50 protein-coding genes and 1 pseudogene (2 of these 51 only partly in view) are annotated in these 56,343 nt (G+C 70.7%); 24 read left to right on the top strand and 27 right to left on the bottom strand.

The genetic code is table 11. The annotated features are described in order from the left end of the window. The 6 genes from Tfont_RS03940 to Tfont_RS03915 all read left to right on the top strand — a co-directional run. Positions 1 to 365, top strand: partial view of a Crp/Fnr family transcriptional regulator gene (locus Tfont_RS03940; protein ID WP_143968461.1) — the 3' portion only. It extends 319 nt beyond the left edge of the window; only the last 365 of its 684 coding nucleotides appear in the window; its start codon lies off the left edge, out of view; its stop codon occupies positions 363 to 365. A gap of 46 nt (positions 366 to 411) precedes the next feature. Further along, positions 412 to 1,977 carry a protein adenylyltransferase SelO gene (locus tag Tfont_RS03935; RefSeq protein WP_143968460.1) on the top strand — a complete coding sequence of 522 codons (1,566 nt, stop codon included), beginning with the start codon at positions 412 to 414 and terminating at the stop codon, positions 1,975 to 1,977. Positions 1,978 to 1,986: 9 nt separating this feature from the next. Further along, positions 1,987 to 2,406: a peptide-methionine (R)-S-oxide reductase MsrB gene (msrB, locus tag Tfont_RS03930; RefSeq protein WP_143968459.1), complete on the top strand. Its 420-nt coding sequence runs from the start codon at positions 1,987 to 1,989 to the stop codon at positions 2,404 to 2,406. A gap of 40 nt (positions 2,407 to 2,446) precedes the next feature. Continuing rightward, on the top strand, positions 2,447 to 2,980 hold the full coding sequence (locus Tfont_RS03925) for a septation protein A (RefSeq protein ID WP_068606417.1): 534 nt from the start codon (positions 2,447 to 2,449) through the stop codon (positions 2,978 to 2,980). Then, positions 2,977 to 3,258: a BolA family protein gene (locus Tfont_RS03920; RefSeq protein ID WP_068606420.1), complete on the top strand. Its 282-nt coding sequence runs from the start codon at positions 2,977 to 2,979 to the stop codon at positions 3,256 to 3,258. The genes Tfont_RS03925 and Tfont_RS03920 overlap by 4 nt, the downstream gene beginning before the upstream one ends. 61 nt (positions 3,259 to 3,319) lie before the next feature. Next, the gene (locus Tfont_RS03915; RefSeq protein ID WP_143968458.1) at positions 3,320 to 4,102 is read left to right on the top strand and encodes a peptidylprolyl isomerase; all 783 of its coding nucleotides are present in this window, start codon (positions 3,320 to 3,322) and stop codon (positions 4,100 to 4,102) included. Positions 4,103 to 4,127: 25 nt separating this feature from the next. On the opposite strand, the gene Tfont_RS03910 is transcribed toward Tfont_RS03915, so the two are convergent. After that, entirely contained in the window at positions 4,128 to 5,123 is a 996-nt protein-coding gene (locus Tfont_RS03910; protein WP_185974467.1) for a lysylphosphatidylglycerol synthase transmembrane domain-containing protein, read from the bottom strand. A gap of 5 nt (positions 5,124 to 5,128) precedes the next feature. Then, positions 5,129 to 6,151 (bottom strand): glycosyltransferase family 2 protein, encoded by a 1,023-nt coding sequence (locus tag Tfont_RS03905; RefSeq protein ID WP_143968456.1) that lies wholly within the window; start codon positions 6,149 to 6,151, stop codon positions 5,129 to 5,131. Positions 6,152 to 6,368: 217 nt separating this feature from the next. Here Tfont_RS03905 and Tfont_RS03900 point away from each other — a divergent pair, with 217 nt between their 5' ends. Continuing rightward, positions 6,369 to 7,571: a nucleotide sugar dehydrogenase gene (locus tag Tfont_RS03900; protein ID WP_143968475.1), complete on the top strand. Its 1,203-nt coding sequence runs from the start codon at positions 6,369 to 6,371 to the stop codon at positions 7,569 to 7,571. After that, a complete protein-coding gene (locus Tfont_RS03895; RefSeq protein ID WP_143968455.1) occupies positions 7,568 to 8,593 on the top strand; it encodes an NAD-dependent epimerase/dehydratase family protein in 1,026 nt (341 codons plus the stop codon). The genes Tfont_RS03900 and Tfont_RS03895 overlap by 4 nt, the downstream gene beginning before the upstream one ends. A gap of 88 nt (positions 8,594 to 8,681) precedes the next feature. On the opposite strand, the gene clpB is transcribed toward Tfont_RS03895, so the two are convergent. The 7 genes from clpB to Tfont_RS03860 form a co-directional block, all read right to left on the bottom strand. Further along, positions 8,682 to 11,285 (bottom strand): ATP-dependent chaperone ClpB, encoded by a 2,604-nt coding sequence (gene clpB / locus Tfont_RS03890; protein WP_143968454.1) that lies wholly within the window; start codon positions 11,283 to 11,285, stop codon positions 8,682 to 8,684. A 114-nt stretch (positions 11,286 to 11,399) separates the two neighbouring features. After that, complete coding sequence (gene moaE, locus Tfont_RS03885) at positions 11,400 to 11,882, bottom strand: molybdopterin synthase catalytic subunit MoaE (protein WP_143968453.1); 483 nt, start codon at positions 11,880 to 11,882, stop codon at positions 11,400 to 11,402. Between the two features lie 4 nt (positions 11,883 to 11,886). Continuing rightward, positions 11,887 to 12,138 carry a MoaD/ThiS family protein gene (locus Tfont_RS03880; protein WP_143968474.1) on the bottom strand — a complete coding sequence of 84 codons (252 nt, stop codon included), beginning with the start codon at positions 12,136 to 12,138 and terminating at the stop codon, positions 11,887 to 11,889. Between the two features lie 73 nt (positions 12,139 to 12,211). Then, complete coding sequence (locus Tfont_RS03875; RefSeq protein ID WP_143968452.1) at positions 12,212 to 13,546, bottom strand: molybdopterin molybdotransferase MoeA; 1,335 nt, start codon at positions 13,544 to 13,546, stop codon at positions 12,212 to 12,214. Positions 13,547 to 13,557: 11 nt separating this feature from the next. Then, positions 13,558 to 14,988: a threonine synthase gene (thrC, locus tag Tfont_RS03870; protein WP_143968451.1), complete on the bottom strand. Its 1,431-nt coding sequence runs from the start codon at positions 14,986 to 14,988 to the stop codon at positions 13,558 to 13,560. Continuing rightward, positions 14,988 to 16,319, bottom strand: coding sequence for a homoserine dehydrogenase (locus Tfont_RS03865; protein WP_143968450.1), 1,332 nt, complete (start codon positions 16,317 to 16,319; stop codon positions 14,988 to 14,990). The genes thrC and Tfont_RS03865 overlap by 1 nt, the downstream gene beginning before the upstream one ends. 44 nt (positions 16,320 to 16,363) lie before the next feature. Beyond that, entirely contained in the window at positions 16,364 to 17,599 is a 1,236-nt protein-coding gene (locus tag Tfont_RS03860; RefSeq protein WP_143968449.1) for a pyridoxal phosphate-dependent aminotransferase, read from the bottom strand. Positions 17,600 to 17,703: 104 nt separating this feature from the next. On the opposite strand from Tfont_RS03860, the gene Tfont_RS03855 reads away from it, so the two are divergent. From Tfont_RS03855 to Tfont_RS03835, 5 genes and pseudogenes are all read left to right on the top strand, one after another. Next, positions 17,704 to 18,087, top strand: coding sequence for an Mth938-like domain-containing protein (locus Tfont_RS03855; RefSeq protein ID WP_068606441.1), 384 nt, complete (start codon positions 17,704 to 17,706; stop codon positions 18,085 to 18,087). Between the two features lie 89 nt (positions 18,088 to 18,176). Continuing rightward, entirely contained in the window at positions 18,177 to 18,653 is a 477-nt protein-coding gene (locus Tfont_RS03850) for a peroxiredoxin (protein WP_068606443.1), read from the top strand. Between the two features lie 81 nt (positions 18,654 to 18,734). Further along, positions 18,735 to 20,432 carry a PhoH family protein gene (locus tag Tfont_RS03845; RefSeq protein ID WP_143968448.1) on the top strand — a complete coding sequence of 566 codons (1,698 nt, stop codon included), beginning with the start codon at positions 18,735 to 18,737 and terminating at the stop codon, positions 20,430 to 20,432. Between the two features lie 98 nt (positions 20,433 to 20,530). Beyond that, entirely contained in the window at positions 20,531 to 20,782 is a 252-nt protein-coding gene (locus Tfont_RS03840; RefSeq protein ID WP_143968447.1) for a type II toxin-antitoxin system Phd/YefM family antitoxin, read from the top strand. Next, positions 20,779 to 21,149: pseudogene (locus tag Tfont_RS03835) on the top strand (PIN domain-containing protein); the annotation flags it as partial. The gene Tfont_RS03840 and the pseudogene Tfont_RS03835, both read left to right, overlap by 4 nt. Here Tfont_RS03835 and Tfont_RS03830 read toward each other — a convergent pair. The 9 genes from Tfont_RS03830 to queG all read right to left on the bottom strand — a co-directional run bounded on the left by Tfont_RS03830 (position 21,149) and on the right by queG (position 31,796). Then, complete coding sequence (locus Tfont_RS03830) at positions 21,149 to 24,214, bottom strand: efflux RND transporter permease subunit (protein ID WP_143968446.1); 3,066 nt, start codon at positions 24,212 to 24,214, stop codon at positions 21,149 to 21,151. The pseudogene Tfont_RS03835 and the gene Tfont_RS03830 overlap by 1 nt on opposite strands. 21 nt (positions 24,215 to 24,235) lie before the next feature. Further along, positions 24,236 to 25,282 carry an efflux RND transporter periplasmic adaptor subunit gene (locus tag Tfont_RS03825; RefSeq protein ID WP_068610726.1) on the bottom strand — a complete coding sequence of 349 codons (1,047 nt, stop codon included), beginning with the start codon at positions 25,280 to 25,282 and terminating at the stop codon, positions 24,236 to 24,238. Between the two features lie 336 nt (positions 25,283 to 25,618). After that, a complete protein-coding gene (rnhA, locus tag Tfont_RS03820) occupies positions 25,619 to 26,056 on the bottom strand; it encodes a ribonuclease HI (RefSeq protein ID WP_068610729.1) in 438 nt (145 codons plus the stop codon). Continuing rightward, positions 26,053 to 26,874, bottom strand: a complete 822-nt coding sequence (locus tag Tfont_RS03815) for a class I SAM-dependent methyltransferase (protein WP_143968473.1) — start codon at positions 26,872 to 26,874, stop codon at positions 26,053 to 26,055. Before Tfont_RS03815 ends, rnhA begins: the two co-directional genes overlap by 4 nt. An 84-nt stretch (positions 26,875 to 26,958) precedes the next feature. Further along, positions 26,959 to 27,906: a hypothetical protein gene (locus Tfont_RS03810; protein WP_143968445.1), complete on the bottom strand. Its 948-nt coding sequence runs from the start codon at positions 27,904 to 27,906 to the stop codon at positions 26,959 to 26,961. Positions 27,907 to 28,011: 105 nt separating this feature from the next. After that, the gene (locus Tfont_RS03805; RefSeq protein WP_082955571.1) at positions 28,012 to 28,710 is read right to left on the bottom strand and encodes a hypothetical protein; all 699 of its coding nucleotides are present in this window, start codon (positions 28,708 to 28,710) and stop codon (positions 28,012 to 28,014) included. 92 nt (positions 28,711 to 28,802) lie between these two features. Continuing rightward, on the bottom strand, positions 28,803 to 29,795 hold the full coding sequence (locus Tfont_RS03800) for an MlaD family protein (RefSeq protein ID WP_068610733.1): 993 nt from the start codon (positions 29,793 to 29,795) through the stop codon (positions 28,803 to 28,805). A 3-nt stretch (positions 29,796 to 29,798) separates the two neighbouring features. After that, entirely contained in the window at positions 29,799 to 30,620 is an 822-nt protein-coding gene (locus Tfont_RS03795) for an MlaE family ABC transporter permease (RefSeq protein ID WP_260682247.1), read from the bottom strand. Between the two features lie 9 nt (positions 30,621 to 30,629). Then, positions 30,630 to 31,796: a tRNA epoxyqueuosine(34) reductase QueG gene (queG, locus tag Tfont_RS03790; RefSeq protein WP_260682246.1), complete on the bottom strand. Its 1,167-nt coding sequence runs from the start codon at positions 31,794 to 31,796 to the stop codon at positions 30,630 to 30,632. Positions 31,797 to 31,854: 58 nt separating this feature from the next. Here queG and tsaE point away from each other — a divergent pair, with 58 nt between their 5' ends. From tsaE to miaA, 5 genes are read left to right on the top strand one after another with little or no spacing between them, the layout of a single operon-like run. Further along, the gene (gene tsaE / locus Tfont_RS03785) at positions 31,855 to 32,346 is read left to right on the top strand and encodes a tRNA (adenosine(37)-N6)-threonylcarbamoyltransferase complex ATPase subunit type 1 TsaE (protein WP_260682245.1); all 492 of its coding nucleotides are present in this window, start codon (positions 31,855 to 31,857) and stop codon (positions 32,344 to 32,346) included. After that, positions 32,343 to 33,539, top strand: coding sequence for an N-acetylmuramoyl-L-alanine amidase (locus Tfont_RS03780; RefSeq protein ID WP_143968442.1), 1,197 nt, complete (start codon positions 32,343 to 32,345; stop codon positions 33,537 to 33,539). Before tsaE ends, Tfont_RS03780 begins: the two co-directional genes overlap by 4 nt. Positions 33,540 to 33,548: 9 nt before the next feature. Next, entirely contained in the window at positions 33,549 to 35,465 is a 1,917-nt protein-coding gene (gene mutL / locus Tfont_RS03775) for a DNA mismatch repair endonuclease MutL (protein ID WP_143968441.1), read from the top strand. A 29-nt stretch (positions 35,466 to 35,494) separates the two neighbouring features. After that, complete coding sequence (locus Tfont_RS03770) at positions 35,495 to 36,751, top strand: multidrug effflux MFS transporter (RefSeq protein WP_260682244.1); 1,257 nt, start codon at positions 35,495 to 35,497, stop codon at positions 36,749 to 36,751. A gap of 9 nt (positions 36,752 to 36,760) precedes the next feature. After that, entirely contained in the window at positions 36,761 to 37,810 is a 1,050-nt protein-coding gene (gene miaA, locus Tfont_RS03765) for a tRNA (adenosine(37)-N6)-dimethylallyltransferase MiaA (protein ID WP_143968440.1), read from the top strand. A 32-nt stretch (positions 37,811 to 37,842) separates the two neighbouring features. Here miaA and Tfont_RS03760 read toward each other — a convergent pair whose 3' ends face one another. The 7 genes from Tfont_RS03760 to Tfont_RS03730 all read right to left on the bottom strand — a co-directional run bounded on the left by Tfont_RS03760 (position 37,843) and on the right by Tfont_RS03730 (position 45,690). After that, a complete protein-coding gene (locus tag Tfont_RS03760) occupies positions 37,843 to 38,805 on the bottom strand; it encodes an NAD(P)H-dependent flavin oxidoreductase (RefSeq protein WP_143968439.1) in 963 nt (320 codons plus the stop codon). Between the two features lie 12 nt (positions 38,806 to 38,817). Then, positions 38,818 to 40,608, bottom strand: coding sequence for an acyl-CoA dehydrogenase (locus Tfont_RS03755; RefSeq protein ID WP_143968438.1), 1,791 nt, complete (start codon positions 40,606 to 40,608; stop codon positions 38,818 to 38,820). A 60-nt stretch (positions 40,609 to 40,668) separates the two neighbouring features. Then, entirely contained in the window at positions 40,669 to 41,610 is a 942-nt protein-coding gene (locus Tfont_RS03750) for an electron transfer flavoprotein subunit alpha/FixB family protein (RefSeq protein WP_143968437.1), read from the bottom strand. A 17-nt stretch (positions 41,611 to 41,627) separates the two neighbouring features. Continuing rightward, positions 41,628 to 42,377, bottom strand: coding sequence for an electron transfer flavoprotein subunit beta/FixA family protein (locus Tfont_RS03745; RefSeq protein WP_143968436.1), 750 nt, complete (start codon positions 42,375 to 42,377; stop codon positions 41,628 to 41,630). Between the two features lie 193 nt (positions 42,378 to 42,570). Then, positions 42,571 to 43,908, bottom strand: coding sequence for a mechanosensitive ion channel family protein (locus Tfont_RS03740; RefSeq protein WP_143968435.1), 1,338 nt, complete (start codon positions 43,906 to 43,908; stop codon positions 42,571 to 42,573). A gap of 4 nt (positions 43,909 to 43,912) precedes the next feature. Next, positions 43,913 to 44,710 (bottom strand): enoyl-CoA hydratase, encoded by a 798-nt coding sequence (locus Tfont_RS03735; protein ID WP_185974465.1) that lies wholly within the window; start codon positions 44,708 to 44,710, stop codon positions 43,913 to 43,915. A 29-nt stretch (positions 44,711 to 44,739) separates the two neighbouring features. After that, the gene (locus tag Tfont_RS03730) at positions 44,740 to 45,690 is read right to left on the bottom strand and encodes a histone deacetylase family protein (RefSeq protein ID WP_143968434.1); all 951 of its coding nucleotides are present in this window, start codon (positions 45,688 to 45,690) and stop codon (positions 44,740 to 44,742) included. Positions 45,691 to 45,743: 53 nt separating this feature from the next. Between Tfont_RS03730 and Tfont_RS03725 the strand changes: the two genes are divergently transcribed. The 6 genes from Tfont_RS03725 to Tfont_RS03700 all read left to right on the top strand — a co-directional run bounded on the left by Tfont_RS03725 (position 45,744) and on the right by Tfont_RS03700 (position 54,588). After that, on the top strand, positions 45,744 to 46,667 hold the full coding sequence (locus Tfont_RS03725; protein ID WP_143968433.1) for an AAA family ATPase: 924 nt from the start codon (positions 45,744 to 45,746) through the stop codon (positions 46,665 to 46,667). Positions 46,668 to 46,675: 8 nt separating this feature from the next. Continuing rightward, complete coding sequence (locus Tfont_RS03720) at positions 46,676 to 47,683, top strand: DUF58 domain-containing protein (protein ID WP_143968432.1); 1,008 nt, start codon at positions 46,676 to 46,678, stop codon at positions 47,681 to 47,683. Further along, positions 47,674 to 50,898, top strand: a complete 3,225-nt coding sequence (locus Tfont_RS14665; RefSeq protein WP_143968431.1) for a transglutaminaseTgpA domain-containing protein — start codon at positions 47,674 to 47,676, stop codon at positions 50,896 to 50,898. Before Tfont_RS03720 ends, Tfont_RS14665 begins: the two co-directional genes overlap by 10 nt. 98 nt (positions 50,899 to 50,996) lie before the next feature. Next, positions 50,997 to 51,956, top strand: a complete 960-nt coding sequence (locus Tfont_RS03710; protein ID WP_068610766.1) for a TAXI family TRAP transporter solute-binding subunit — start codon at positions 50,997 to 50,999, stop codon at positions 51,954 to 51,956. A 7-nt stretch (positions 51,957 to 51,963) separates the two neighbouring features. Next, positions 51,964 to 54,024 carry a TRAP transporter permease gene (locus Tfont_RS03705; RefSeq protein ID WP_143968430.1) on the top strand — a complete coding sequence of 687 codons (2,061 nt, stop codon included), beginning with the start codon at positions 51,964 to 51,966 and terminating at the stop codon, positions 54,022 to 54,024. A gap of 9 nt (positions 54,025 to 54,033) precedes the next feature. Further along, positions 54,034 to 54,588, top strand: a complete 555-nt coding sequence (locus Tfont_RS03700; RefSeq protein WP_143968429.1) for a DUF1850 domain-containing protein — start codon at positions 54,034 to 54,036, stop codon at positions 54,586 to 54,588. On the opposite strand, the gene Tfont_RS03695 is transcribed toward Tfont_RS03700, so the two are convergent. Both Tfont_RS03695 and Tfont_RS03690 read right to left on the bottom strand, forming a co-directional pair. Beyond that, complete coding sequence (locus Tfont_RS03695) at positions 54,554 to 55,522, bottom strand: alpha-E domain-containing protein (protein ID WP_143968428.1); 969 nt, start codon at positions 55,520 to 55,522, stop codon at positions 54,554 to 54,556. The genes Tfont_RS03700 and Tfont_RS03695 overlap by 35 nt on opposite strands. Positions 55,523 to 55,556: 34 nt before the next feature. Continuing rightward, positions 55,557 to 56,343: the 3' portion of a circularly permuted type 2 ATP-grasp protein gene (locus Tfont_RS03690; protein WP_143968427.1), read on the bottom strand. It continues 668 nt past the right edge of the window; the window shows 787 of its 1,455 coding nt (coding positions 669-1,455); its start codon lies off the right edge, out of view; its stop codon occupies positions 55,557 to 55,559.

Genomic DNA, 56,343 nt, shown 5'->3' with positions numbered 1-56,343 from the left:
CCACCCTGATCGGGCTGCCGCTGCCCCATTTTCAGACGCTCTACCGCACCAGCCTGCCGTTCAACCACCACCTCATCCAACGCCTGAACCTGCGGCTGGGGCAGGCCATGACCGCCATCGAAGCCGGCCGGCTGCGCTCGCCCGAGGAGCGCGTGGCGCAGTACCTGACCATGTTTTGCGGCTCGGGCGTGCGCAAAATCACCCTGTCGCAAGAGGATCTGGGCCACCTCGCCGGCCTGTCGCGGCAGACCACCAACCGGGTGCTCAAGGCATTCGAGGCGAACGGCTGGATTTCGCTGGAGTTCAGCCGCGTCGACGTGCTGCAGCCCGAAGCGTTGGAGACGCTGCTGAACGACCGCGGCTGAGGCCCCGCTGCGGGCAAGGTTGCCCGCCGGGCGGGACAATCGCGCCATGGATGCCGATGTCCCCGCGCTCACACTGCAGCCGGCGCGCTTTGCCGCCCTGGGGCCAGCCTACTGCCAAGCCGTCGCGCCGCAGCCTTTGCCGGCACCGGCCTGGGTCGGCGTCAGCGCCCCGGCCGCGCGTGCGCTGGGCCTGCCCCAGGGCTGGACCGACGAACGCCATCTGCACGCGCTCAGCGGCAACGGCCTGCTGCCCGGGGCCGTGCCCGTGGCCACGGTCTACAGCGGACACCAGTTTGGCGTCTGGGCCGGCCAACTCGGCGACGGGCGGGCGCTGCTGCTCGGGGATCGGGCGGGGCCCGACGGCGTGTGGGAGGTTCAGCTCAAAGGCAGCGGCCGCACGCCCTACTCGCGCATGGGCGACGGCCGCGCGGTGCTGCGCAGCTCGATCCGGGAGTTTTTGGCGTCGGAGGCCATGCACGCCCTGGGCATCCCGACCACGCGCGCGCTGTGCGTGACCGGCTCGCCCGCCCCGGTGTGGCGGGAGACGGTCGAGACCGCGGCCGTCGTGACCCGCCTCGCACCAAGCTTCGTGCGGTTCGGGCATTTCGAGCACTTCGCCAGTCTGCGGGACGAGGCCGGACTGCGGGCGCTGGCCGACTTCGTCATCGACCACTTTTACCCCGGCTGCCGCCAACCCGAGGGCCCTGCGGACACGGCACCGTGGCACGACCCCACCCTGGACGGCCCGTCCCTGCCCTGGGCGACCGAGGGCTGCGCCAACCCGTATGCCCGACTGCTGGAAGCGGTGGTGCGCCGCACCGCGACACTGCTGGCCGCGTGGCAGGCCGTCGGTTTTTGCCACGGGGTGATGAACACCGACAACATGAGCATCCTGGGACTGACGCTGGACTACGGCCCGTACCAGTTTCTGGATGCGTTTGATTCGCGGCACATCTGCAACCATTCGGATCACGGCGGGCGCTACGCCTACGCACGCCAGCCGCAGGTGGCCTACTGGAATCTGCATTGTCTGGCGCAGGCGCTGGTGCCCCTGCTCGACGACACCGAGCAGGCGCTGGCGGCGCTCACACCTTACCGGGGAACCTTCCTGAACGCACTGCACCGGCGCATGAACGCCAAGCTCGGCCTGGGTGCGCCACAGGAGGGCGACGCCGAGCGGGTGGAGGCGCTGCTGCGCCTGATGGAGGCCGACCGGGTGGACTACCCCATCTTCTGGCGGCGCCTGACCGACGCCGTGGCCGAGGGCGCATTGGCCCACGAGGCCCGGGCAGCCACCGGCGCGCTCGGCCCGGTGCGCGACCTGTTCCTGCAGCGCGATGCCTTCGACGCCTGGGCCGCCGAATGGCGGACCCGCGCCCAGATCGACGGGCGCGACGCCGCCCTGCAGCGCATGCGCCAGGCCAACCCGCGGGTGGTGCTGCGCAACCACCTGGCCCAGCTGGCCATCGAGCGCGCGCAGGCGGGCGACCCGAGCGGGGTCGCCGAACTGCTCGACGCCCTGCTCCACCCCGACGCCGATCCCGCCCACCCCGCGCTGACCGACTTTCCGCCCGAATGGGCCAGCCGGCTGTGCATCAGTTGCTCCTCCTGACCCACGACCATGGCATACCCGCTGGCAAAGACCGACGACGAGTGGCGCGAGGTGCTGCGCGCCAAGATCGACCGCGGCGAGGCCGAGCCGCTGGCCTTCGAGGTGACGCGCCGCGCCGCGACGGAGCGCCCCTTCAGCGGCCGCTACGAGACCTGGTGGCAACCCGGCCGCTACCACTGCATCGCTTGCGGCACCCACCTGTTCGACAGCGACACCAAATTCGACGCCGGCTGCGGCTGGCCCAGCTTCTGGCGGGCACGCCCGGGCGCCATCGTGGAACGGCTGGACCGCAGCCACGACATGGTCCGCACCGAAACGCTGTGCGCCGGCTGCGGCGCCCACCTCGGCCATGTGTTCGACGACGGGCCCCCGCCGACGGGCCTGCGCTTCTGCATGAACTCGGCCGCGCTGCAATGGCAGCCGCTGTGACCCGACGCCGCCCGCCCGTCAGCCGCGATAATCCCTGTCCATGCGTTTGCTGATCGACTTTTTTCCGATCGCGCTCTTCTTCGTCGCCTACAAGTGGCACGGCATCTACGCGGCCACCGCCGTGCTGATGGCCGCCACGGTGGTGCAGATGGGCCTGATCTACGCCATCGACCGCCGCCTGCAAACCGTGCAGAAGGTCACCCTGCTGCTGGTGCTGGTGTTTGGCGCGCTGACCCTGACGCTGCAGGACGAGCGCTTCATCAAATGGAAGCCGACCGTGCTTTACGGTGCAATGGCGCTGGCGTTGGCAGCGGCCCTGTGGGGCTGGAAGAAAAACATCCTGCAGGTGCTGCTGGGCAGCCAGCTCAAGCTGCCGGCGCCGGTGTGGTCGCGCCTTGCGGTGGCCTGGATTGGCTACTGCGCGTTCATGGCGGCACTGAATGCCTGCGTGGCGGCCTATTTTTCCACCGACGCGTGGGTGGACTTCAAGCTCTGGGGCTATGTGTTCCCGGTGCTGTTCCTGGTTGGACAGGGCCTGTACGTCGCCCGCCACCTCAAGGATGACCCCGCATGACCATCCCCCACCCCTGGCCCACCGCCGACGGACTGGAGCAGGCCCTGCGCGCGGCCCTCGCCCCCACGCGCCTGGAGGTCATCGACGAGAGCGCGGCGCATGCCGGCCACGCGGGGGCCAACGGCCAGGGCCATGGCACGCATTTTCGGGTGCGCATCGCGGCCCCGGCCCTGGCCGGGTTGAACCGGGTGGCCGCCCACCGGCTTGTGTATGATGCACTGCAGCCCGCATTCGCGGCCGGGCTGCACGCGCTGGCCATCGAGGTGCTGCGCGATTGATGGTCATCGCCGCGACGCCGGTTTTTTCTTTCCGACCTTCCCTCTCTCGGACACTCCTCCCATGAACAACGTGTTGTCGCGCGTGGCCGTCGCCACGTGCCTGGCGGCCGGGCTGGCCATGCCGGCCCTGGCCCAGAATGTCGCCATCGTCAACGGCAAGCCCGTGCCCATGGCGCGGCTCAAGGCGCTCGAACAGCAAATGGCCCGCTCGGGCCGCCCGGTGGACGATGCCGTGCGCCAGCAGTTGCGCGAAGAAGCCATCCTGCGCGAAATCTTCGTGCAAGAGGCCGACAAGCGCGGCCTGCGCAGCTCGCCCGAGGTCAAGGCCCAGCTCGAACTGGCCACGCAGACCATTCTGATTCGCGAACTGTTCGCCGACCATCAGCGTCGCCACCCCGTGACGGACGCCGACCTGAAGGCCGAATACGACCGCCTCAACGCCACCAGCGGACAGGAATACCGGGCGCGACACATCCTGGTCGCCAGCGAGGACGAGGCCAAAGCCATCATCGCGGAGCTGGCCAAGGGCGCGCGCTTCGAGGAGCTGGCCAAGCAACGCTCCAAGGATCCGGGCTCCGGCGCCAACGGCGGGGATCTCGATTGGGCCACGCCGGACGTGTTCGTGCCGGAGTTCTCGCAAGCCATGGTCAAGCTGGGCAAGGGCGAGACGACCTCGACCCCGGTCAAGACGCCGTTTGGCTGGCACGTGATCCGCGTCGATGACGTGCGCAAGGCGCAACTGCCCCCGCTGGACGACATCAAGCCGCAGCTCCAGCAGCAACTGCAGCAGCAGCGCCTGGCCGAGTTCCAGGAATCGCTGCGCAGCAAGGCCAAGGTGCAATAAGGCCCCTGACCCGCCGCCGCGGGGGTCAATCCCCGCGTTGCGGGGGGGCCTGGTCCACCTGCGGCACCGGCCACAGCGCCAGGGCGGAATGGGCCAAGGGATACAGGCCGTACAGCACCGACACTGCCACGGCAGACGAGGCGTCGTACCCCAACGGGGCCAAGGCAGCAATGGCCGCCGCCTCCCGCGTGCCCCAGCCGCCAAACCCCACGGGCACCGTGGCCAAGACGAAGATGGGGACGGCGGCCACGGCCAGCGCCTCCCAGGGCAGCGGGGCGCCGATGGCTCGCGCGCCACAGTACAGGGCCGTCACCGACGCGGTCTGCACGACCAACGATCCCGCGATCTGACGCGCGCAGTGCTGGCCTGGCTGGTGAGTCGCCAGCCGGTGCCACCACCGCAACGCTGGCCGCTGCAGCAGCGCCCAGCCCGCCAACCACCGGGGCGTCACGCGCAGGGCGGCATACGGCAAAACCGCCATTCCGGCCGCCGCGCCGACGGCCAGCAGGGCCAGCCCCTCTGCCGACCCCACCCCCAGCCGCTGAACGGCCGGCAGCCAGCCCGTCGCGGGCGCCCACCACAACCCCGCGCCCAGAGCCAGGACGCCCAGGATCAGCAGCCCCCACAGACCGCTCACGCGGTCCAGCACCACGGACACGCTCGCCTCCAGCACGGGCATGCCGCGCCGGTGCAGGCCCCAGGCCCGCAGCATGTCGCCGCCCACCACCGCCCCTGGCAGCACGACATTGGCCGCCACTCCCCGGAAATACACCGGCACGATCCACGACAGCGGGGCCGGGTGCCCCAGCCACGCCGCCAGATCGCGCCAACGCCAGGCCGACGCCAGATTGCCCAGCGTGCTGCTCAGCAAGCCCGCCAGCACCCAGCCGGGGTCCGCCCGGGCCAGAATCGACAACACCCGATCGGGCTGCACCCAGGCCAGAATGGCCCCGAGCAGCGCGAGCGCAACCGCCACGCGCCACAGCCGTCGCCCGCGCGGCGCCGGGTTGGCGGGCGTCACGCCGGTCATGCGTGACGGCCGCTGGCGGCCGGCTCGGGCAGATCGCGCGTGTGGTACTGCGGCCGCCCGGAGCCCTCGTGATAGACGCGGATCAGCAACTCCCCGGTCAGGCCCGCGACGATGAGTTGCGCCCCCATGAGGACCGCCATCACCCCCACCATCAACAGCGGCCGCGCGCCGATGTCCTCGCCGCTGAGCTTGACCGCAAACAGATAGAGCAGAATCAGCAGCCCCGGCGTCAACAGCCACAACCCCAGCCCGCCAAACGCGTGCAGCGGCCGCTGCCGGTAGCGCAGGAAGAACACGATCAGCACCAAATCCAAAATGACGCGGAAGGTGCGGTCGATGCCGTATTTGGACTGCCCCCGCGTGCGCGCATGGTGGCGCACCGGCATCTCCTCGATGCGGGCACCCACCTCCCGGGCCAGGGACGGGATGAAACGGTGCAACTCGCCATACAGGTGAATGCGCTCGATGATCTCGCGCCGGTAAGCCTTCAGCGCGCAGCCATAGTCGTGCAGGCGCACATCCGTCGCCCACGAGATCAGCCGGTTGGCCAGCACCGACGGCAGGCGCCGCGACAGCGCCTTGTCCTGGCGCTGGTGGCGCCAGCCCGAGATCATGTCCACGGAGGGATCGGTCTCCAGGCGTTCGATCATCGCCGGAATGTCCAGCGGATCGTTCTGCAGATCGCCATCCAGCGTGACGATATAGCGCCCGCGCGCGCGCTCGAAACCGGCTTGCAGCGCCGTCGACTGGCCATAGTTGCGCGCCAGGGCCACGGGCCGCAGCCATGGGCGGTCGGCAGCCAGTTCGGCGAGGATCTGCTGGCTGCCGTCGCGCGAGCCGTCGTCCACGCAAATCAGCTCGAACGACCAGCGGGTGGCCTCCAGAGCCTCCCCCACCCGGGCCACCAGGTCGTGCAGATTCTCCCGCTCGTGATAGACGGGGATCACCACGGAAATGTCGGGCGCGGCCTCGCCAGGGTGCGGGGACGGGGGGATGCTGGAGCGGCTGTCGATCGGCATGCGGCGCAATCGGGTGAAACGGTGGAATCCACGCGACGGCGCGGTGCCCGGCACGTCGCCCTCTTCGGCGCATTGTAGTCACCGGAGTCTATACTGCACCCCGTTTGGCGCCCATTCGATCCGGCGCGGCCGTCCGTGGTGGGCAGTCGCCGCTGGCGCAGGCCCGCCCCTCTGTTTTTGCTCCATGTCCGCCTCCGCTCTCCCCTCCCCCGCCTCCGTGCGCATCACCGTCGCCGGCGCCGGCTACGTCGGCCTGGCCAACGCGCTGCTGCTGGCGCAGCACCAGCCGGTGACGGTGCTGGACATCGACCCGCGGCGCGTGGCGGCGCTGCAGGCGCGCCGCCCCACCGTCCACGACGCGCTGGCTGAGGAGTGGCTGCGCGAGCGTGCCGACCTGAAGCTCACCGCCACCACCGATGCGGCGCAGGCGCTGGCCAGCGCCGACGTCGTCGTCATCGCCACCCCCACCGACTACGACCCCGTCACCAACGCGTTCGACACCTCCAGCGTCGAGGCGGTGGCGGCGCAGGCGCTGGCCGCCCACCCGGGCAGCACGCTCGTCATCAAGTCCACCGTGCCGGTGGGCTTCGCCGCGCGGCTGCGCCAGCACCACGGCACCGACCGCATCGTCTTCTCGCCCGAATTCCTGCGCGAGGGCCGCGCGCTGGAGGACAACCTCGCCCCCAGCCGCATCGTCGTCGGCGACCGCGGCCCGCGCGGCCAGCTCGTCGCCGACCTGCTGCGCCAGGGCTGCCGCGCGCCCGAGCGCGTGCCGGTGCTGCTGACCGACCCGACCGAGGCCGAGGCGATCAAGCTGTTCGCCAACACGTATCTCGCCATGCGCGTGGCGTTCTTCAACGAGCTGGACACCTACGCCGCCACGCACGGGCTCGACACGCGCCAGATCATCGACGGCGTGTGCCTGGACCCGCGCATCGGCGCCGGCTACAACAATCCCAGCTTCGGCTACGGCGGCTACTGCCTGCCGAAGGACACCAAGCAGCTGCTGGCCAACTACCGCGACGTGCCCCAGAACCTGATCGCCGCCATCGTCTCGGCCAACGCCACGCGCAAGGACTTCATCGCCGACGACGTGCTGCGCCGGCTGCAGACGCTGTCCACCCCTGGCGGGTGCGCCCCGGTGGTCGGCATCTACCGGCTCGTCATGAAGCAGGGCTCGGACAACTTCCGCGCCTCGGCCATCCAGGGCGTCATGAAGCGACTCAAGGCCAAGGGCGTGCCGGTGATCGTCTACGAGCCGGCCTACGACGGCGAGGACTTCTTCCGCTCGCCGGTGCTGAAGGACCTGGCGGCCTTCAAGGCGCAGGCCGACCTGATCCTGGCCAACCGCCACCACCCGGACCTCGACGACGTCGCCGAGCGCGTCTACACGCGCGACCTGTTCGGGGGCGACGCATGAGGGTGTTCATCACCGGCACCGCCGGCTTCATCGGCTTTCACCTGGCGCGGCTGCTGCTGGAAGAAGGCCACGTTGTGCACGGCTTCGACGGCCTGACCGACTACTACGACGTGCGGCTCAAGCACCGTCGCCACGCGCTGCTGCGCGAACACCCCGGATTCACGGCTACCGAGGCGATGCTGGAGGACCTGCCGGCACTGCAGGCCGCCGCCCGCGCCGCGCAGCCCGACGTCATCGTGCACCTGGCCGCGCAGGCTGGCGTGCGCTACAGCCTGGAAAACCCGCGCGCCTACGTGGACGCCAACCTGATTGGCACCTTCCACGTGCTGGAGGCGGCCCGGGAGCTGAAACCCCGCCACCTGCTGATGGCCTCCACCAGCAGCGTCTATGGCGCCAACGACACCCTGCCGTTCGACGAGCAGCAGAAGACCGACTGGCCACTGACCTTGTATGCCGCCACCAAGAAGGCCAACGAGGCCATGAGCCACGCCTGGGCGCACATCCACGGCGTGCCGACGACGATGTTCCGCTTCTTCACCGTCTACGGCCCGTGGGGCCGGCCGGACATGGCCCTCTTCAAGTTCACCCGGGGGATTCTGGAGGGCACGCCGATCGACATCTACAACCACGGCCAGATGTGGCGCGACTTCACTTACGTGGACGACCTCGTGCGCGCGATCCGGCTGCTGATCGACGCGGTGCCGCCGGCTCCGGATGCGCGCACGCCGCCGCACGGCTGGCAGGCGGTGGAGGGCGACACCCTGAGCCCCGCCGCGCCGTGGCGCGTCGTCAACATCGGCAACTCCGACAAGGTGCGCCTCTTGGACTTCGTCGAAGCGATCGAGGCCGAGGTGGGCCGCCCCGCCCAGCGCCGTTATCTTCCGATGCAGACCGGGGATGTGCCGGCCACCTGGGCCGACTGCACGCTGCTCAAGCGCCTGACCGGCTACGCGCCGCGCACGCCGTTTCGCGAGGGCGTGGCGCGGTTCGTGCGGTGGTACCGGGAGTATCACGGCATCTGAGCCCCCTGCAAAAGCCAAAGCCCCCGCCGGCGGACCGGCAGGGGCTTGGGGCAACCCGCACGCGGGGCCAAGCGGCCCCGCGCGGCTTTCAGTGCACCGTGTGCCCGAACAGGAACTGCCCCGGCGCGCGCACCGGATCCACGTCCACCGGGATCTCGCTCTTGGGCGGGAAGCGCCCTTCGAGGATCAGCTTGGACAGCGGGTTCTCGATGCGCTGCTGGATCGCGCGCTTCAGCGGCCGCGCGCCGAACACCGGGTCGTAGCCGACCTTGGCCAGCTCCTCCAGCGCCGCGTCGGTGAACGTCAGCGTCAGGTCGAGCTTGGCCAGCCGCTCCTGCAGCGTGCGCAGCTGGATGCGGGCGATGTTCTTGATGTGCTCGCTGCCGAGCGGATGGAACACCACCGTCTCGTCGATGCGGTTGAGGAATTCGGGGCGGAAGTGCGCCTTGAGCTCCTCCCACACCGCGTCCTTGATGTCCTCCATGTCGTGGCCCCGCTGCGCCAGCTGCTGGATGCGCTGCGAACCGATGTTGGAGGTCATCACGATGACGGTGTTCTTGAAGTCCACCGTGCGGCCCTGGCCGTCGGTCAGCCGCCCGTCGTCCAGCACCTGCAGCAGCACGTTGAACACGTCCGGGTGCGCCTTCTCGACCTCGTCGAGCAGCACGACGCTGTAGGGCTTGCGCCGCACCGCCTCGGTCAGGTAGCCGCCCTCCTCGTAGCCGACATAGCCCGGCGGCGCGCCAATCAGGCGGCTCACCGAGTGCTTCTCCATGAACTCGCTCATGTCGATGCGGATCATGTGCTGCTCGCTGTCGAACAGGAAGGCCGCCAGCGCCTTGCACAGCTCGGTCTTGCCGACCCCCGTCGGACCGAGGAACAGGAAGCTGCCCAGCGGCCGGTTCGGGTCGCTCAGGCCCGCGCGGGCGCGGCGGATGGCATTGGAGACGGCGGCGATCGCCTCGTCCTGGCCGACCACGCGCTCGTGCAGCCGCGCCTCCATCTGCAGCAGCTTGTCGCGCTCGCCCTGCATCAGCTTGCTGACCGGGATGCCGGTGGCGCGCGAGACCACCTCGGCGATCTCCTCCGCGCCGACCTGCGTGCGCAGCAGTTTGAAGCCCTTGGCGCCGTCCTTGCCGGCCTCGCGCGCCTGCGCCTCCTGCAGCCGGCGCTCCAGCTCCGGCAGGCGGCCGTACTGCAGCTCGGCGACCTTGTTGAAGTCGCCCTTGCGCTTGAGCTCCTCGATCTGGAAGCGGATGCGGTCAATCTCCTCCTTGATCTGCGCCGAGCCCTGCACCTGCGCCTTCTCGGCCTTCCAGACCTCCTCCAGATCGGCGCACTCGCGCTCCAGCCGGGCGATCTCCTCCTCGATCAGCTCCAGCCGCTTGCGCGACGCCTCGTCGGTCTCCTTGCGCACCGCCTCGCGCTCGATCTTGAGCTGGATCAGGCGCCGCTCCAGCCGATCCATCGCCTCGGGCTTGGAGTCGATTTCCATCTTGATGCGCGCGGCGGCCTCGTCGATCAGGTCGATCGCCTTGTCCGGCAGGAAGCGGTCGGTGATGTAGCGGTGCGACAGCTCCGCCGCGGCGACGATGGCCGGGTCGGTGATCTCCACGCCGTGGTGCAGCTCATATTTCTCCTGCAGGCCGCGCAGGATGGCGATCGTCGCCTCGACGCTGGGCTCATCGACCAGCACCTTCTGGAAGCGCCGCTCCAGCGCGGCGTCCTTCTCGATGTACTTGCGGTATTCGTCGAGCGTCGTGGCGCCGATGCAGTGCAGCTCGCCGCGCGCCAAGGCGGGCTTGAGCATGTTGCCGGCGTCCATCGCGCCTTCGGCCTTGCCGGCGCCGACCATGGTGTGGATCTCGTCGATGAAGAGGATGATGCGCCCCTCCTCGGCGGCGATCTCCTTCAGCACGGCCTTCAGGCGCTCCTCGAACTCGCCGCGGTACTTGGCCCCGGCCAGGAGGCCGGCCATGTCCAGCGCCAGCACGCGCTTGTTCTTCAGCGTCTCCGGCACCTCGCCGTTGACGATGCGCTGCGCCAGCCCCTCGACGATGGCGGTCTTGCCGACGCCCGGCTCGCCGATCAGCACGGGGTTGTTCTTGCTGCGCCGCTGCAGGATCTGGATGGTGCGACGGATCTCGTCGTCGCGGCCGATCACGGGGTCGAGCTTGCCCTGGCGGGCGCGCTCGGTCAGGTCCAGCGTGTATTTCTTCAGCGCCTCGCGCTGGTTCTCGGCTTCGGGGCTGTTCACGGCTTGTCCTCCTCGCACGGCGTCGATGGCCGCCTCCAGCGCCTTGCGGTTCAGGCCCGCGGCGCGCGCGGCGTCGGCCAGCATGATCTTGCTGTCGGCCAGCGCCAGCAGGAACAGCTCGCTGGCGATGAACTGGTCGCCGCGCTTGCCGGCCTCTTTCTCGGCGGCCTGCAGCAGCGTGACCGTGTCGCGGCCGACCTGCACCTGCTCCTGGCCCTGCACCTGCGGCAGGCGCTGCACGGCGTCGTCGGCGGCCTTCTTCAGCTGCGCGACGTTGACGCCGGCGCGCTGCAGCAGCGCCGGCGGGCCGTCCTGCTGCAGCAGCGCGGCCAGCACGTGCGCCGGCTCGATGTAGGCGTGATCCTTGGCCAGCGCCATCGATTGCGCTTCGGCCAGGGCCTCCTGGAACGAGGTGGTGAGTTTGTCGATCCGCATGGACGGGGCTCCGAAAAGGTTGACTGCCACTCCATGTGGGGCGACTGTGCCGCCCTTTCAAGCCCGCCGTCGTTGACGCGGATCAAACGCCGCGCGCGGGCGCGACCGTGCCCCTCAGGCGTTCTTCGCCTCGATGCCCCAGCGCGCCAGCGCCGCATCGTCGCTGACGCGCGCATCCACCCAGCGCGCGCCCTGCGGCGTGTGCTCCTTCTTCCAGAACGGCGCCTGGGTCTTCAGGTAATCCATCAGGAACTCGCACGCCTGGAACGCCTGGCCGCGGTGCGCGGAGGTCACCGCCACCAGCACGATCGGATCCTGCGGCTGCAGCGCCCCGACGCGGTGGATGACGCGCACGCCGCGGATGTCGAAGCGCCGCGCCGCCTCGTCGATCATCGCGTCGATGGCGCGCTCGGTCATGCCGGGGTAGTGCTCCAGCTCGAGCGTGGCCACCGCGTCGCCGTCGTTGACGTCGCGCACGGTGCCGAGGAAGGCGCACACCGCGCCGACGCCGGCATCACCGGCGCGCAGCGCCGCCACCTCGGCGCCGAGGTCGAACGGCCCGGTCTGGATCGTCACGCTGCGCCGCTCGACGGCCATGGCCTCACCCTCCGGTGACGGGCGGAAAGAACGCCACCTCGGCGCCGTCGCGCAGCGGTGCGGCCTCATCGGCCATGACCTGGTCGACCGACATGCGCAGCGCCCGCCCCCGCGCCAGGGCCTCCGCCCACACCCCGCCGCGGGCGATCAGTTCATCACGCAAGGCGCCCAAGGTCGCCGCGGACGTGTCCACCTCGGCACTGGCAACGCCTATGGCCTCTCGAACGGCGGAAAAGAAACGGAGCTGAACTTTCATGAAACGCACGCTTGCGGTCAGGTGGGGCGCCGCTGCCATCATACCCCAGCGCGCGGGCGACGGCATGCGCCCATCAGTCCAGAAAGCCGGACAGCGGCAGGTAGCGCACGGTGTCACCGTGCGCGATCACGCTGCCAGCGGGGTTGTCCACCAGCCCATCGGCCCAGGCCATCGAGGTCAGCACCGACGAATTCTGGTTCGGGAACAGGTCCAGCCCGCCCACGCAATTGCGCCGCACCCGCAGGAATTCCCGGCGTTTGTCGGCGCGCGGCAGGTCGAAGTGCGCCACCATCGGCAGCGCGGGGGGCAGCGTCGGTGCAACCGTCGCCCCACCCAGGCGCAGCAAAAACGGCCGGGCCAGCAGCACAAAAGTCACAAAGCTGGACACCGGGTTGCCCGGCAACCCCAGCACATGGCAGCGGCCTCGCCCGCCGGCGTGGGCGCGGTCGATCCACCCATGGGCAAACGGCTTGCCCGGCTTCATGGCAATCTGCCACAGGTCCAGCGCGCCCAGGGCCTGCACCACGGGCTTGACATGGTCCTCCTCGCCCACCGACACCCCGCCGGTGGTGAGGATGACGTCGTGGTCGCGGGCGGCTTCGGTCAAGGCGGCTTGCGTCGCGGCCCGATCATCCGGGATGCGGCCCAGCACCGTCACCTCGCACCCCAAGCGCAGCAGCAGCGGCTCCAGAAAATAGCGGTTGGAGTTGTAAATCGCCCCCGGGGGCAGACGGTCGGCCGGCAGCTCGCCCGGCTGGATCAACTCATCCCCGGTGGAGGCCAACGCCACCCGCACGCGGCGATGCACCCGCAGATTCGCGCTGCCGATGGAGGCCGCCAGGCCCACATCGGCGGCCGACAGGCGTGTACCCGCCGCCAGCACCACCGCGCCCGCACGCACATCCTCGCCACGGCGGCGCACCCACTGGCCCTCGGCCGGAACGGTGCCCAACCGCACCCAGCCGTGGGCGGCCTGGGCCTCGGCCGCACTCACATCGGCCGGGGGCTCGGCAGGCGTCGCGTCCTCCTGCATCACCACGGCATCGGCGCCAGCCGGCATGGGCGCGCCGGTAAAGATGCGGGCCACCGTGCCCGGGGCCAGCTCGCAGCCAAAGTGCCCAGCCGGGATGCGCTGCGCCACCGGCAACGCCCGCCCCTCGGCCACGGCCCGGGCGACGTCCTCGCGCCGCACGGCGTAACCGTCCATCTGGCTGTTGTCAAACCCCGGCACATCCAGCGGCGAGGCCAGATCGTGCGCCAGCACGCGGCCGGCCGCCGCGGCGGTGGGGACCGTCTCCACCCCCGCCACAGGTTCGATGCTGGCCAGCAGGCGTTGCAGCGCGTCCTCCAGTCCCATCAGACCCGGACGGGCAGGCGCTGTGGCAGGCGATGCGGGGTTTGCAGCCATCCGCGCGCTCCTCAGTCACGGCCGGCGGCGACGATGCACGCCTTGACGCGCTCGACGTCTGCCGGCAACACCTGCACCCGCTTGGGCAATGCCTCGATGCCGGCAAACCGCGCCGGTCGCTCGGGCTCGCGCCCGATCGCCTCGACGATGGTGGCGGCAAACTTGATGGGCAGCGCCGTCTCCAGCACGATCATCGGCACGCCCGGCTGCAGGTGCTCGCGCGCCACCTTGACGCCGTCGGCGGTGTGCGGGTCGATCAGCATGGCGTGGCGCTGCCAGACGTCGCGGATGGTGGCCAGCCGGTGGGCGTGCGTGCTGCGCCCGCTGGCAAAGCCGAACGCCTCGCGCGCGCGCGGAAAGGCCGGGTGCGCCGACAGGTCGAAGCGCCCGTGCCGCGCCAGCTCCTCGGCGAACAGCCGGCGCGTGGCCTCGGCGTCGCGCCCCAGCAGGTCGAAGACGAAGCGCTCGAAGTTGCTCGCCTTGCTGATGTCCATCGAGGGGCTGGAGGTCTCGTAGGTGTCGGCGCTGCCGCGCACGCGATAGACCCCGGTGCGGAAGAACTCGTCCAGCACGTCGTTCTCGTTGGTGGCCACCACCAGCCGCTCGACCGGCAGCCCCATCATGCGGGCGATGTGCCCGGCGCAGACGTTGCCGAAGTTGCCGCTCGGCACGGTAAAACTCACGCGCTCGTCGTCGCGCTCGGTGGCCTGGATCCAGCCGGCGAAGTAGTACACCACCTGCGCCAGCAGCCGCGCCCAGTTGATCGAGTTGACGGTGCCGATGCGGTGGCGGCGCTTGAACTCCAGGTCGGCGCTGACCGCCTTGACGATGTCCTGGCAGTCGTCGAAGACGCCCTCGATGGCGAGGTTGTGGATGTTGGGATCCTGCAGGCTGTACATCTGCGCCTGCTGGAACGGGCTCATGCGCCCGTGGGGGCTCAGCATGAAGACGCGGATGCCGCGCTTGCCGCGCATCGCGTACTCGGCGGCGCTGCCGGTGTCGCCGCTGGTGGCGCCCAGGATGTTGAGCGTCTCGCCGCGGCGCGCCAGCTCATACTCGAACAGCTGGCCGAGCAGCTGCATCGCCATGTCCTTGAACGCCAGCGTCGGGCCGTTGGACAGCGCCTCCAGCCACAGGCCGTTTTCCAGGTGGCGCAGCGGCACGATCTCGCCGGTGCCGAACACCTCGGCGGTGTAAGTGCGCCGCAGCAGCGCGCGCAGGTCGTCGGCCGGGATGTCGTCGATATAGAGCGAGAGGATCTCGAACGCCAGCTCGGCGTAGCCCTGCTCGTGGTAGGTGCGGCGCAGGCGCGCCAGATCCGCTGCCTCGAGACGGGGATAGCGCTCGGGCAAATACAGGCCGCCGTCCGGCGCCAGCCCCTCCAGCAGGATGTCACTGAAGCGGCGGCGCTCGGGATGGCCGCGCGTGGACAGGTAGAGCATCAGGCCAGCTCCTCCTTGCGGATGCGCACGATCGGCGCCAGCACCGTCGGCAGCGCCTGCATCGCCGCCAGCGCGGCGTTCATCGTGCCTTCGGCGGTTTCGTGCGTCAGGATGATCAGGTCGGTCTGCGTGCTGCCCTCGCCGCCGACCTCGTCGGCCTCGCGCTGCAGCACGGCGTCGATGCTGATGCCGGCGCGCGCCAGGATCCCGGTGACGTCGGCCAGCACCCCGGGCTGGTCCGCCACGCGCAGGCGCAGGTAGTAGCCGGTCACCACGCGATCCATCGGCACGACGGCCAGATCGCTCATCGCGTGCGGCTGGAACGCCAGGTGCGGCACGCGGTGCTGCGGGTCGGCGGTGTGCAGCCGCGTCACGTCCACCAGGTCGGCGATCACGGCGCTGGCGGTCGGCTCGCTGCCGGCGCCCTTGCCGTAGTACAGCGTGGTGCCGACCGCATCGCCCTGCACGACGACGGCGTTCATCGCGCCCTCGACGTTGGCGATCAGCCGCCGGGCGGGCACCAGCGTCGGGTGCACGCGCAGCTCCACGCCGCCGTCCACCCGCTTGGTGATGCCCAGCAGCTTGATGCGGTAGCCGAGCTGCTCGGCGTAGCGGATGTCGGCCGCCTGCAGCTTTGTGATGCCCTCGACGTAGGCCTTGTCGAACTGCACCGGGATGCCAAACGCCAGCGCGCTCATCAGCGTGGCCTTGTGCGCGGCGTCGATGCCCTCGATGTCGAAGGTCGGGTCGGCCTCGGCGTAGCCCAGGCGCTGCGCCTCCTTCAGCACGACGTCGAAGTCCAGCCCCTTGTCGCGCATCTCCGACAGGATGAAGTTGGTGGTACCGTTGATGATGCCGGCCACCCACTGGATGCGGTTGGCGGTCAGGCCCTCGCGCAGCGCCTTGATGATCGGGATGCCGCCGGCCACCGCGGCCTCGAACGCCACCATCACGCCCTTGGCCTGCGCGGCGGCGAAGATCTCGCTGCCGTGCACCGCCAGCAGCGCCTTGTTGGCGGTGACGACGTGCTTGCCGGCCTCGATCGCCTCCATCACCAGCTGGCGCGCGATGCCGTAGCCGCCGATCAGCTCGACGACGATGTCGATCGCCGGGTTGGCGATCACCGCGCGCGCATCCGCCACCACCTGCGCCGCGTCGCCGACGACGGCGCGCGCGCGCTCGGTGTCCAGGTCGGCCACCATCGTGATCGCGATGCCGCGGCCGGCGCGGCGGCGGATCTCCTCCTGGTTGCGCTGCAGCACGCGGAAGACGCCGCTGCCGACGGTGCCGATGCCCAGCAGGCCGACTTGGATGGGGGGAAGGTTGCTCATGGTCGCGGTTGCCAAGGTCATGAAAATCCGGGGGTTGCCAAAAATCACTCGGTGCCGTAGCGCCGCCGCAGGTGGCCCAGAAAGCGCGCGATGCGCCCGATCGCCTCGGCCAGGTCGTCCTCGTGCGGCAGGAACACCAGCCGGAAGTGGTCCGGCGTCGGGTAGTTGAAGCCGGTGCCCTGCACGATCAGCACCTTCTCCTCGGCCAGCAGGTCGTAGGCGAACTGCTGGTCGTCCTCGATCGGATAAATCTTCGGATCCAGGCGCGGGAACATGTACAGCGCCGCCTTCGGCTTGACGCAGCTCACGCCCGGGATCTCGGTGAGCAGCCGGTGCGCCAGATCGCGCTGGCGGCACAGCCGACCGCCCGGGGCTACCAGATCGTTGATGCTCTGGTAGCCGCCCAGCGCCGTCTGGATCGCCAGCTGCCCCGGCGTGTTGGCGCACAGCCGCATCGAGGCCAGCATGTTCAGCCCCTCGATGTAGTCCTTGGCGCGGCGCTTGTCGCCGGAGACGATCATCCACCCCGCGCGGTAGCCGCACGAGCGGTAGTTCTTGCTCAGGCCGTTGAACGTGACGAACAGGATGTCGTCCGCCAGCGACGCGATCGAGGTGTGGACGTTGCCGTCGTAGAGCACCTTGTCGTAGATCTCGTCGGCGAAGACGATCAGCCCGTGCTTGCGCGCCAGCTCGACGATGGCCTGCAGCACCTCCACCGGGTACAGCGCGCCGGTGGGGTTGTTGGGGTTGATGACGACGATGCCCTTGGTGCGCGGCGTGATCTTGCGCGCCATGTCGTCCAGGTCCGGGATCCAGCCATTGGCCTCGTCGCACAGGTAGTGCACCGGCGTGCCGCCCGACAGCGATACGGAGGCCGTCCACAGCGGATAGTCCGGCGCCGGCACCAGGATCTCGTCGCCGGCGTTGAGCAGCGCGTTCATGCTCATGGTGATGAGCTCGCTCGCGCCGTTGCCCAAGTAGACGTCGTCCACCGTCACGCCGGCGATGCGCTTTTCCTGCGTGTAGTGCACGATGGCCTTGCGCGGCGCGAACAGCCCCTTGCTGTCGGTGTAGCCGGCCGCCTGCGGCAGGTTGCGGATCATGTCCTGCACGATCTCGTCCGGCGGCTCCAGCCCGAACACCGCCAGGTTGCCGATGTTGAGCTTGATGATCTTGTGCCCGTCCTCCTCCATCTGGCGGGCCTTCTCGAGCACGGGCCCGCGGATGTCGTAGCAGACGTTGGCCAGTTTGGCGGACTTGTGGATGACGGTGGAGGACATGGCGCGTGGGTCGGAGTCGGGGCGGCGCAAGTGCCGCTCCGACAGGGGTGGAGCCTATAATTTCACCACAGTTTGCCGGCGATTCCCGGCCGGCTGCGCCCGCCATGAAGTTTCAGCCCGACCGCATCGACACCCTGTCCATACAGGCCCACGGCCCCGGCTGGGTGATGGTGGGCGGCCAGCGGTACGACAGCAGCATCGTCGTGAGCGCCAGCGGCCGACTGCAGGCGTGGGACTGCCGCCGCCACGCCGAACTGACGGCCCAGCACTTCGACCAGTTGGCCGCCGATGCGCCGGAGGTCGTCCTCTTTGGCAGCGGGCAGCGGCTGCGCTTCGTGCCGCCGTCCCTGCTGCGGGGCCTGATCGAGCGCGGCATCGGCGTGGAGACCATGGACACCATGGCCGCGGCCCGCACCTACAACATCCTGGCCGGCGAAGGCCGGCGGGTGGTGGCCGCGCTGCTCATCGAGGCCGCCGACGCGGCCTGAGGCCCTGCGCAAATGCGCTAAAATATCAAGATGTTCGGCGGTTCTTCCCGGACCAATTCGACCATCCAAACACGCAGGGGATTTGCTCCATGGCCGTCGTCGTCAACAAACCGATTCCCGAGTTCGAAGCCCAAGCGACCGGCGGCATCAAAGTCACCCACCAATCCCACCTCGGCCAGACGCTGATCCTGTACTTCTACCCCAAGGACCACACCCCCGGCTGCACGACCGAGGCCATGCAGTTCCGGGACCAGTACCAGGAGTTCATCGGCGCGGGGGCGCAGGTGTTCGGCGTCTCGCGCGACAATCTCAAGTCGCACGAGGACTTCAAGGCCAAACTGGAGTTGCCGTTCGAGCTGATCGCCGACACCGAAGAAAAGATGTGCCACATGTTCGGCGTCGTCAAGAACAAGATCATGTACGGCAAAAAGGTCAAGGGCATCGAGCGCAGCACCTTCCTGATCAGCCCCGAAGGCATCCTGCTGCAGGAGTGGCGCGGCATCAAAGTGCCGGGCCACGTGGACGAAGTCCTCAAGGCCGTGAAGATGCTCAAAAAAGTGGCTTGAAGCCCACACGCCGGGCGCCCTGCCCACCCCGCCGACCAGCCGCCCCATGGGCGGCTGCGGTTTTTCTGGCATGATGATTTCATGCCACTGCCCCCGCCCCCCAGCCGCAAGGCCGATCGCGTCGATCTCAAAAAATCCCCCCGCGCCACTTCGGCCCAACCGCCCGAGCCCACGGCGGACACCGTTGCACCAGCCGTCGCGCCCTCACCCTCGCCCGCGGCCGCCAGCGCTGCCGTTCCCGCCGCCTCGCCCCCATCGCGCAGCCGACGCACCGGGCAGCGCAAAGGCGCGGCCCCCGCCCCCGTGACCGAGGCGCCTGCGGCCGCCGCGCCGACCCCGGCCACCGCAGCGGCAAAGCCCACGCCGCGGCGCCGGTCCACGCACACCGGCCAAAAGCGCCTGTTCGTGCTCGACACCAACGTGCTGATGCACGACCCCAGTTGCCTGTTCCGCTTCGAGGAGCACGACATCTTCCTGCCGATGATCGTGCTGGAAGAGCTGGACAACAACAAAAAGGGCATGAGCGAGGTCGCGCGCAACGCGCGTCAAGCCAGCCGCACCCTCGACGCCCTGGCCGCCAGCGCCAACGGGGACATCCGCCAAGGACTCACCCTCGCCGCCCTGGGCAACGGCGAAGCCACCGGGACCCTGTTCTTCCAGACCGAGCTGCTGCCGCATGCGCTGCCCGTCGACCTGCCGCAGGGCAAGGCCGACAACCAAATCCTGTCGGTGGTGCAGGCCCTCAAGGGCCGCCACCCGGACCGCGACGTCGTGTTGGTGTCCAAAGACATCAACATGCGCATCAAGGCGCGCGCGCTGGGCTTGGCCGCCGAGGACTACGAAAACGACAAAACCCTGGACGACGCCGACATGCTCTACACGGGGGCGCTGGCGCTGCCGTCGGACTTCTGGACGCGCCAGAACAAAACCGTGGAGAGCTGGCAACAGGGCGGCCACACCTTCTACCGGATCGGCGGCGCCATCGTCGAGCAGTTGCTGCTCAACCAGTTTGTGTATTACGAGGTGCCGGGCGAGCCGCCGCTGTACGCCCGCGTCGTCGAGCTGCGCGGCAAGACCGCCGTGCTGCGCACGCTCAAGGACTACACGCACCTGAAGAACGCCGTCTGGGGCGTGGCCGCGCGCAACCGCGAGCAGAACTTTGCGCTCAACCTGCTGATGGACCCGGACATCGACTTCGTCACGCTGGCCGGCACCGCCGGCACCGGCAAGACGCTGATGGCGCTGGCCGCGGGCCTCACGCAGGTGCTGGACGAACGCCGCTACGGCGAGATCATCATGACGCGGGCCACCGTCAGCGTCGGCGAGGACATCGGCTTCCTGCCCGGCACGGAGGAAGAGAAGATGGGCCCGTGGATGGGCGCGCTGGACGACAACCTGGAGTTCCTGGCCCAGGGCGCGCGCAACAGCGCCGGCGAATGGGGCCGCGCCGCCACCAACGACCTCATCCGCAGCCGCGTCAAGATCAAGAGCATGAACTTCATGCGCGGCCGAACCTTCCTGAACAAGTACGTCATCATCGACGAGGCGCAGAACCTCACGCCCAAGCAGATGAAGACGCTGATCACCCGCGCCGGCCCCGGCACCAAGCTGGTCTGCATGGGCAACCTGGCGCAGATCGACACCCCGTACCTGACCGAGGGCTCCTCCGGCCTGACCTACGTGGTGGACCGCTTCAAGGGCTGGCCGCACGGCGGCCACGTCACGCTGGCGCGCGGCGAGCGGTCACGGCTGGCGGATTTTGCGAGTGAGGTGTTGTGAGCGGGACTTGACGCTCCATCCCGCAGCCGGACGGCTTGCATGGCACGCCGGCGCCCCCAGAATTCCGACCATTCTGGTTGAATTGGAGGGCGACTGCCATGCGTGCCTGGCCGATGCAGGAAGCCAAGACCCATCTGTCCGAACTCGTCCGCGAAAGCCAGCACCACGGACCCCAGGCCATCACGTGGCATGGGCGTGACGTCGCCGTCGTGCTGTCCCGCGCCGACTACGAACGGCTGACCGGCGCCCGCCAGTCCTTGGTCGACTTCATCCGGTGCTCCCCGCTGTTCGACAGCGACGACATCGACCTCTCCCGGGACGACAGCATGACCCGGGAGGTGGCGCTTTGAGCTACTTGATCGACACCAACGTTCTGTCGGAGCTGCGCCGCCGGCAGCCGGATGAGCACGTGGTGCGCTGGATGACCAACCGCCCGGCCAGCACGCTGTACCTGTCCGTCCTGACGCTGGGTGAACTGCGCAAGGGCATCGACGGCCTGGCCGACGGGGAGCGCAAGAGCCGGCTCATCGACTGGCTGGAAGTCGAGCTGCCCTCATTCTTCGCGGGGCGCGTCCTTCCCATCGACGCAAGAGTGGCGGACCGTTGGGGTCGGTTGCTCGCCTATGCAAAGCGGCCGCTGCCCGCCATCGACAGCCTGCTGCCGCCACGGCACTGGCCCACGGGCTGATCCTGGTGTCGCGCAATGTCAGGGACTTTCAGCACCCCGGTCCTTCCACCACCGTCCGATCCGGCCCCGGCACGCGGCGGCGGGCCAGCAGCAGGTACATCGTCGGCACGACGAAGATGGTCAGCAAGGTGCCCAAGCTCATGCCGCCGACGATGACCCAGCCGATCTGCTGGCGGCTCTCCGCCCCGGCGCCGCTGGCCAGCGCCAGCGGGATGGCCCCCAGCACCATCGCGCCGGTGGTCATCAGGATCGGGCGCAGGCGCAGCTCGGCGGCGCGGCGCACGGCGGCCAGCGTCTCCAGCCCCTGCTGGCGCAGCTGGTTGGCGAATTCCACGATCAGGATGCCGTGCTTGGTGATCAGGCCCACCAGCGTGACGAGGCCGATCTGGCTGAAGACGTTGAGCGTGCCGCCGGTCCACTTCAGCGCCGCCAGCGCCCCCAGCATCGACAGCGGCACCGACAGCATGATGATGAACGGGTCGAGGAAGCTTTCGAACTGCGCCGCCAGCACCAGGTAGATGAACAGCAGCGCCAGCACGAACACCAGCGCCAGCGCGCCGGAGGCGGCGCGGAATTCGCGGCTCTGGCCGTTGAGGTCGGTGGTGTAGCCCTCCGGCAGCACCTCGCGCGCGATCTGGTCCATCGTCGCCAGCGCCTCGCCGAGCCCGAAGTCCGGCGCCAGGTTGGCGGAGAGGGAAGCACTGCGCCGCTGCGCGAAGTGGTTCAGCTCGCGCGGCGCCACCACCTCCTGCACCTTGACCAGGGCCGACAGCGGCACCATCGCGTTGTTGCGCCCGCGCACGTAGAGCCGCTCGATGTCCTGCGGCACGCTGCGATCGCTGGCCGCGGTCTGCACGATGACGTCGTACTGCTCGCCCTCGCGCTTGTAGCGGCCGACCACGCGGCCGCCCAGCATCGTCTCCACCGTGCGCGCCACCGCGTCGACGCTGACGCCCAGCGCCGCGGCGCGCTCGCGGTCCACCTCCAGCCGCAGCTCGGGCTTGTTCATGCGCAGGTCGGTGTCCACCTGCAGGAAGCCCGGAACCTGCGCCATGCGGCGCTGGAACTCGCCGACCACGCGCGCCAGGTTGGCGTAGCTGTCGTTGGTGGTGATGACGTAATTGACCGGCCGCTCGCGAAAGCCCTGCCCCAGCGACGGCGGCGTGATCGGAAACGCCGTCACGCCCGGCAGGCCGGCGACCTTCGGCGCGATCTCGCGCGCCAGCTCCAGCGTCGAGCGCTGGCGCTCCTCCCACGGCTTGGCGCGGAAAAAGACGGTCGCCTGCGACACGGTGGGGTTGCCGACCAGCGCGAAGATGCGGTCGAACTCCTCGTACTGCGCGCCGATGCGCTCGATGGCGGCGGCGTAGCGCGAGGTGTAGGCGGCGGTGGCGCCGTCCGGCGCGTTGACGATGGTGAGGATGACGCCGCGGTCCTCCAGCGGCGCGAGTTCCTGCTTGGTGGTGCGCAGCAGCCAGACGCTTGCCGCCGCGCTGGCCAGCATCACCCCCACCACGGCCCAGCGCCAGCGCAGCGCCACCGCCAGCGCCGCGCCGTAGCCGCGAGTGAGCGCCTGCAGCGCTCGCTCCATCGTGCGGTCGAACCAGCCCGGCTGCGCCTGATGGCGCAGCAGCTTGGCGCACATCATCGGGGAGAGCGTCAGCGCCACGAACCCCGACACCAGCACCGCCCCGGCGAGCGCCAGCGCGAACTCCGCGAACAGCCGCCCGGTGCGCCCCGGCGTGAAAGCCAGCGGCGCGTACACCGCCGCCAGCGTCAGCGTCATCGCCACCACCGCGAACGCGATCTCGCGCGAGCCCTTGATCGCCGCGGCCAGCGGCGTCATGCCCTCCTCGATGTGGCGGTGGATGTTCTCCAGCACGACGATGGCGTCGTCCACCACCAGCCCGATGGCCAGCACCAGCGCCAGCAGCGTCAGCGTGTTGATGGTGAAGCCAAACAGCGCCATCAGCGCGAACGCCCCGATGAGGCTGACCGGAATCGTCACCAGCGGGATGATCGAGGCGCGCGCGCTGCGCAGAAACACCACGATGACCAGCGTGACCAGCACCACCGCCTCCAGGATCGTCGCGTAGACGGCCTTGATCGAGCGGTCGATGAACACCGAGTTGTCGTTGGCGACCTGCACGTCGATGCCGGGGGGCAGGTCGGCGCGCACCTTGTCCAGCAGCGCACGCACCGCGGCCGACATCTCCAGCGGGTTGGCCGTGGCCTGGCGGATGACGCCGAGCGACACGGTGTCGCGGCCGTTGAGGCGCACGGAGGAGCGCTCGTCGGCCGCGCCCTGCTCGACGCGCGCCACATCGCCGACGCGAATCGGCAGGCCACCCACTTCGCGGATCACCACCGCGCGGAACTGCTCCGGCGTCTGCAGGTCGGTGGCGGCGGTGACGTTGAACTCGCGCAGGCGGCTTTCGACGCGGCCCGCCGGCACCTCCAGATTGGCGCGGCGCAGCGCGTCCTCCAGATCCTGCACCGTCAGGCCGTAGGCCGCCAGGCGATCCGGGTCCGGCCACAGCCGCATCGAGAAGCGCCGCTCGCCGAAGATGCGCACCTCGGCCACGCCGGTAGCGGTCTGCAGCACCGGCTTGGCGATGCGGTTGGCCAGATCCGTCAGCTCCAGCGGGCTGTAGCGATCGGACGACAGCGCGATCCAGATGACCGGAAAGGCGTCGGCCTCCACCTTGGCCACCACCGGCTCGTCCACCGTCTGCGGCAGGCGGCCACGCACGCGCGCGACCTTGTCGCGCACCTCGGCGGCGGCGGCGTCGGGGTCGCGCTCCAGCCGGAAGCGCACCGTGATCTGGCTCTGCTCCGGCCGGCTGATCGAGGTGATGACGTCCACCCCCTCGATGCCGGCCAGCGAATCCTCCAGCGGCTTGGTGACGGTGGATTCGATCACCTCGCTGGAGGCGCCGGCCAGCCGCGTGGTGACGGTGACGACCGGCTCGTCGATCTTCGGGTACTCGCGCACCGCGAGCTGCTGGAACGAGACCCAGCCGACCAGCACGATCAGCAGCGACAGCACGGTGGCGAACACCGGGCGGCGAATGGCGATTTCGGGCAACTGCATGGGGCCGCTCCTCGCGCCGCGTCAGGCGCTAGGCCGCGCGGGGGCGCCGCCGCCGGGCTGACCAGCGCCGGGTTTGCCGCCGCCTGAGGCCCCCGCCGGCCCGCCCGGCCCGGGGCGGTTCGGGTCGACGACGCGCACCGGCGTGCCGTCGCGCTGCAGGCGCTGCTGGCCGGCGATGACGATGGTGTCACCGGCCTGCAGGCCTTGGGTGACCTGTACCTGGCCGTCACGGCGCAGTCCCAGCCGCACGGCGACGCGCTCGACCTCCGGCGGAGCTTCCCCTGCCGCCGGGCGCAGCCGCCAGACGAAGAACTGCTGCCCCTGCGGCACGATGGCCTCCTCCGGCACCAGCAGCGCCGCGTCGTCGCGGCCCAGCTCCAGCGCCACGCGCACGAACATGCCGGGCTGCAGGCCGTGGCGGCCGCCGTCCAGCGCCGCGCGCACCACCAGCGCCCGCCCGTCGGCGTCCAGCGCCGGGTCGATGGCGACGATGCGCGCCGGCACCGTCTGCCCGGGGCGCGCGTCCACCTGCAGCCGCAGCGGCTGGCCGACGCGCACGCGCGGCTGCAGCCGCTCGGGCAGGCGAAAGTCCACCACCAGCTGCGACAGATCCTCCAGATGCACGAGCTCCGCGCCGTCCTTGACGTACTCGCCGACGTGCACGGCGCGGATGCCGGCCACGCCGTCGAACGGCGCCACGATGCGCATGCGGGCCAGCCGCGCCTGCGCCAGGTCCACCTGCGCCTGGGCCACCTGCACGGCGGCGCGGCTTTCGTCCAGCACGCGCTGCGCGACGAAGCCCTGTGCCACCAGCTCCTCGTGGCGGCGCAGGTTGGCCTGCTGCACCGTCAGCTGCGCCTGCGCCTGGGCCAGCTCTGCGCGTTGCAGCGCATCGTCCAACTGCACCAGCAGCTGCCCCTTGCGCACCGGGGCACCGTCGCCGAAGCCGATGGCGACGATGCGCCCGGCCACCTCCGGCCGCACCACGACGCGCTGGCGCGCCATCAACGTGCCCACGGCCTGCGACTCCTCCACGATCGGGGCGGTCTCGACCGGCGCCACTTCCACCGCCGGCGGGCCACCGCGGCCGGGGCCGCCCGGTCCCGCCGCGCTGGGACTTCCCGAGCGTCCACCGGGCGCCCCGCCCGACGGGGCCGCCGCCGGACTGCCCGGCGCACCAGTGGCGGCCACGGCGGAAGCAGGCCCTGGGTCAGCGCCCGCCGGCGCCGGCCGCTGCCACCACCAGGCGCCCGCGGCCAAGGCGATCAATGCGGCCCCCGCCAGCGATGCCACCGGTCTGTTGCCTAAAGCCATGCCGTGTTCCCGTCGTGGTCGTCAATGGACATGCACTGTAGCGGAAGCGCGTTTCCGCCGTGTAAACGCGTGGGACGGCCCCGCCGCGGATTAGCGCCCGGGGACGCCGCGGTTGGCCAGCGCGTCGGCACGCTCGTTACCGGGGTCGCCGCTGTGGCCGCGCACCCAGTGCCAGTGGACCTCGTGGCCGCGGCCGTGCACCAGTTCGTCCAGCCGGCGCCACAGGTCGTCGTTTTTGACCGGTTTGCGCTCGGCGGTCTTCCAGCCGCGCGCCTTCCACCCGGGCAGCCATTCGGTGATGCCCTTGCGCACATATTCGCTGTCCAGGTACAGGTGCACGCGGCACGGGCGCTTGAGCGCCGCCAGCGCCTCGATCACCGCGGTCAGCTCCATGCGGTTGTTGGTGGTCTGCGGCTCACCGCCCCAGAGTTCTTTTTCGGCCTGGCCCGCGCGCAGCAGCGCGCCCCAGCCGCCGGGCCCGGGGTTGCCCTTGCAGGCCCCGTCGGTGTAGATGGTGACGTCGGTCATGGTCGGGAGGGATCACCGTCGCGGCGCGCCACGACGGCCGGGGCGGCGGCGGCACGCGTCGGCCGCCACGCCGGCCCCAGCAGGTGCATGCCGCGCACGCGCTTGACGGCAACGATGAAATACACGGCACCCAACGGTGCCCAGGCCCACGGGCCCCAGCGGTCCATCCAGGCCCAGCGCTGCAGCCAGCGTTCGCTGCGCACGGTGGGGCGGTAGCAGCCGTAGGCCAGCTGCTCGACTTCCAGGCTCAGCAGCCGCAGCCAGTCCTGCAGCCGCCACGGCCCGATGAAGGCGCCGGCCTCTGGCAGGTACAGCCGCGCCAGCCGCGTCCGCCCAAGGCCGATGCGCGCCATCCAGTGCGCGCGGTGTTGGCGCAGCCCCCACCAACTGGCGGGGTTGAGGCCGGTGATGACCACCCGCCCGTTGGGCACGAGCACACGCTCCACCTCGCGCAAGACGGCATGCGGATCGGCGCTCAGCTCCAGCGTGTGGGGCAGCAGCACCAAATCCAGGCTGGCGGCAGGAAACGGCAGCGCCGCCGCATGGCTCACAAGGTCCACCCGCCGCCCTAGAGGGGTGAGCGCGAGGGGCAATGCGGCGTTGGACGTGTCCGGTGAATCAGGCGCATGAGGCGAGCCTGGCACCTCGGGCAGGGCCAGCCAGCGGTGCGGCATGCGGTTGCCCGCCAGCGCATCGAGTTGGGGCAACCCCAACTGCAGGGCGTGGTAGCCAAAGGCGTCGGCGACGGCTTCGGCAAACCGCGTCCGCTCCCAGTCCAGCAAATACCGGCCCGGCGGGGTCTGGAACCACGCGGCCAGCTCCCACCCCAGGGTGGAGGGGGCCCGTGCGGGGGCGTCGGTGGATGGGGCGCCGTGCAGCGGTCCGCTCACGATCGGGGGCGATCAGTCGGGGGCCACATCCACCGCGGCGGGTGCTGGGGCCTCGCCCAGGACGGTGGCGCGCACCATCTCGCGCATCAGACGCTTCTCCGGGAAGCTCAGATTGCGGCCCAGCTCGCGCCGGATCTGCATCAGGATGCGCCGGTCGGTCTCCGGCGGCACGCCGTGCTGGCTGCGCATGGCGTCGGCCAAATCCAGGCGGTCGTCTTCCGGCTCGTCAGCCCACCAGTCCTGGATGATGCGGCCAACCTGCGCGCGCCATTGCTCGTCGGGTTCGGCCTGCGCATCGGCGGGCGGTGCCCCCGCGCCGTCCGGCTCGTCACCCTCTGGTTGGCCGGCGCGCTGGGCATAGTAACCCGCGCCCGGCGTGGTCAGCGAATCCCACGCCCCCACCGGCACGGCCACGCGCCGGTCGGCCTGCATCAGCAGGCGGGCCCAGCTCGGGTCGTCGGCGGCCAGCCGGCTAAAGTCGTGCACCGCGTCGTCGGCCACCAACACCACGCGCGCGCCGCGCGCCTGGGCCTCGTCGATGTAGGGGATCAACCGCTCGTCGTCGCTGGCCACGAGCAGCCAGGCGGCCCCGTGGCGGGCCAGTTGGATCAACTCCTGGCCCAGGGCGCGGACCAGGCTCAGGCCGCCATCCGTGGCATGCGGCGGCACCAGGCGCAGCACCACCTCGTCGTACAGATCGGTCGGCGCGGCATCGGTGTAGAGCACCGTGCGCAGCAGCGGGGATTCGGCCCCGGCCAATCGCGCCAGATGGGCCAGCACCGCCGCCAGCGGGGCGCGCTGGATGGCCGTGCGCGGATTGCCGGTGACCTGCGAGGCCAGCCACGCCAGATAACGTTCGTCGACCAGCGCGACGACGGATCCACCCCCCGGCTGGGGCTGCGCGCCCGCGCTGCCATGACGGCCAGGGGAACGTTTGTTGAGGTGAAATTTGGTTTTCATAAACGGGGATACTCCGGCTAAAGGCCGGGGGCGGCCAGGGCTGCCCCAAAGTCGATGCGGTAAGAAGGTGTCCGTGCCCACATTGTGCCGCAAGCGCGCGGACCGTCACGGCGTGCCCGTGGCAGCCGGCCCCAACACCCAGTCCAGCCGGCGCCGGGCGCGCGTGGCGGCTTCGGTGTCACCGGCGGCCTCGGCCAATCGCGCCTGCACGCCCAGCCACACCGCGAGTGGCCGCCGCCACCCCTGCTGCGATGCGGTGTCGACCATCAGCGACACGCCCGCGGCATCCAGACGGCCTGCCTGCCAGACCACCCCGCCGGCCACCAGCCGCGCCAGGGGATCGTCGATGGCCGCGAGCAGCCGCGCCAGCTCGGCCGGCGTGGCACCGGCTTCCAGCGCGCGGGCAATGGCTTGATGCGGGCCGGGCAGGTCGCTGGCCGTCGGACGGGCGGGGGATACGCCCCCCTCGCCCGCCTGCGCGAGCCCCAGGTAGGCGGCATACGCCCGTTCTTGGGGGCCGGCATCGGCCAGATAGGGCTGGGCCGCCGCGCAGGCATCGCGCGTCAAGGCGGCCTGCTCCACGGCACAGCGCGCCAGCGCGACACGCGCCAGCACGTCGGCCCGACCGGCGCTGGCCGCGGCCTCGTGCGCGGTGCGCCACTGCTGTTGGGCCGCGCGGCTGCGGCCGGTGAGCGTGGAAGTCACCGCCTGCTCGACGGCACGGCTGGCCTCGATGCGCCAGACCGGCACGGCTGGCGCGGCGCATCCGGACAGGACTGCCGCCACGGCGGCCAAGGCCACCATTGAGGCGATCCGAAACGCCATGGATGCCGCCGCGGACACCCCCTCGGACGACCGCTCGGCCCCGCCTCCCCATGAGAACCTCCCGTGTCGGCTCATGGCAGCTTCACCTCGGCGTCGCGGCTGAAGGGCCAACGGCGCTGGATGTCGAGGATCATGCCGTCGACGCGGCGCAGCGTCGCTTCCACCTCGACGCGCAGGGCGTCGAGGTCCTGCGTCGCGGACCGGGTGTTGACCGCGATGCCATGCACTTCCGCCAGCACGCCGTCCACCCGCTGCAGGGTCGCGCGCAGGCCAACCAGCAGGTCACGGGCCTCGCGTGCGCTGGCCTGCACATCGTCGGCCAGCCCTTGCGCGCCAAACACGCGCTGGTCGGTGCGCTGGACCAGCGCATCGGCACGGTCGGCCACGCCCTGCAGGCGCTGCAGCAGGCGGCGCACATCGTCCAGCGCGGCCGTGACGCGCGTCCGGTCGGCCTCGTTGCCCATGAGCACACCGAGCACGCCGTCGCGCCCGTTGGCCTTTTGCAGGAGCTGGCGCACCTCGCGCAGGCTGGCGTTGAGCGGGGCGTCAGGGTCGGTCATGGCCTTGAGCTGCTCCAGCAGCTCGCGCGCGGCGTTGACCATGCGCGGCAAATCCGCCAGCGCGTCGCCGCGCAGCACCTGGCGCTGGGCACCATCGGGCAGCAGCGGCCCCTCCAACACGCCGGTGTAGGCGCGCAAGCGGGTGCCGCCGACCAAGCCCCGCTCCATGGTGAAGACGCTGCTTTCGCGCAGCCAGTGGGCGTCGCGCCGCGCGACATCCACCAGGATGCGGGCGTAGCCGTCCCCGCCCAGCTCGATGCGCCGCACACGCCCGATGGGAAAACCGGAAAACGTCAAATCCATACCGACGCTCACCCCTTCGGCGTCGTCGGCCACCAGCACCAGGGTCTGCGTAGGCTCAAACACCCCACGGGCGTACAGCAGATAGGCGGCCGAGGCGACCAGCAGCCCGGCCAGCAGCACCAGCAGCCAGCGGGCGCGGCGCTCCACACCGGACGCACTGGCCTCGGCAGCCTCGGGGGGAAGATCGGACGCGTTGCGCATGCCTCAATAGTAGTTGCCAATGAGGGACGCGAGTTCCACGAGCAGCAGCACCGCCGCGGTGCGCACCAGGGCCCGGAGCTCGCCCTGCGGTACGGGCTCGAAGGCGGCGGCCATCGGCACGAGCGAGACGGCCAGCGCACACCCCACGGTCTTGAGGGCAAAGATCAATGTGACTGCCGGGTCGAAGATCTGCCCCACGGCACGCGTATAGCTCCCCAGCGCCCACGGGGTGAAGCCGTACAGATTGAGATACGCGAGAACCAGCGCCAGCACGCAGCTCAGTGCCACCAGCAACAGCGTCGCGAACACCCCGGCCAACACGCGGGGCAGCGCCAATTCGCGCATGGGGTCGCCACCCGCCCGGCGCACGTCGTCGAAAGCGCCCTCGTCACGCAGCCGCTGCAGGGCCAGGCCGTGCCCCAGGGTGACCCGCAGCAGCACGAACAACGCGGCGGTCAGCGGGATCAGCTCCAGCACCAGCACGCGCACCACCATCTCGACCGCGTACTGGGTGAGCCCATAGCCGATGGCGGTGACGACGACGATGCGTATCAGCACCTGCCCGAACAGGGCGGACAGCACCGCGTACCACCAGACGGCCGGGACGGCGGCGGCCACGAGCTGCTCGGCCAGTGCCCGCCAGCGCGCGCCGCGGTAGCTGGAGCGCATGCAGGCCCACGCCAACACCCGCCCCGTCAGCCGCAACAACGCCCCCCAGTGCCCCCAGGCATCGCCCCAGACCTGACCCCAAACCCGGGGCCAGACGTGCCCGACCCCGCGCTCGGTGCGCGGTCGGTCTGGTGGGGGCGGGGGTGGCGCAGCCATGACCGCATGTTAGTCCAGCAGCGCCCAGTCGATGTGCTCACGCACCAGGGGCGGCGTGGCCGGGTCGTCGCGCGCCGTGGCCAGCGCCGCCGCCAGCGCCGCCTGCGCCGCCCCGTCACCGCGCGCGCGGGCCGCTGCCCGCGCATTGCCCAGGGCCACGGCGAGGTTGCGCCGCCAGCGCTCGTAACCGATGCGGCGGATGGCGCTGCCCTCGGTGTGGCGCAAAAAATCCGCCTCGCTCCACGCCCACAGGTCCAGCAGGCGCGGCGCGGCCAGCGCCTCGCGCGCGTCGAAGTCGGGCAGCGGGCTGCGGCGGGCGTATTTGTTCCACGGGCACACGAGCTGGCAGTCGTCGCACCCGTAGATGCGATTGCCCAGCGCGCGGCGCAGGGGCACGGGGATCGGGCCGTCGTGTTCGATGGTCAGATACGAGATGCACCGCCGCGCATCCAAGCGGTAGGGCGCGGCGATGGCCCCGGTCGGACAGACGTCCAGACAGGCGCGGCAACGCCCGCAGTGCGCAGCCACCGGCGGCGTGGGGGGGAGCGCTCGGTCGATGAAAATCTCGCCCAGAAAAAACATCGAACCCGCGTCGCGGTGCAGCGCCAGCGTGTGTTTGCCGCGCCAACCCAGGCCGCTGCGCGAGGCCAGCTCCACCTCGAGGACGGGGGCGGAGTCGGTGAAGGGGCGCAGCACGGGTCGCGCGTCGCCACCCGCGGGGCCGGCCAGCTCGGCCTCGATGCGCTGCGCGAGCTGCTGCAGCCGCCGGCGCAGCACCTTGTGATAGTCCCGCCCGCGGGCGTAGAGCGAAACCGTTGCCGCATCCGGATCGGCCAGGCGCGCCCATTCGCGATCGCGCCAATCGGGCGGCGCCCCCCGGGGCAGATAGTCCATGCGTGCGGTGATGATGCTCAGCGTCCCTGGTACCAGCTCGGCCGGCCGGGCGCGGCGCAGGCCGTGCCGCGCCATGTAGGCCATGCCCCCGTGAAAGCCGGCCGCCAGCCACGCCTGCAGGCCGGGCTCGGCGCTCGAGAGGTCCACGCCGCTGACGCCGATCTGGGAAAATCCCAAGGCATGCGCCCACCCCCGGATGCGCTCGACCAGCCCCTCGCCCGAGGCCCCCGCGGGCTCGGATGGCAAATCGGGCTGCGGGCCCAAAGCGGGTGGCGGCTGCATGCCGCGCCATTGTAGAAAGTCCATGCCCTCGACCCCACCGCACCCGTCCCTTGCCCCCATGTCCGCTTGGGTTGCCACCAGCGAAGACGACACCGCCCGGCTGGCCCAGCGGCTGGCCGCGGCCATGCGTGCCGATCCGTCGCTGGCCGACGCCCTGCTGACCCTGCGCGGCGATCTGGGCGCCGGCAAAACCACCTTCGTGCGGCACCTGCTGCGCGCGCTGGGGGTGACGGGGCGCATCAAAAGCCCGACGTATGCGCTGGTGGAGCCCTACGACTTGCCAGCACCGGCGGGTGGCCCCACGATGCCGCCCGCCTGGCATGCGGACCTGTACCGCTTCGACGACCCCCGGGAGTGGGAGGACGCCGGTCTGCGGGAACTGTTCGCATCCCCCGGGCTCAAGCTCGTCGAATGGCCCGAGAAGGCCGGATCGCTGCTGCCCATGCCCGACCTCGACCTGCTGTTCCACCACGACGGGGACGACACCCGCCGCATCGTCCCCACCGCGCACACGCCGCGCGGGTTGGCCCTGCTGGCGGCCCTGTCATGACGACGGGGCCGAACCCCCACCGCCGCGCCGCGCTACGGTGGTTGCGCGCACTGGCGCTGCTGGCGGGCGGCGCCGGGGCCTGGCCGGTCTGGGCCGCGCGGGTGGTGGGCGTGCGCGTGTGGCCCGCGCGGGATTACACGCGCGTCACCATCGAATCGGACACCGCACTGCAAATCACGCCGGTGTATGTGGCCGACCCTCCCCGGCTGGCCGTGGACATCCGCGGGGCGGATCTGCTGCCCAGCCTGCAGGAGCTGGTGCAGCGGGTGCAGCCGGACGATCCGTTCGTGGCCCGGGTGCGGGTCGGCCTGTTCACGCCGGACACGGTGCGGCTGGTCATCGACCTCAAACAACCGATCGGCCCGCAGGTCTTTCAGCTCGACCCCGTGGCCGCCTATCAGCACCGCCTGGTGTTGGACCTATACCCCCTGGCGCCGCCCGATCCGCTGGAGGAACTGATTGCGCGACACGTGGGCCGCGGCTCCGACAGCCCACCGCCGCCAGCCGCGGATCCGATCGCCGAGCTGATCGCCCGGCGCGAGCAGCGCGAGAAGGACGTGGTGCTGGCCATCGCGCACCGGCTGCGCGACCGGCTCGATGGCACGCGCATCAACGGCAACCCGGTGCGCGTGTTCATGACGCGCGACGACGATTACTTCGTGCCCCTGCATGTGCGGGTGCAAAAGGCGCAACGGGTGCAGGCGGACCTGTTCGTCAGCATCCATGCGGACGCCTTTTTCTCCCCGCGACCGCGCGGCGCCAGCGTTTACGCCCTGAGCGACCGCGGGGCCTCCAGCGCGGCGGCACGCTGGCTGGCCAACCGCGAGAATGCGGCCGACCGCATCGGGGGGCTGCCCGTCTCGGTCAAGGACGCGACGGTGCAGCGAACCCTGCTGGACATGAGCATGACGGCGCAGATCAACGACAGCCTCCAGCTCGGCGGGACGCTGCTGCGCGAGATCGACCGCGTCGGCGATCTGCACAAGCCGCGGGTGGAACAGGCGGGCTTTGCCGTGCTGCGGGCGCCGGACATCCCCAGCGTGCTCGTCGAGACCGCCTTCATCAGCAACCCGGAGGAGGAGCGCCGACTGCGCGATCCGGACTTCCAGGCCCGCATGGCCGAAGCGCTGGAGCGCGGCATCCGGCGCTATTTCGAGCGCAACCCGCCGCTGGCGCGCAACCGCGCCGCCTAGAATGGCCGGGTGAACGCGCTGCCGTCCCTTGCTCCCCCCACGCCCCAGCGCCGGGCCATCCGCCCGCTGCCCGATGAGCTGATCAGCCAGATCGCCGCCGGCGAGGTGGTGGAGCGCCCGGCCTCCGTGGTGCGCGAGCTGGTGGACAACGCGCTGGATGCGGGCGCGCGCCAGATCACCGTGCGGCTGGCCGCGGGGGGCGTGCGGCTGATCGCCGTGGAGGACGACGGCTGCGGCATTCCGCGCGACGAGCTGCCCGCCGCCCTGCAGCGGCATGCCACCAGCAAGATCCGCGACTTGACCGAGCTGGAGTCGGTGCTGACCATGGGCTTTCGGGGCGAGGCGCTGGCGGCCATCGCCTCCATCGCCGAGGTGACCCTGCTGTCGCGCCCCGCGGACGACCCCAGCGGCCATGCGTGGAGCCTGGACGCGCGCAGCGGCGAGCTGCGGCCCGCCGCCCGTCCCCCGGGCACCACGGTGGAGGTGCGCGAGCTGTTCTACGCCACCCCGGCGCGGCGCAAATTTCTCAAAAGCGATGCCACCGAACTGGCGCACTGCATCGAGGCCGTGCGCCGCCACGCGCTGGCGCGGCCGGACGTGGGCTTTGCCATCTGGCACGACGGCCGGCTGGTGCAGCAGTGGCGCGCCTGCACCGACCTGGACGCCACACTGGCCTGGCAGCGGCGCATCGCCGACGCGCTGGGGGGCGACTTCGTCGCCGAGAGTCTGCCCGTGGACAGCAGCGCCGGCCCGCTGCGCCTGCAGGGATTGGTGGGACTGCCCGACGCGGCCCGTGCCCGCACCGACCGCCAGTTTGCCTACGTCAACGGGCGCTTCGTGCGCGACAAGGTCATCACGCATGCGGTGCGCAGCGCTTACGAGGATGTGCTGCACGGGCAGCGCCAGCCGGCCTATGTGCTGTTCCTGACCCTCGATCCGCGCGCGGTGGATGTGAATGTGCACCCGACCAAGATCGAGGTGCGCTTTCGCGACAGCGGCGCGGTGCACCAAGCGGTGCAAAGGGCGGTGGAGGCGGTGCTGGCCGCCCCGCGCAGCACCGGGCGCACACCAATGCCCATTGAGGACGCCGGCGCCCCGCCCGAGGCCGTGACCCCATCCCGCGGAGGGCCGGCCGCCGCGGCCCCCGACACCCCGCGACCGCCATCCGTTTGGGACACCACCCGCTACCAGCGCGCGGCCGCCCTGGACTGGCGCGCGCATGAGCCGCAGGCGTGGCCCCGGCTGCCGGGATGGCCCGATCCGCCCGTCCCCGCTGCCCCTACATCCCCGCCTGCCCCCACGTCAGGCGAGCCGACGTTGGACCGCTCGCAGGACTGGCCGCTGGGCCGCGCACTGGCCCAGCTGCACGGCATCTACATCCTGGCGGAAAACGCCCAGGGTCTGGTGCTGGTGGACATGCACGCCGCCCACGAGCGCATCGTCTACGAGCGGCTGAAAGCGCAGTTCGACCGGCTGGGCGAATCGACCATGCCCTGCCAGCCGCTGCTCGTGCCGGCGACATTTGCCGCCACCCCGCTGGAGGTGGCGACGGCCGAGCGCTGCGCCGACGTGCTGCAAGCCCTGGGCCTGGAGGTGGTGCCGTTTTCGCCCCAGACGCTGGCGGTGCGGGCCGTGCCGGCGCTGCTGGCCCAGGCCGACGCCGTGGCGCTGGCCCGCGCGGTGCTGGCAGAGTTGGACCAACACGGCGGCAGCCGCGTGCTGGAGCGGGCCCGCAACGAGCTGCTTGCCACCCTGGCCTGCCACGGCGCGGTGCGCGCCAACCGCCGCCTGACGCTGGACGAGATGAACGCCTTGCTGCGCCAGATGGAAGCCACGGAACGCAGCGACCAGTGCAACCACGGTCGCCCCACTTGGCGCCAGCTCAGTCTGCGGGAGCTCGACGCGCTGTTTCTGCGCGGGCGGTGACGGGCGGCTTGTTGTTACCATCCATAACCATGCAGACCGCCCCCGCCCGTGCCGAGATGACCCCTGGGTGGGTCGTCGTCTTTCTGTCCCTGCTGCTGGGCATCCAGCCATTGGCGACGGACCTGTATCTGCCCGCCCTGCCAGCGATTACGGCGGCCTTTGCCGCGCCCATGTCGCAGGTGCAGGCCACGCTGACCGCGCTGTTGCTGTCCTTTGGTGCCGCGCAACTGGTGTGGGGGCCAGTGTCGGACCGCTTCGGGCGGCGCCCGGTGCTGCTGGCGGGCCTCGGCGCGTATGTGCTGGCCTCGATCGGCAATGCGCTGGCGGCCAACATCGAGCAGCTCATCCTCTGGCGCATCGTGCAAGGCGCGGCGATGGGGGCGTCGGTGATGGGCGCACGCGCCATCGTGCGCGATCTGTATGCGCCGGCGGACGGTGCGCGCATGATGTCCAAGGGCCTGAGCGGGCTGGGGCTGTTCGCCTGCATCAGCGGCCCGCTGGGCGGCTGGCTGACCGAGCACTATGGCTGGCGCGTCACGCTGGCGGCATTGGCCGTGTTTTCGGCCGTGGCCCTGGCCCTGGTGGTGCTGCGCTTTCGCGAGACGCTGCCCGCGCCCAACCCGCAGGCCCTGCAACCGCGCGAGATGCTGCGCATCTGGGGCCGCATCGCGCGCCACCCGACCTTCTGGGCCTGGGCGCTGCTGGCCGCGACCTCCTATGGCGGGCTGTTCACGTTTTTGGCGACGTCGTCCTTCGTCTTCATCACCGTGCTTGGCTTGAGCAAGACGCACTACGGCCTGCTGATGCTGTCGATGTCGATGGTGTACATCACCGGAACCGTGGTGTGCCGGCGCCTGATCCCTCGTCTGGGGGTGCGCCGCACGGTGGCGGTGGCGGCCGGCTTCACCCTCACTGGGGGCACGTTGTGCGGCGTGCTGGCGCTGCTGGGCCTGCACACCACATGGGCCATCATGGGGCCGTATTACCTGTTCATCCTGGCGCACGGGGTGCACCAGCCGTGCGGGCAGAGCGGCGCGGTATCGCCCTTTCCGCAGGCGGCGGGAGCGGCATCGGCGCTGTCCGGCTTCGTCATGATGCTGACCGCATTCGGCATGGGCACGTGGCTGGGCACGCGCATGTCCACCGGAGCAGACACGGGGGTTTATCCGCTGACCAACGGCCTGTGGTTTTGGGCCGTGGTCATCGCCGCCGTGGCGTGGACCCTGGTGCAGCGCCACGGCGAGGTGCGCTCCGCCCCCATGCCGGCGCCGGGGCCGACGCGATAATCGCGCCCCATGCAGCCCGATCACAGCCCCCCGGCGTGCGGCTGGTTGGCGATCGCCGGGCCCACGGCCAGCGGCAAGACCGCATTGGCCCTGGCCATCGCCGCGTGCTGGCCGGTGGAGATCATCAGCGTCGATTCGGCCCTGGTCTACCGCGGCATGGACATCGGCACCGCCAAGCCCACCGCGGCCGAGCGGGCCGCAGCGCCGCACCACCTGATCGACATCCGCGACCCGCGCGAGGCCTACAGCGCGGCCGAGTTCGTGCGCGATGCGCGCCGGTTGGTGGCCGAGATCCGGGCCCGCGGGCGCTGGCCGCTGCTGGTCGGCGGCACGATGCTGTACTTCAAGGCGCTGTTCGACGGGCTGGACGAGTTGCCGCCGGCGCATCCGGCGCTGCGTGCCGCCATCGAAGCCGACGCGCGCCTGCGCGGCTGGCCCGCGCTGCACGCCGAGCTGGCCCGCGTGGACCCGGTGACCGCGGCGCGCCTGCCGCCGACGGACGCCCAGCGCATCGGTCGGGCGCTGGAGGTGTGGCGCGCCACGGGACAGCCGCTGTCGGCACTGCAGCGCCGCTGGACCCAGCCCGCGGATGACAAGGCCCCGAACCCGCTGCACATCGATGGCGTGCCCGGGCGGCTGCTGTCGCTGGAGCCCGATGAGCGGGCCTGGCTGCACCGGCGCATCGACGCGCGCTTTGCCGCCATGCTGGCCGAGGGCCTGGTGGACGAAGTCCGGCGCCTGCGCGCGCGGGGCGATCTGGGCCCCGAACTGCCCTCATTGCGCTGCGTCGGCTACCGCCAGGCGTGGGAGGCCCTGGACGCCGCCGCGGCCCATGGCCACGAGGCGCTGGACGCGCAAGCGCAACGCGCGCTGTGGGAGCGCGGCTGCGCGGCCACCCGGCAGTTGGCCAAGCGCCAGCTCACCTGGCTGCGCTCGATCCCCCAGCGCGAGGCGATCGCCATCGACACCCTGGACGACCCCGTGCCGGCCGTGCTGGCAAGGGTTCGCTCGGCGTGGGGGAATGAGGGCAGCGCCTCATCCCCAGCCACGACCGTCTGACGGGCAGAGCGGATGGCGGCGCGCTTGTATGTTCACACCAGGCCGGCGCACAGGCGTGCACGGGCCTGCGCGTACTCGCGCTTGAGGCGCGCGACCACTTCGGCCGCCGGCCGCACCGCATCCACGACGCCGATGCCCTGTCCGCAGCCCCAGATGTCCTTCCACGCCTTCTTGGCGCCGTCGCCAAAGTTCATCTTGCTCGGGTCGCTCTCGGGCAAGTGGTCCGGGTCGAGACCCGCAGCGCGGATGGACGGCTTGAGGTAATTGCCGTGCACGCCAGTAAACAGGTTGCTGTAGACGATGTCGTCCGAGTTGCACTCGACGATGCACTGCTTGTAGGCGTCGCTCGCGCGTGCCTCGTCGGTGGCGATGAACAGCGAGCCGATGTAGGCGAAGTCCGCCCCCATCGCCTGCGCCGCCAGCACCGCCGACCCCGTGGCCATCGAGCCCGACAGCGCCAGCGGTCCGTCGAACCACTGGCGGATTTCCTGGATGAGGGCGAACGGGCTCTTGGTGCCGGCGTGGCCGCCCGCGCCGGCCGCCACGGCGATCAGGCCATCGGCCCCTTTGTCGATGGCCTTGTGCGCAAAGGTGTTGTTGATGATGTCGTGCAGCACCACGCCGCCCCAGCCGTGCACGGCCTGGTTGACGTCCTCGCGCGCGCCCAGGCTGGTGATCACGATGGGCACCTTGTACTTCTCGCACAGCGCCATGTCGTGCTCGAGCCGGTCGTTGCTCTTGTGCACGATCTGGTTGATCGCAAAGGGCGCGGCCGGCTGCTCCGGATGCGCGGCGTTGTGAGCCGCCAGCGTCTCGGTGATCTCGGCCAGCCATTCGTCGAGCTGCGAAGCGGGCCGCGCATTGAGCGCGGGCATCGCCCCGACGATGCCGGCCTTGCACTGCTCGATGACGAGCTTGGGGTTGCTGATGATGAACAGCGGCGAGCCGATCACGGGGAACGGCACGCGCTGCAACACGGCGGGCAGTCGTGACATGGGTCCGTCTCCTCAGAATGCGTCGAGCGCCATGTCGGCGATGGGGGTGTGGCCGGCCACGATGCCGTCGCGCCAGCCGCCGCAGCGGGTCAGGATGTGGTCGGCGTAGAAGCGCACGGTGGCGATCTTGGCACGCATGAACGCTTCGTCACGACCGGCGGCCAGCTCCCGCTCGGCGGCGAGCAGCGCGCGCGCCATCTGCCAGCCCGCCATCAGGTTGCCGGCCAGCATCAGGTACGGCACGCTGCCGGCGTAGGTGGCCACGGGGTCGGCCTTGGCCTGCGCGGCGATGAAGCGCACCACCTCCTCATAAGCCAGCCGCGCAGCCTGCAGGCGCGCCTGCACGGCGCGCGCCGCCTCGGTGCCGCTGGCGGCCAGCGCGGCCTCCGTGGCCTGGACCTGGGCGGCAATGGCCAGTGCCGTCGCCCCGCCATCGCGCGCGGTCTTGCGCCCGACCAGGTCGTTGGCCTGGATGGCCGTCGTGCCTTCGTAGATGGTCAAGATCTTGGCATCGCGGTAGTACTGAGCCGCGCCGGTTTCCTCCACAAAGCCCATGCCGCCGTGCACCTGCACGCCCAGGCTCGTGACCTCGTGGCTGATCTCGGTGCTGTAGCCCTTGACCAACGGCACCATGAATTCGTAGAAGGCCTGGTTCTGGCGCCGCGTGGCCTCGTCCGGGTGGTGGTGGGCGGCGTCGTAGGCGGCGGCGGCCACCGCGGCCATGGCGCGGCAGCCTTCGGTCAGCGCGCGCATCGTCATCAGCATGCGGCGCACGTCCGGGTGGTGGATGATCGGCGCCGCACCCGCCACGCTGCCATCGACCGGTCGGCTCTGGATGCGGTCACGCGCGTACTGCACCGCCTTCTGATAGGCGCGCTCGGACACGGCAATCCCCTGCACCCCCACGGCGTAGCGGGCGGCGTTCATCATGATGAACATGTACTCGAGGCCGCGGTTTTCTTCACCGACCAGGTAGCCGATGGCGCCGCCGTGGTCGCCGTACTGCAGCACGCAGGTGGGGCTGGCCTTGATGCCCAGCTTGTGCTCGATGCTGACGCAGTGCACGTCGTTGCGCGCGCCCAGCGAGCCGTCCGGGTTGACGAGGAACTTCGGCACGATGAACAGGCTGATGCCCTTGACGCCTTCGGGCGCCCCTTGCACGCGGGCCAGCACCAGGTGCACGATGTTCTCGGCCATGTCGTGCTCGCCGTAGGTGATGAAGATCTTGGTGCCGAAGATCTTGTAGGTGCCGTCCGGCTGCGGCTCGGCGCGCGTGCGCACCAGCGACAGGTCGCTGCCGGCCTGCGGCTCGGTCAGGTTCATGGTGCCGGTCCAGCGCCCCTCGATCATCGGCGGGATGTAGGTGGCCTTTTGCGCGTCGCTGCCGGCCGTCAGCAGCGCCTCGATGGCGCCGTCGGTCAGCAGCGGGCACAGGGCAAAGCTGAGGTTGGCGGCGTTGAGGATCTCGCCACAGGCGGCCCCGATCGTCTTGGGCAGGCCCTGGCCGCCGAACTCGGCGGGGTGCTGCAGCCCCTGCCAGCCGCCTTCGGCGTATTGGCGAAAGGCTTCGGCAAAACCGGGGGTGGTGCGCACCTGACCATCCTCGAACCAGGACGGGTTCTTGTCGCCTTCCCAGTTCAGGGGGGCGATGACTTCCTCGTTCAGGCGCGCGCATTCTTCCAATACGGCCTGGGCGGTCTCCAGGTTGGCTTCCTCGAAACCGGGCATCTGCGCGATCTGGTCCAACTGCGCCAGGTGCTCCATCGCAAAGAGCATGTCCTTGACGGGGGCCTTGAAGGTCATGGGGGGTCTCCTAGGGCAAAAAAAGGGCATCCCTCGGATGCCCGCTTGTCGATGACCGAATCAGAGGGCCTGCACCAGCTCGGGGACGGCCTGGAACAGATCCGCCTCGAGGCCGTAGTCGGCCACGCTGAAGATGGGCGCCTCCGGATCCTTGTTGATCGCGACGATGACCTTGGAGTCCTTCATGCCCGCGAGATGCTGGATGGCGCCGCTGATGCCCACGGCAACGTAGAGCTGGGGCGCGACGATCTTGCCGGTCTGGCCGACCTGCCAGTCGTTGGGTGCGTAGCCCGCGTCCACCGCTGCACGGCTGGCGCCAATGGCCGCCCCGAGCTTGTCGGCCAGCGGGGTGATGACCTCGTTGAACTTCTCGGCGCTGCCCAGCGCCCGGCCGCCCGAGACGATGACCTTGGCGGCGGTCAGTTCGGGGCGGTCACTCTTGGCCAGCTCGCTCTTGACGAAGGTGCTCTTGCCGGCGTCGGCCACCGCGGCCACCGACTCGACCGCCGCCGTCCCACCCGCGCCCGCCGCGTCGAACGCGGTGGTGCGCACCGTGATCACATGCTGCGCGTCGCTGCTCTGCACGGTGGCGATGGCGTTGCCGGCATAGATCGGCCGCTCGAAGGTGTGCGCATCGATCACCGCGGTGATGTCGCTGAGCTGGGCGACGTCCAGCTTGGCCGCCACGCGCGGCGCCACATTGCGCCCGCCCGCCGTGGCCGGGAAGAGGATGTGGCTGTAGCCGCCGGCCAGCGCCAGCACCTGCGCGGCGACGTTTTCGGCCAGGCCGTGGGCCAGCGCGGGCCCGTCGGCGTGCAGCACCTTGGCCACGCCCGCGATCTGGGCAGCGGCCTGGGCGGCGGCAGCGGCCTGATGGCCGGCCACCAGCACATGGATGTCCCCGGCGCCAGCCGCCTGCAGCTTGAGCGCGGCGCCCACCGTGTTGAGCGTGGCCCCCTTGAGGGAGGCGTTGTCGTGTTCGGCGATGACGAGAATGGTCATGGCGGCGTGTCCTTTCCTCAGATGACCTTGGCTTCGTTCTTGAGCTTGTCGACCAGCGTGGCGACGTCGGGCACCTTGATGCCGGCGCTGCGCTTGGGCGGCTCGGCAACCTTCAGCGTCTTCAGGCGCGGCGCCACGTCCACCCCCAGATCGGCGGGCTTGAGCGTCTCGAGCGGCTTCTTCTTCGCCTTCATGATGTTGGGCAGCGTGACGTAGCGCGGCTCGTTGAGGCGCAGGTCGGTGGTCACGATGGCGGGCAGCGACAGCCTGAGGGTCTCCAGACCGCCATCCACCTCGCGCGTGACCTCGACCGCATCGCCCTGCACCTCGACCTTGGAGGCAAAGGTCGCCTGCGGCAGATCGGCCAGCGCGGCCAGCATCTGGCCGGTCTGGTTGGCGTCGTCGTCGATGGCCTGCTTGCCCAGGATCACCAGGCCCGGGGCCTCCTTGTCCACCAGGGCCTTGAGGATCTTGGCCACGGCCAGGGGTTGCAGCTCCTCGTCCGTCTCGACCAGGATGGCGCGGTCGGCACCGATGGCCATGGCGGTGCGCAGCGTCTCCTGGCACTGCGCCACACCGCACGAAACGGCCACGACCTCGGTGGCGACGCCTTTTTCCTTCAGGCGCACGGCCTCCTCGACGGCGATTTCGTCGAAGGGGTTCATGCTCATCTTGACATTGGCGATGTCGACGCCGGTGCCGTCCGCCTTGACCCGGACCTTGACGTTGTAATCGACCACGCGCTTGACGGGGACGAGGATCTTCATGCTTGCTCCTGTGGGTGGTGGGGCAGTGACGTCAACTTTACGTTTACGTCAACGTCAACTGAGCGCATTGTAAGGAGGAAATTCCGTCAAAACGAACGACCGTTCGTTTTTTTGGATTATAGGCGGTCGTCTGGGGCGTCACAACCCCCCGTGGCGCCGACGCGCCGCCCGCGCGACATCCGGCATTGCTGGTTCACGCGGCGCCCTCGCCAGCGGGCGGCAACACGGCCGGGGCCGCCGCGACGGCACCATCCGACGAGGCCCGCACGTGCAGCACGCGCTGCGGGTACGGGATCTCCACGCCGTGCTCGCGGAACAGCTCCAGGATGCGCAGGTTGATCGCCGAGCGCAGGCCGAGCTGGCCGTTTTCCGGGTCGGCGATCCAGTAGCCGAGCGTAAACTCCAGCCCGTCGGCGCCGAAGGCCGACAGCGCCGCCAGCGGCCCCGGGTCGCGCAGCACGCGCGGCTGCTCCAGCGCCGCCTGCTCCAGCAGCCGACGCACCAGCGCCACGTCGCTGTCGTAGGCCACGCCGACCACGGTGGACTGCCACACCTTGGGGTCCGACAGCGAGAGGTTCTCCACCCGCTGCGTGATCAGGATCTCGTTTGGCACGATCGATTCGCGCCCGCTGACGGCGCGGATCACCGTGTAGCGCGCCTTGATGTCGGCCACCACGCCCTCGAAAGTGTCCAGCCGCACCATGTCGCCGATGCGCATGCTGCGCTCGGTCAGGATCACGAAGCCGCTGACGTAGTTGGCCGCGAGCTTCTGCAGACCGAAGCCAATGCCGACGCCGATGGCGCCGCCCAGCACCGACAGCGCCGTCAGGTCGATGCCGACCGCCGACAGCGCCAGCATCAGCCCGACGAACAGCAGCAGCGCGCGCGCGGCGTTGCTGGCGGCCTTGCGCAGCGACAGCGACTCGCCGGTGGCGTCACGCAGCAGGCGCGCCTCGATGGCCGACGACACCCACAGCGCGACAATCAGCACCGCGCCGGCCAACAGCAGCCCCTCGATCAGCGTGCGCACCGAAAGCGTCGTGCCGCCCAGCTTCCACGAGATCTGGTCCAGCTCCGCCAGCACCACCGGCAGCAGCCCGGTGATCCACGCCACCGCCGCCAGCCACGCCAGCCACGAGATGGTGCGCTCCACCGGCCGCAGCCACGCCGCGCCCTTGAACGCCACCTCCAGCACCTTGACGCCGATGCGGATGACCACCAGCGCGATCAGCGCCGGGATGACGACGTGCCACACCGCGCGCGGCGCCCACAGCAGCGTCAGCGCGCGCGCGCCGTAGGCCAGCACCAGCAGCAGCAGCGGGAACAGCACGCCGTCGACGCCGCGGCGGCCGAACCAGATCGAGCGCTCGGCATCCGGGTTGAAGGCGCGCTGCAGCGCCCGCACCGCGAGCCACGCCACGCCGACGCACAGCGCCAGCGCCACCAGCTCCAGCAGCGCGCCGGGCTGCGCGAAGGTCTGCAGCCAGGAGCCGAGGTCGTCGATCGGGGCCGACGCGGCGGGACGGGCCATCCGTTCAGCCCTCCGCGCGCCAGGCCGGCGCGCGCTTCTCGATGAAGGCCTGCACGCCCTCCTGCGCCACCTCGTGCATCATGTTGCAGGCCATGGTCTGGCCGGCGAGCTGGTAGGCGGCCTCGATGCCGGTCTCGCGGTGCTGGTAGAACACCGCCTTGCCCATCGCGATGGCCTCGCGCGGCTTGGCCAGGATGGACACGACCAGCCGCTCCACCTCCGCGTCCAGCGCGTCCAGCGGCACCACGCGGTTGACCAGCCCGCGCTGGCGCGCCTCCTCGGCGCCGATGAACTCGCCGGTCAGCAGCATCTCCATCGCCACCTTGGCCGGCACGTTGCGCACCAGCGGCACGCTGGGCGTGGCGCAAAAGAGCCCCACGTCGATGCCGTTGACACCGAAGCGCGCCTCCTGCACCGCCACCGCCAGGTCGCACTGCGCCACCAGCTGGCAACCGGCCGCGGTGGCCAGCCCCTGCACGCGCGCGATCACCGGCACCGGCAGGCGCTGGATCTGCAGCATCATGCCCGAGCAGCGCGCAAACAGCTGCTGGTAGTACTCCAGCCGCGGGTTGGCGCGCATCTCCTTCAGGTTGTGGCCGGCGCAGAACGCCTTGCCGGCCGCGGCGATGACGAGCACGCGCGCGCCCTCGTCGGCGGCGATCTCGTCGAGCTTGGCCGACAGCGCCTCCAGCATCGCTTCGCTGAGCGCATTGAAGGCCTTGGGGGTGTTGAGCGTCAGCCTGTGCACGCCGCGCGCGTCGCGCGCGTGCAGCAGGATCGGTTCGGCGTCGGGGGTGGTCATCGTGGGCAGTCTCCTCGTTCGTGTGACGGTCAGACGTCGGCCAGCACGCGCACGTGCGCCTCGACGCTGCGCGCCAGCGCGCTGAGGTTGTAGCCGCCCTCCAGCACGCTGACGATGCGGCCCTTGGCATGGCGGCGCGCCACGTCCATCAGCCGCTGCGTGATCCAGACGTAGTCCTGCTCCACCAGCGCAAGCTGGCCGAGGTCGTCCTCGCGGTGGGCGTCGAAGCCGGCGCTGATCAGGATCAGCTGCGGGCGGTGCGCCTCCAGCCGCGGCAGCCACATCATCTCGATCAGCTCGCGCACGTCCATGCCTTTGGTGTAGGCCGGCACGGGCACATTGACCAGGTTGGGGTCGTCGCGGTGGTCCCACTCCGGGTAGTACGGGTGCTGGTAGAAGCTGCACATCAGGATGCGCTCGTCGCCGGCGACGATGTCCTCCGTCCCGTTGCCGTGGTGCACGTCGAAGTCGACGATCGCCACGCGCTGCAGCCCCAGGCGCGCCAGCGCGTACTTGGCCGCCACCGCCACGTTGTTGAAGAAGCAGAATCCCATCGCCCGGTTGCGGCAGGCGTGGTGCCCCGGCGGGCGCACGGCGCAGAAGGCATTGGCCAGCTCGCCGTTGACCACAGCCTCGGTGGCGTCGATCGCGGCGCCGGCCGCGGCCAGCGCGGCCTCCCAGGTGTGGGGATTGAGCGCCGTGTCCGGGTCGACGGACAACGTTTGCGGCCCGCCCGCCGCGATGGCATCGCGCAACTCGTCGCTCAACCCGCGGATGGCCGCGACATACAGCCGATCATGGGCCAGCTCCAGCTCAGCGGCCGAGGCCAGGGTGGCGGTGCGCTGCTCCAGGGCATCGAGCAGGCCGGTGATCAGCAGGCGGTCGTCGATGGCCCCGAGCCGCTGGGGGCACTCCGGGTGGCCGGGGCCCATGTCGTGCCGGACGCAGGCGGGGTGGGTGTAGTAACCGGTCGGTTTCATGGCAGACGGATTGGGGGGCGACGCGCCGCAGCGCTTTCCGGTATGGTCGGGGCATGACCGCGTACCGGCCCCTCATTGCCTCCTTGATGCATCAGCTTACCACGGTCATCGTGGGCAAAGACGACGTCCTGCGCGATGCCGTGACCTGCGTGTTGGCGGGCGGCCATTTGCTGATCGAGGATCTGCCCGGCGTCGGCAAAACGACGCTGGCGCAGGCGTTGGCGCGCACGCTGGGGCTGCAGTTTGCTCGGGTGCAGTTCACGGCCGACCTGATGCCCAGCGATTTGATCGGCGCGTCGGTGTACGACCGGGCGCGGCAGGACTTCGTGTTCCACCCCGGGCCGCTGTTCACCCAGGTGCTGCTGGCCGACGAGATCAATCGGGCCAGCCCCAAGACCCAGAGCGCGCTGCTAGAGGCGATGGAGGAGCGCCAAGTCAGCGTCGATGGCGCCACGCACGCGCTGCCGCGGCCGTTCTTCGTCATCGCGACGCAAAACCCCTTCGAACAATTGGGCACCCACGGCCTGCCCGAGTCGCAGCTGGACCGGTTTTTGATGCGGCTGTCGCTCGGCTACCCCGGCCGCGCGGCCGAGCGCGCCCTGCTGCGGGGCGAGGACCGCCGGCAGATGCTGCAACGGCTGCCGGCGGCGCTCGATGCCGAGGGTTTGCTCGGCTTGCAGCAGGCGGCGGAGGCGGTGGCGGTAAGCGACCCGTTGCTGGACTATCTGCAGGCGCTGCTGGCCGCCACACGCGAGCCGCGCTGGTTTGCCCACGGCCTGAGCCCCCGTGCCGGTCTGGCGCTGCTGCGCGCGGCCCGGGCCCGGGCGCTGGTGCAGGGCCGCGATTACGTGGCCCCGGACGATCTGATCGACGTGCTGGTCCCCGTGGCCGCGCACCGGCTCACACCCGCGGCAGGGGCCGGACGCGATGCGGCGGGCCAATTGCGCGCACTGGTGCAAGCCCTTCCCCTGCCTTGAAAGCGCCCATGGCCCAGCCCCGCGCCCTGGTGCGAAGCCCGCTGGCGCGGCTGCGTGCCTGGTGGCTGGCGCGGCTGCCCGCGGCCGCCGAGCACGCGCTGACCCACCGCAATCTGTACGTGCTGCCGACCCGGCCGGGCTGGATGCTGGGGCTGACGCTGCTCCTGCTGCTGGTGGGCAGCATCAACTACCAGCTCAACCTGGGGTATTTGTTGACCTTTCTGCTGGCGGGCCAGGCGGCGGTCGGGGTGTGGGTCGCGCATCAGAACCTGCGCGGCCTGCGCCTGGGGGTGGACGTCGAAGGCGAGGCATTCGCCGGCCAACCGGTCCGGGTGCGGATCGATGTGCACAACCCAGGGCGCCGCGCGCGCTGGGCGCTGACCGTGCGCTGGGCGCGGGCGGATGCGGACACGGCGTCGGTCGACCTCCCCCCCGGTGAGGCGGTGAGCGTGGCCCTGCCCCTGGTGTTTGCCACACGGGGGCGGCAGCCCCTGCCCCCACTGTCCATCGAGACCCGCTACCCGCTGGGCGCTTTTCGCGTCTGGAGCTGGTGGCGCCCGGCAGGCACGGTGACCGTCTACCCGGCGCCAGAAATCGACGCCCCGCCCTTGCCCGGTGCAGCGGCAACGGACGGCCCCACCCCTCCCCCTCTGGTGGCTTCCAGCGCGGCACCCGCCGCGGTGAGCGACGACGTGCCGGACGCCGTGCGCCCCTACCGCACCGGCGATGCCCCCGCACGGGTGCTGTGGAAAAAAGCCGCCCGCAGCGACGGCGACCCCAGCGGCTGGCTGGTGCGCGAGGCCGCCCAGCGGCAGGCCACGGCTGCGCTTTGGCTGGACAGCAGCACCTGCGGACTGCGCGATGCCGAGGCCCAGCGCGGGCGCCTGTGCGCCTGGGTGCTGCAGGCCGACGCCCGGGGCCTGCGCTACGGGCTGCGGCTGCCCCACCTGGTCGTGGAGCCGGACAGCGGCCCCGCCCACCGCCGGCATTGCCTGGAGGCGCTGGCGTGCCATTGACCCCCCAATCCCCACAGCGACCGAACGTCCGACCGCCGTTCGGCGCGCGGCTGCGCCTGCCGACCCTGCCGCGCGAGACGCGCGACACCTTGTTTTTGCTCGGGGTGATTGGCGCGATCGTCGGCATGCAGACCGGCCATATCCCGGTCTGGACGAGCGCCTTGGCCGCCGCCGTGCTGGTGTGGCGCGGCTGGATCGCGTGGCGCGGCCGGCCGCTGCCGGGCTGGCCGTGGCGGCTGGCGCTAACCGTGGCGGCCGCAGGCCTGACGATGGGCAGCCACCGCACCCTGCTGGGGCCCGAGGCCGGCGTCACGCTCATCGTCGTGCTGCTGACGCTCAAGACGCTGGAGATGCGCGCCCGGCGCGACGCCTACGTGATCTTTTTTCTGGGGTTCTTCACGCTGTGGACGCCGCTGTTGCGCTCGCAATCGCTGCTGACGGCGCTGGGCATCGGTCTGGCGGTGTGGGGCCTGCTGACCGCGCTGGTGCTGGCCCACCTGCCCAACGGCCGCCCGCCACTGTGGCAGGCGGCCCGCGCAGCGGGCGGCATGGCGCTGGCGGGCGCGCCGATCATGGCGCTGCTGTTCGCGCTGTTTCCCCGCCTGCCCCCGTTGTGGGGCATCCCCACCGACAGCACCATCGGCCGCAGCGGGCTGTCGGGGCAGATGCAGGTGGGCGATGTGGCCCAGTTGGCGCTGGATGAGCGGGTTGCGCTGCGGGTGGCCTTTCCCGACGGGGCGCCCCCGCGCGAGGCGCTGTATTTTCGCGGGCCGGTGCTGCGCGTGTTCGATGGCCGGCGCTGGCGACCGCTGCACGGCCCGGATGCAGCCGGCGGCATGCCCCCCATGCTGTTGCAGCAGGACACGGCGGGCCGCTTTCAGCCCACCGGCCCCGGCCTGCGCTACCAGGTGACGATGGAGCCCAGCCTGCGCCCCTGGCTGCTGACACTGGAAGCCACCCCCACGGCCCCGGTGATCACCGCGGCCGGCGCCGGTGTGGGGGGGCTGTCGCCCCAGGCGACGGCGGACCGGCAGTGGTGGCTGCCGCGCCCGATCACCGACGTGCTGCGCTACGAGGCCGTGGCCCACCCCGCGCACCGCAGCGGCGCCGACGCCCCGCGCCAGGCGCTGCATGTGGATCGGGAACTGCCGCCGGGCTACAACCCCCGGACGCTGGCATGGGCCCAGTCGCTGCGGCGCGAGCTGGGCGAGCCCCCCGCCCCAGTCCTGGTCGAAGCCGTCTTGCGCCACCTGCGCGAGGGCGGCTACCGCTACACGCTGGAGCCGGGCGTCTATGGCCGCGACACCGCGGACGAATTCTGGTTCGACCGGCGGGCGGGTTTTTGTGAACACATTGCCTCGGCCTTCGTCATCGCCCTGCGCGCGCTGGACATCCCGGCGCGGGTGGTAACCGGCTACCAGGGTGGGGAGTACAACTCCATCGACGGGCGGTGGACGGTGCGGCAGAGCGACGCCCACGCCTGGGCCGAAGTCTGGCTGCCGGACGCCGGCTGGGTGCGCATCGACCCCACCGCCTATGTCAGCCCCGACCGCACCGCGGCCGGCGAGCGGCTGCGCCCGCCCCCGGGGCTCATCGCCACCGCCATGGTGCGGGTCGATCCGGCCCTGCTGGAGCGCGTGCGCGCGGTCTGGGACGCGGCCAACCAGCGCTGGAACGACTGGATACTGGACTACGGCCCCACCCGTCAGCTCGATCTGCTGCGGCGGCTGGGGCTGTCGGCGACGGGCTGGCAGGATGCGGCGCGGCTGCTGGGCATCGTGCTCGCCGCCGTGGCGGCGGTCGGCGTGGCCGCCCTGCTCTGGAGCCGGCCGCGGGTGGACCGTTGGCACCGGCTGCTGGCCCAGGCGGCCCGGCGTTGGGAACGCGCCGGCGTGCCCTGTCCGAACCCCCTCACCCCCGCGCGGCTGCGCATGGCCATCGCGCAGCGGGTGGGGGACGACCCCGACGGCGTGTACCCGGCCTGGGCCGAGTGGCTCGCGGCGCTCGAAGCGTCGCGCTACGATCCTGCCTGGTCCCGCTCCACCGATTCGACGATGCCGACGCTCACCCCCCTTGCCCGCCGCCTGCGCGATCTGCCCCCACCCCCTGTGCCAGACGGCGGACGGCGGCGCCTTCTGCTGGGTGCCGCGTGGGGGCTGGCCGTGGGCGCCGGCCTGGGCTTGCCGCCGGCACCGGCCCTCGCGCGCAGCAAGGCGGGGCCTGCGCATGCCGCCGCGGCCGCCGCGTATGCCGAGCGCGCGGATGCCCGCGCCCTGGCCGACGCCATCGATGCCGCCGAGGCCTGGGACGACGGCTGGGCGCGCCGCTGGATTGCCCAGGCCCGGCACGACGCGCGCGCCGCGCAGCAGGTCCTGCCGCCGCCGCCCGCGGCGTTCAAGGACTGGGCGGCCTACCGCGCCCGGTTCGTCGAGCCGCGGCGCATCGCGGCCGGCGCTCGCTTTTGGGACGAGCACCGCGCGGCGCTGGCGCGCGCACAGGCCGAATACGGCGTGCCGGCCTGGCTGATCGTCGGGATCATCGGGGTGGAAACCCTGTACGGCCAACACCTGGGCCGCTACCGGACGCTGGACGTGCTGACCACGCTGGCGCTGGACTTCCCCGCCCAGCACCCGCGCGCCGCCGCCCGGCAGGCGTACTTTCAGGGGGAGCTGCGCGCCTTTTTGCGGCTGGCCCGGCTGTCCGGCTCTGCGCCCGACGCGTGGCGCAGCAGTTACGCCGGGGCACTGGGCTTGCCGCAGTTCATGCCCAGCAGCTGGCTGGCCCATGCGGTGGACTTCGATGGCGACGGCCGCATCGACCTGACCGCGAGCGCGGCGGATGCCATCGGCTCGGTCGCCCAATTTCTGCGGGCACACGGCTGGCAGCGCGATCTGCCCGCGCGCTATGGTGTGACCCCGCCGCCCCCCGGCGAGGCGCTGACAGCCTTGCTGGCGCCGGACATCCGGCCCACCTTCACGCTGGACGAGGTGCGCACGCTCGGCGCCCAGCCGGCCGCGGAAGCGGAGGGACACCCGGGCCTGCTGGCCCTGGTGGAGCTGCAAAATGGCGATCCGGCCAATGGCGGCGCGCCGCCCACCTATGTGCTGGGCACCGAAAACTTCTTCGCCCTCACCCGCTACAACCAGAGCAGCTACTACGCGATGGCGGTGCTGGACCTGGGCCTGGCCGTCGAGCGCGCGCGGCAGGCGCGCTGATGCGCACGGGTGTCACGCATGGGTCTGGTCTGCACGGCTTCCGGGGTTTCCCCTGACGGGCGCGCGGGCGGTCGCGCGCTACCAGCAGAGGAGACCCCATGCGCATGATCCGCCAACTGGCCGCCGCCCTGGGCATCGGTGCGGCCTTGGTCGCCGGCACCGCCGCCGCCCAGTCCACGCAGTTCGTCAACGTCCTCACGGGCGGGCAAAGCGGCGTTTATTACCCCGTCGGCGTCGCGCTGTCGCAGATCTACGCCAAGGAGATCCCCAACGCCCGCAGCACGGCCCAGGTGACGCGCGCCTCGGCCGAAAACCTCAACCTGCTGCAATCGGGGCGCGGCGAAGTCGCCTTCACGCTGGCCGATGCACTGTCCGACGCCTGGAAGGGCAATGAGGAAGCCGGCTTCAAGCAAAAACTCGACAAGCTGCGCGGCGTCTCGGGCCTGTACAACAACTACATCCAGATCGTGGCCAACGCCGACTCGGGTATCCGCACCCTGGCCGATTTGAAGGGCAAGCGCGTCTCGGTCGGGGCGGCGCGCTCCGGCACCGAGCTCAACGCGCGCGAGATCCTCAAGGCCGCGGGCCTGTCCTACAGCGACCTGGCCAAGGTGGAGTACCTGCCTTTCGGCGAATCGGTGGAGCTGATGAAAAACCGCCAGCTCGACGCCACGCTGCAGTCCGCGGGCATGGGGGTGGCCTCCATCCGCGACCTGGCCACGGCGATCAAGATCGTGGTCGTCCCCGTGCCGGCCGATGTGGTGGCCAAGGTGGGCGACCCGGCCTACCAGCCCGCGGTCATTCCGGCCAACACCTACATCGGCCAGACCGCGGATGTGCCGACGGCGGCCATCCCCAACTTTCTGGTCACCCACGCCGGCGTGCCCGAGGATGTGGTCTACCGCATGACCAAGGCGATGTACGACAACCTGGACACCCTGTACGCCGCCCACAACGCCGCGCGCGCCATCAAGCGCGAGAACGCGCTCAAGGGCATGCCGGTGCCGCTGCACCCGGGCGCCGAGCGTTACTACCGCGAGGTCGGTCTGCTGAAGTGATCGCCGCATGAACGCCGCCACGGACACCCCGCCGGCGGCCACCCCCTCCCATCGGGCCGACCTGCGCGGCCCGATTTTTTGGGTGGCCCTCGCCTTCGCCGCTTTCCAGCTCTGGATGGCGGCCTTCCATTCCCTGTCCAGCCAGGTCATCCGGGCCATGCACGTCGGCTTCGTGCTGTGGCTGGTGTTCCTGCTGTATCCGCCGTTCCGGCAGCACCCGGGCTGGCTCGGTCGGGCCGGACGGGCCCTGGGCTGGGGCCTGGGCCTTGCCGGCCTAGGCACGGGGCTCTACCAATGGGTGTTCGAGGCCGACCTCACCCAGCGCGCCGGCGAACTGGCGGGTTGGGACTGGTGGGTCGGCATCGTCGCGATCGCCCTGGTCTTCGAAGCGGCCCGGCGCGTGATGGGCTGGGGTTTGCCCATCATCTGCGCGGTCTTTCTGGCCTATGGCGCGTTCGGGCAACACCTGCCGGGCGCGCTGGCCCACCGCGGCTACGACTGGGAGATCCTCATCGCCACGCTGGGCTTTGGCACCGAGGGGATCTACGGCACACCGACCTATGTGTCGTCGACCTACATCTTTCTGTTCATTCTGTTCGGCGCGTTTCTGGAGCAGGCGGGCATGGTGCGGCTGTTCACCGACTTTGCCATGGGGACGGTGGGCCACTCGCGCGGCGGGCCGGCCAAGGTGGCGGTGATCTCGTCGGGCCTGATGGGCACGATCAACGGCTCCGGCGTCGCCAACGTGGTGACGACGGGGCAGTTCACCATCCCGCTGATGAAGCGCTTTGGCTACAGCCCGGCGTTTGCCGGCGGCGTCGAGGCCACCTCCAGCATGGGCGGACAGATCATGCCGCCGGTGATGGGGGCGGTGGCCTTCATCATGGCCGAGACGATCAACGTGCCCTATCTGGCCATCGTCAAGGCGGCGCTGATCCCGGCGATCCTGTACTTCGTGACGGCGTTTTGGATGGTGCACCTGGAGGCCGGGCGCAAGGGCCTGATGGGCCTGCCCCGGGAGCAGTGCCCCGATCCGTGGGCCGCGGTGCGCGAACGCTGGCACCTGCTGCTGCCGCTGGCCTGTCTGGTCGCGCTGCTGTTCTCCGGCTACACGCCGATGTTTTCCGGGACGGTGGGGCTGGCCCTGACGGTGGTGCTGATCTTTGGGGCCGCGGTGATGCAGGGCGTGCGCGGACTGCCGCTGCGGGTGCTGTTCTGGGTGCTGCTGGCGCTGGCGTGCAGCGGGTTCTTCCGGTTTGGGGTGGGGACCTTTTTCGTGGTGACGGCGGCGCTGGTGGGGCTGACCTATGTGCTGCGCGTCGGGGCGGATGCCCGCTGGACGGCGCTGCAAGCGCTGGTGGACGGCGCGCGCCATGCGCTGCCGGTGGCATCGGCCTGCGCGCTGGTGGGGGTCATCATCGGCGTCATCAACCTGACGGGCGTGGCGGCCGAAATCGGCGGGCACGTCATCGCTATCGGCCGGGACAACCTGCTGCTGGCCCTGTTTTTGACCATGCTGACTTGCCTGGTGCTGGGCATGGGCATCCCCACGATCCCCAACTACATCATCACCAGCTCGCTGGCGGCGCCGGTGCTGCTGGAGCTGGGCGTGCCGCTGATCGTGTCGCACATGTTCGTGTTCTATTTCGGCATCATGGCCGATCTGACACCCCCGGTGGCGCTGGCTGCGTTTGCCGCAGCCCCGATCGCCCGCGAGTCGGGCTTGAAGATCAGCCTCAATGCCGTGCGGATCGCCGTGGCCGGGTTCGTGGTGCCGTATATCGCGGTGTACAGCCCGGCGCTGATGCTGCAGGGCGACCCGACCTGGCTGGCCGTCGTGTGGGTGGTGTTCAAGGCGCTGGTGGCCATCGGCCTGTGGGGCGCGGGGGCGATCGGCTTTTTGTGGGGCCCGCTGGCGTGGTGGGAGCGGGTCTGGGCTATCGTCGCGGCCAGCCTGCTGGTGATGGCACTGCCGGTCACGGACGAAGCCGGTCTGGCGGGCACCGTGGCGTTGCTACTGTGGCACGGCCTGCGCCGGCGCCGCCGCCCGCCGGTGCGGGCGGGTTGAGCGGCGGCCATGGCCGGGCCCACTGCCTGGGCGCTGTGTCTGCTGTGGGCGGCCTCGGCCGCGGACCTGCCACCGACGGACGGGGGGCCGCCGCTGGGGGCCGAAGTCGTGCTGCCCGCGCGCACCCTGACGCTGGCGTGGACGCATTCCATCGAGCGCGTGCGGTGGGAGGAGTCCTACGCCCTGCTCGCCCCCACCGACACCGGACAGCGTTGTGCCCCCGCGCGGGACGGTGCCCTGTGCCCGCTGTGGGCCCGGGTGCGGGGTTCGGGCGCGGGGATGGAGCCGGCGCCGGACGCCGTGTGGCGCGATGGCGGCTATGAATGGTCGCCGCCCCCCGTCGCCCTGCCCGCCCTGCGGCTGATGCACTCGGCCTACACGGCCGACTACACGCTGTGCCTGGACGGCCGGTGCCGGCCGCTGCGCGAGTGGGCCGGCCCAGTCCCGTCCGGCGCCAGCGCGTCCGACGCTGGCGCGGTGCGGCTGCGCCCGTGCCGGGTGACCGGCGACGGCCCGGCGAGCGGGGGCGTCAGGCCGACACGGGCAGCAAAAAGGTCTGACTGATGCGCGTGCCCAGCGCGTTGACCCGCTCCAGAAACTGCGTCAGGAAGGCGTGCAGGCCATTGGCCAGAATCTCGTCGATGCGGGCGAAGCGCAACTCGGCGCGCAGCCGGCCGGCGTGGCGCTCGGTCTCGGCCGAGTGGTCGTTGCGCACAGCCTCCAGGTTGCGCACCACCTCGTCCAGACAGGCCGTCAGGCTGCGCGGCATGTCCCCGCGCAGGATGAGCAACTCGGCCACCCGCTCGGGCGTGATCACGCTGCGGTAGACCTTGCGGTAGATCTCGAAGGCGCTGACGCTGCGCAGTATGCTGCTCCAGTGGTAGAAGTCCAGCGTCGGATCGGCGGCCGACAGGGGGCCGGCGGGTGTGGCCACCTCGGGCGCCGCGGCATGGAACTTGACGTCCAACATGCGCGCGGTGTTGTCGGCCCGCTCCAAAAACGTGCCCATGCGCAGGAAGTGAAAGGCCTCGTCCTGCAGCATGGTGCCGTAGGCCACCCCGCGCGAGACGTGCGAACGGAACTTGACCCACTCGAAAAAATGCCCCGGATCGCGCTCGAAGTCGCCGGCGCGCAACAGGCGCTGCAGTTCCAGCCAGGTCTGGTTTTGGGTCTCCCACATCTCGGTGGTGAGCACGCCGCGCACGGCACGGGCGTTTTCCCGCGCCGCGCGCAGGCACGAGAAGATGCTCGACGGGTTGTGCTCGTCGCGCACCATGAAGTGCAGCACGTCGCGCGCGCTGATCTCGCCATACTGGTATTGGTAGGCGGGCATCAGCTCGCTGATGCGCAACAGCCCCTCCCAGCCTTGCCGCGCCACCGCGTCGGACTGCGGCAGCAGCGAGGTTTGATAGTGCACGTCCAGCATGCGGGCGGTGTTTTCGGCGCGTTCGGTGTAGCGCGCCATCCAGAACAGGTGATCGGCGGTGCGGGACAGCATGTCGGCCTCCAGAAAAATCGGGCAAGGGTTGGGGTCAGGCTTCCAGCACCCAGGTGTCCTTGGTACCGCCGCCCTGCGACGAGTTGACGACCAGCGACCCCTCGCGCAGCGCGACGCGCGTCAGGCCCCCGGGCACCATCTGCACGGTCTTGCCGGACAGCACGAAGGGGCGCAGGTCGATGTGCCGCGGCGCGATCCCCTGCTCGACATAGGTGGGGCAGGTGGACAGCGAGAGGGTCGGCTGGGCGATGTAGTGGTCGGGGCGGGCGCGCAGCGCCGCGCGGAAGTGCTCGATCTCCGCCGCCGTGGCCGCGGGGCCGACCAGCATGCCGTAGCCACCGGCGCCGTGCACCTCCTTGACGACCAGCTCGGGCAGGTGGTCCAGGATGTAGGCCAGGGCCTGCGGATCGCGCCCCAGGTAGGTGGGCACGTTGGCGAGGATGGGCGACTCCCCCAGGTAGAACTCGATCATCTTGGGCACGTAGGGGTAGAGGGATTTGTCGTCGGCCACACCGGTGCCGATCGCATTGCACAGGGTCACGTTGCCGCGGCGGTAGGCGTCCAGCAGCCCGGCGCAACCCAGGGTGGAGTCGGGCCGAAACGCCAGCGGATCCAGAAAATCGTCGTCGATGCGGCGATAGATCACATCCACCCGCTGCGGACCGCGCGTGGTGCGCATGTAGACGAAGCCGTCGCGCACGAACAGGTCCTGGCCCTCCACCAGCTCCACCCCCATCTGCTGGGCCAGGAAGGCGTGCTCGAAATACGCGCTGTTGTAGATGCCCGGCGTCATGACGACGACGGTCGGCTCGGCCGTGTGG

The organism is Tepidimonas fonticaldi (assembly GCF_007556755.1).
Classification (GTDB): domain Bacteria; phylum Pseudomonadota; class Gammaproteobacteria; order Burkholderiales; family Burkholderiaceae_C; genus Tepidimonas; species Tepidimonas fonticaldi.
The sequence above is the reverse complement of the archived record's forward strand: the minus strand, read 5'-3'. Positions and strand labels throughout refer to the sequence as shown.

Bases quoted from the DNA above. Each gene is read 5' to 3' on its own strand.
- Tfont_RS03935 (WP_143968460.1), top strand. From the start codon at position 412: ATGGATGCCGATGTCCCCGCGCTCACACTGCAGCCGGCGCGCTTTGCC.
- msrB (WP_143968459.1), top strand. From the start codon at position 1,987: ATGGCATACCCGCTGGCAAAGACCGACGACGAGTGGCGCGAGGTGCTG.
- Tfont_RS03925 (WP_068606417.1), top strand. From the start codon at position 2,447: ATGCGTTTGCTGATCGACTTTTTTCCGATCGCGCTCTTCTTCGTCGCC.
- Tfont_RS03920 (WP_068606420.1), top strand. From the start codon at position 2,977: ATGACCATCCCCCACCCCTGGCCCACCGCCGACGGACTGGAGCAGGCC.
- Tfont_RS03915 (WP_143968458.1), top strand. From the start codon at position 3,320: ATGAACAACGTGTTGTCGCGCGTGGCCGTCGCCACGTGCCTGGCGGCC.
- Tfont_RS03905 (WP_143968456.1), bottom strand. From the start codon at position 6,151: ATGCCGATCGACAGCCGCTCCAGCATCCCCCCGTCCCCGCACCCTGGC.
- Tfont_RS03895 (WP_143968455.1), top strand. From the start codon at position 7,568: ATGAGGGTGTTCATCACCGGCACCGCCGGCTTCATCGGCTTTCACCTG.
- clpB (WP_143968454.1), bottom strand. From the start codon at position 11,285: ATGCGGATCGACAAACTCACCACCTCGTTCCAGGAGGCCCTGGCCGAA.
- moaE (WP_143968453.1), bottom strand. From the start codon at position 11,882: ATGGCCGTCGAGCGGCGCAGCGTGACGATCCAGACCGGGCCGTTCGAC.
- Tfont_RS03880 (WP_143968474.1), bottom strand. From the start codon at position 12,138: ATGAAAGTTCAGCTCCGTTTCTTTTCCGCCGTTCGAGAGGCCATAGGC.
- Tfont_RS03875 (WP_143968452.1), bottom strand. From the start codon at position 13,546: ATGGCTGCAAACCCCGCATCGCCTGCCACAGCGCCTGCCCGTCCGGGT.
- thrC (WP_143968451.1), bottom strand. From the start codon at position 14,988: ATGCTCTACCTGTCCACGCGCGGCCATCCCGAGCGCCGCCGCTTCAGT.
- Tfont_RS03865 (WP_143968450.1), bottom strand. From the start codon at position 16,319: ATGAGCAACCTTCCCCCCATCCAAGTCGGCCTGCTGGGCATCGGCACC.
- Tfont_RS03860 (WP_143968449.1), bottom strand. From the start codon at position 17,599: ATGTCCTCCACCGTCATCCACAAGTCCGCCAAACTGGCCAACGTCTGC.
- Tfont_RS03855 (WP_068606441.1), top strand. From the start codon at position 17,704: ATGAAGTTTCAGCCCGACCGCATCGACACCCTGTCCATACAGGCCCAC.
- Tfont_RS03850 (WP_068606443.1), top strand. From the start codon at position 18,177: ATGGCCGTCGTCGTCAACAAACCGATTCCCGAGTTCGAAGCCCAAGCG.
- Tfont_RS03845 (WP_143968448.1), top strand. From the start codon at position 18,735: ATGCCACTGCCCCCGCCCCCCAGCCGCAAGGCCGATCGCGTCGATCTC.
- Tfont_RS03840 (WP_143968447.1), top strand. From the start codon at position 20,531: ATGCGTGCCTGGCCGATGCAGGAAGCCAAGACCCATCTGTCCGAACTC.
- Tfont_RS03830 (WP_143968446.1), bottom strand. From the start codon at position 24,214: ATGCAGTTGCCCGAAATCGCCATTCGCCGCCCGGTGTTCGCCACCGTG.
- rnhA (WP_068610729.1), bottom strand. From the start codon at position 26,056: ATGACCGACGTCACCATCTACACCGACGGGGCCTGCAAGGGCAACCCC.
- Tfont_RS03810 (WP_143968445.1), bottom strand. From the start codon at position 27,906: ATGAAAACCAAATTTCACCTCAACAAACGTTCCCCTGGCCGTCATGGC.
- Tfont_RS03805 (WP_082955571.1), bottom strand. From the start codon at position 28,710: ATGGTGGCCTTGGCCGCCGTGGCGGCAGTCCTGTCCGGATGCGCCGCG.
- Tfont_RS03800 (WP_068610733.1), bottom strand. From the start codon at position 29,795: ATGCGCAACGCGTCCGATCTTCCCCCCGAGGCTGCCGAGGCCAGTGCG.
- Tfont_RS03795 (WP_260682247.1), bottom strand. From the start codon at position 30,620: ATGGCTGCGCCACCCCCGCCCCCACCAGACCGACCGCGCACCGAGCGC.
- queG (WP_260682246.1), bottom strand. From the start codon at position 31,796: ATGCAGCCGCCACCCGCTTTGGGCCCGCAGCCCGATTTGCCATCCGAG.
- tsaE (WP_260682245.1), top strand. From the start codon at position 31,855: ATGTCCGCTTGGGTTGCCACCAGCGAAGACGACACCGCCCGGCTGGCC.
- Tfont_RS03780 (WP_143968442.1), top strand. From the start codon at position 32,343: ATGACGACGGGGCCGAACCCCCACCGCCGCGCCGCGCTACGGTGGTTG.
- Tfont_RS03770 (WP_260682244.1), top strand. From the start codon at position 35,495: ATGCAGACCGCCCCCGCCCGTGCCGAGATGACCCCTGGGTGGGTCGTC.
- miaA (WP_143968440.1), top strand. From the start codon at position 36,761: ATGCAGCCCGATCACAGCCCCCCGGCGTGCGGCTGGTTGGCGATCGCC.
- Tfont_RS03760 (WP_143968439.1), bottom strand. From the start codon at position 38,805: ATGTCACGACTGCCCGCCGTGTTGCAGCGCGTGCCGTTCCCCGTGATC.
- Tfont_RS03755 (WP_143968438.1), bottom strand. From the start codon at position 40,608: ATGACCTTCAAGGCCCCCGTCAAGGACATGCTCTTTGCGATGGAGCAC.
- Tfont_RS03750 (WP_143968437.1), bottom strand. From the start codon at position 41,610: ATGACCATTCTCGTCATCGCCGAACACGACAACGCCTCCCTCAAGGGG.
- Tfont_RS03745 (WP_143968436.1), bottom strand. From the start codon at position 42,377: ATGAAGATCCTCGTCCCCGTCAAGCGCGTGGTCGATTACAACGTCAAG.
- Tfont_RS03740 (WP_143968435.1), bottom strand. From the start codon at position 43,908: ATGGCCCGTCCCGCCGCGTCGGCCCCGATCGACGACCTCGGCTCCTGG.
- Tfont_RS03735 (WP_185974465.1), bottom strand. From the start codon at position 44,710: ATGACCACCCCCGACGCCGAACCGATCCTGCTGCACGCGCGCGACGCG.
- Tfont_RS03730 (WP_143968434.1), bottom strand. From the start codon at position 45,690: ATGAAACCGACCGGTTACTACACCCACCCCGCCTGCGTCCGGCACGAC.
- Tfont_RS03725 (WP_143968433.1), top strand. From the start codon at position 45,744: ATGACCGCGTACCGGCCCCTCATTGCCTCCTTGATGCATCAGCTTACC.
- Tfont_RS03720 (WP_143968432.1), top strand. From the start codon at position 46,676: ATGGCCCAGCCCCGCGCCCTGGTGCGAAGCCCGCTGGCGCGGCTGCGT.
- Tfont_RS03710 (WP_068610766.1), top strand. From the start codon at position 50,997: ATGCGCATGATCCGCCAACTGGCCGCCGCCCTGGGCATCGGTGCGGCC.
- Tfont_RS03705 (WP_143968430.1), top strand. From the start codon at position 51,964: ATGAACGCCGCCACGGACACCCCGCCGGCGGCCACCCCCTCCCATCGG.
- Tfont_RS03700 (WP_143968429.1), top strand. From the start codon at position 54,034: ATGGCCGGGCCCACTGCCTGGGCGCTGTGTCTGCTGTGGGCGGCCTCG.
- Tfont_RS03695 (WP_143968428.1), bottom strand. From the start codon at position 55,522: ATGCTGTCCCGCACCGCCGATCACCTGTTCTGGATGGCGCGCTACACC.